The organism is Nocardioides silvaticus, assembly GCF_003160695.1.
GTDB classification, from domain to species: Bacteria; Actinomycetota; Actinomycetes; order Propionibacteriales; family Nocardioidaceae; genus Nocardioides; species Nocardioides silvaticus.
Genome location: NZ_QGDD01000002.1, coordinates 616176 through 673436, shown reverse-complemented (window position 1 = coordinate 673436; position 57261 = coordinate 616176). Strand labels below are relative to the sequence as shown.

The following is a 57261-nucleotide window of genomic DNA, read 5'->3' as shown; positions in this document are numbered from 1 at the left end:
AGTCGGCGCAGCTCCTCCGAGCCGTTGTGGACCAGGAGGATCGGAGCAGGGTTCAGCCCCATCTCGGCCATCCGGTCGGCCAGGTCGTCGGCCTGGGCGGGATGGATCCCCTCGTGCGGCAGCACGGCACGGTCCTCAGGGCGCGTGGCGCGCCGCGAGACGTCGAGGGCGCCGACGAGCCCGCGGACCGTCAGTCCGGCCGAGGTGTACTCGTGCAGGTAGAGCGCCGGGGCCTCGTCCTTGCGGACCAGCCCGCGGGACTGCCACTTCAGGAGCCGGGCGGCCACCCCACGGTAGGGCCGTGCGAACGCCCGCCCGGTCGACGGGTCGCCGACCCGGTGCGGCGCGAGCATCAGCCCCCGGAACGGGAGGAGACGGAGCGGACCGGCGACGTACGGAGGGGTCACCACCTGTCCTGCATCCATCAGGGCATCGTACGGAGGGAGGCCGAACCGACCTGAGAGGGTGGGGGCGTGCTCGCTGCGTCCTCCGATCCCCTGACCGTCGCCTACGACCTCGCGATGCTCGATCTCGACGGCGTCGTCTACATCGGACGGGACGCGGTGCCGGGCGCCGCCGACCACCTGCGGCGGACCCGGGACGCCGGCATGCGCACGGCGTTCATCACCAACAACGCGGCGCGCCCGCCGGAGCTGGTGGCCGGGCACCTGACCGAGCTGGGGGTGCCGAGCGAGGTGGCGGACGTCGTCACCTCGGCGCAGGCGGCAGCCCACCTGCTGCTGGAGCGGTTCGGCGAGGGTGCGCGGATCGTGCGCCTCGGTGGGGACGGCCTCCAGGCGGCGCTGCTCGAGGTCGGTCTGGTGCCGGTCGAGGCCGAGGACGACGCGGTGGCAGTCGTGTCGGGCTACGGGCCGGACGTGCTGTGGCGCGACATCATGCGGGTCGCGGTCCGGGTCCGCGACGGGCTGCCGTGGCTGGCGAGCAACGGCGACCTGTCGATCCCTACGACGTTCGGCGTGGCACCGGGGCACGGCGTGCTCGTGCAGACCATCGCGGGCTTCGCCGGCGTGCAGCCGGTGGTGGCCGGCAAGCCGCAGCGCCCGCTGCTCGACGAGACCGTGCGGAGAGTGGGCGGCGAGCGGCCGCTGATGGTCGGCGACCGCCTCGACACCGACATCGAGGGGGCCCGCAACGCCGGCATCGACTCGCTGCTGGTGATGACCGGTGTGACCGGCCTCGCCGAGCTGGTGGGAGCGCGGGCCGAGCACCGGCCTACCTACGTGGCAGCGGACCTCGGCGGGCTGCTGACGCCCCACCCGGCACCGACGGAGGAGGGGACGGACTGGACGGCTGGTGGCTGGCGGGCCCGCGTGGGCGACGGCCGGCTGGAGGTGGCCGGCGAAGGCTCGGTGGACGACTGGTGGCGGGTGGTGGCGGCGGCGGGATGGGCGCACCACGACGCTACCGGGACCGTGGCCGACATCACCGCGCTGGGGGTCCCCGACCCGGCCGGGGTCGACGGGTAACCTCGCCCCCATGACCGAGCAACCTGTGGTCGCGGACGAAGCGGGACACGTACCGGCGCCGACCGGCATCGCGTCGATCGACACCGTGCTGGACCTCGTCGCCGGCTTGGACGAGCGGCCGCTCGAGGAGCACGCCGCGGTCTTCGAGGCCGCGCACCAGCAGCTGCGTCAGGCGCTGGACGAGGGCCCGGCGGAGTAGGACGGCGTGCCGCCGCGCCGGCTGAGGCTCGACGCTGAGCTGGTCCGCCGTGGGCTGGCCCCTTCCCGTGAGCGGGCCGCCCAGCTGATCGCCGATGGCCGGGTGCGCGTGTCGGGTGCGACCGCGACCAAGGCCGCGACCGGCGTCACCACGGACGTGGCGATTGTGGTCGCCGAGAGCGAGCACGGGCCGGACTACGTGTCCCGCGGTGCCCACAAGCTGGTGGGGGCGCTGACCGTGTTCGGTCCGCAGGGCCTGGAGGTGGCCGGGCGCCGGTGCCTGGACGCGGGCGCGTCGACCGGCGGGTTCACCGACGTGCTGCTGCGCGCGGGCGCGGCGGAGGTGGTCGCGGTCGACGTCGGTTACGGCCAGCTCGACTGGTCCCTCCGGAGCGACCCGCGGGTGGTCGTCCACGACCGGCAGAACGTGCGGGCGCTCACGCCCGAGATCATCGGCGGCCCGGTCGACCTGGTGGTGGGCGACCTGTCCTTCATCTCGCTCTCGCTCGTGCTCGACGCGCTGCTCGGTGTGACCCGGCCCGAGGGCGACCTCGCGCTGATGGTGAAGCCGCAGTTCGAGGTCGGGAAGGACCGGGTCGGCAAGGGCGGGGTGGTCCGCGACCCGGGACTGCGTTCTGAGGCGGTGCTCGGGGTCGCAGCGGCGGCCGCGGAGCGCGGTTGGGGCGCCCGCGGCGTCGCAGTGAGCCCGCTCCCCGGACCGTCGGGGAACGTCGAGTTCTTCTTGTGGCTGCGGCACGGTCCGGCGACCGTGACCACCGAGAAGATCACCGCTGTCGTCCACCGCGGCACCGACACGGACGCCGGATGACGGCGGGATGGGTAAGACTGATCCCGTGACGATCCCTGTCGGAGCCGATCCCGAGGCGGTCCGCCGTGTCCTGGTGCTCGCCCACACGCGGCGCAGCGACGCGCGCGACGTCGCGCGCTCGTTCGTCAAGGAGCTCACGGCGCACGGGATCGTGGTCCGGCTGCTGCGCGCGGAGGCGGCCGACCTGGAGATCGACCCGGAGGCGTTCGACCCCGCCGTCGAGCTGACCGACTCCGAGACCGATGCCAGCCGGGGGTGCGAGCTGACCGTCGTGATCGGGGGCGACGGCAGCATCCTCCGCGCCGCTGAAGTCACCCACAAGCGGCTCACCCCCGTGCTCGGCGTCAACCTCGGGCACGTCGGGTTCCTGGCAGAGGCCGAGCACGAGGACGTCGCGGCCACGATCGAGGCGATCGTCGGCCAGCGCTACACGACCGAGGACCGGCTCACCCTCGACGTCCGCGCGTTCCACGGCGGCGAGCTCGTCTACTCGACGTTCGCCGTCAACGAGGCCAGCGTCGAGAAGGCCGCCCGCGAGCGGATGCTGGAGGTCGTCGTCGAGATCGATGACCGACCGTTGTCACGGTGGGGTTGCGACGGCGTCGTCTGCGCGACCCCGACCGGGTCGACCGCCTACAACTTCAGCGCCGGCGGGCCGATCGTGTGGCCGCAGGTCGAAGCGCTGTGCATCGTCCCGCTCAGCGCCCACGCGCTCTTCGCGCGGCCGATGGTGGTCGCGCCCTCCTCGGTGATCGCCGTCGAGGTTCTGGCCGGCAACCAGGGCGCGGGCGTGCTGTGGTGCGACGGCCGGCGCAGCGTCGACCTGCCGCCGGGCGCGCGGATCGAGGTCAGCCGCGGATTGCGCCCGGTGCGCCTGGTCCGGCTGCACGAGGCACCGTTCGCCGACCGGTTGGTCGCGAAGTTCGGCCTGTCGGTCGAGGGCTGGCGGGGCAGCGCCGAGCGGCGCCGCGAGGCCAGGACCAACGGGGACGAGCCGGCATGATCGAAGAGCTGCGGATCAGCTCGCTCGGTGTCATCGACTCCTCCACGCTCGAGCTGGGACCGGGGTTCACCGTCGTGACCGGCGAGACCGGGGCGGGCAAGACGATGGTCGTGACCGCGCTCGGCCTGCTGCTGGGCGGTCGTGCCGACAGCGGCGCCGTACGCGCCGGCGCCCGACAGGCGCGCATCGAGGGCGTGGTCCGCACCGACCGGCTCGACGGGCTTGCCGCCGCCGTCGAGGACGCGGGCGGCGAGGTCGAGGACGACGTCGTCGTCCTCGCCCGCAACGTGAGTGCCGAGGGCCGTTCCCGGGCGTACGTCGGGGGAGCGGGTGTCCCGGTCGCGACGCTGGCCGAGGTCGCCGAGCCTCTCGTCGCCGTGCACGGCCAGTCCGACCAGCACCGGCTGCTCAAGGCGACCACCCAGCGCGCCGCGCTCGACGTCTACGCCGGGGAGGCGGTCGCCGAGCCGCTGGCCCGCTACCGCGAGCTGCACGAGCGCCTCGTCGGGACCGAGCGCGCGCTCGCCGAGGTGGTCGCGACCGCTCGGGAACGGGCCCGCGAGGCCGACCTGCTGCGGTTCGGCGTCGAGGAGATCGAAGCCGTCGCCCCTCAGCCGGGCGAGGACGCCGAGCTCGCCGCCGAGGAGGCGCGGCTCGGGCACGCCGACACCCTGCGGACCGCCGCCGAGCAGGCACGGGAGGCACTGTCGAGCGAGCACGGCGGCCCGGACGCCCTCGCTGCGGTCGCAGCGGCGCGCGGGCACCTCGACGGCGTGCGCGAGCACGACCCCGAGGCCGGGGCCCTGGCCGACCGGGTCGCCGAGGTCACCTACCTGCTCTCCGACCTGGCCGCCGACGTGGCGTCGTACGCCTCCGGCATCGACACCGACCCAGCCCGCCTCGCGGGCGTCTCGGAGCGCCGGGCCGTGTTGGTCGCCCTGACCCGCAAGTACGGCGACACCGTCGACGCGGTCCTCGAGTGGAGCGAGCAGTCCTCACGTCGGCTCCTCGAGCTGGACTCGACCGACGAGACCATCGAGCGGCTCACCCAGGCCCGCGTCGGGCTGCGCACCGAGCTGGCAGACGTCGCCGCGACCCTGTCCGCCGCGCGCAGGGACGCCGCCGAACGGCTGTCCGTCGCGGTGACCGGCGAGCTGACGCTGCTCGCCATGCCGCACGCGCGGGTCGAGGTGCAGGTGCGCGACCGTGAGGCCCCGGCGCCGGCCGACCCGGATGAGCCCCCCGCCGATGCGCTGCTGGTCGGGGACCGATGGGTGCGGTTCCACAGCCACGGGGTGGACGAGGTAGAGATGCTGCTGGCGGCCAACACCGGTTCGGAGCCCCGCCCGCTCAACAAGGGCGCGTCCGGCGGCGAGCTCTCGAGGGTGATGCTCGCGGTCGAGGTGTGCCTGGCCGACACCAACCCGGTGCCGACGTTCGTCTTCGACGAGGTCGACGCCGGCGTGGGTGGGGCCGCCGCGGTGGAGATCGGTCGCCGGCTCGCGGCGCTCGCCCGGCACGCCCAGGTCGTCGTCGTCACCCACCTGCCCCAGGTCGCCGCGTTCGCGGACCGCCACGTCGTTGTCGAGAAGTCCTCCGACGGCACGGTGAGCAGCTCGGGGCTGACCACCCTCGACGACGCCGGCCGGGAGCAGGAGCTCTCCCGGATGCTGGCCGGCCTCGCCGGGTCCGACTCGGCGCTCGCCCACGCGCGCGAGCTGCTCGAGATGGCACGAGCCGACTGATCCGCCTGATAGGCTCGAATCCCGTGAAGATGGCGCCACCGAGTGGGACGACGAAGCATCTGTTCGTGACCGGAGGCGTCGCCTCCTCGCTCGGGAAGGGACTCACGGCCTCCAGCCTCGGCCGGCTCCTCCGCAGCCGCGGTCTGCGCGTCTCGATGCAGAAGCTCGACCCCTACCTCAACGTCGACCCCGGGACGATGAACCCGTTCCAGCACGGCGAGGTCTTCGTCACCAACGACGGTGCGGAGACCGACCTCGACGTCGGCCACTACGAGCGGTTCCTCGACACCGACCTCGACCAGATCGCCAACGTCACGACGGGCCAGGTCTACTCGCAGGTGATCGCCAAGGAGCGCAAGGGCGAGTACCTCGGCGACACCGTGCAGGTGATCCCGCACATCACGAACGAGATCAAGGACCGGATCCTCGCGATGGGCCGGCGCGAGAACCCCGTCGACATCGTGATCACCGAGATCGGCGGCACGGTCGGCGACATCGAGTCGCTGCCGTTCCTCGAGGCCGCGCGCCAGGTGCGTCACGACATCGGCCGCGACAACTGCTTCTTCCTCCACGTCTCGCTGGTGCCCTACATCGGTCCGTCCGGCGAGCTCAAGACCAAGCCCACCCAGCACTCGGTCGCCGCGCTGCGCCAGGTCGGCATCCAGCCCGACGCTGTCGTCTGTCGCGCCGACCGCGAGCTGCCGGAGTCGATCAAGCGCAAGATCTCGTTGATGTGCGACGTCGACGAGGAGGCGGTGGTCACCGCCGCCGACGCGCCGTCGATCTACGACATCCCGAAGGTGCTGCACAGCGAGGGTCTCGACGCCTACGTCGTACGACGCCTCAACCTGCCCTTCCGCGACGTGGACTGGACCGACTGGGACGACCTGCTCCGCCGGGTCCACCACCCGAAGGAGGAGGTGTCGGTCGCGCTGGTCGGCAAGTACGTCGACCTCCACGACGCCTACCTCTCGGTCGCCGAGGCGCTGCGCGCCGGCGGCTTCGCCCACGAGACCCGGATCGACCTGCGCTGGGTCCCCTCCGACGAGTGCCAGACGCCCGCCGGTCAGGCCAAGCACCTGCAGGACGTCGACGCGGTGTGCGTGCCCGGTGGGTTCGGCGTCCGCGGGCTCGAGGGCAAGATCGGCGCCCTGACCTACGCCCGCAACCACGGCATCCCCACCCTCGGCCTCTGCCTCGGTCTGCAGTGCATGGTCATCGAGTACAGCCGCAACGTGCTCGGCATCGAGAAGGCCGACTCCACGGAGTTCGACCCGGACTGCCCCGAGCCGGTCATCGCGACCATGGAGGAGCAGAAGGAGATCGTCGAGGGGGCCGGCGACCTCGGCGGCACCATGCGGCTGGGGCTCTACCCGGCGAAGCTGGCCGAGGGATCCCTGGTCGCCGAGGCGTACGGCGACCAGGAGATCGAGGAGCGGCACCGGCACCGCTACGAGGTCAACAACGCCTACCGCGAGCAGCTCCAGGACGCCGGCCTCGTCTTCTCCGGGCTCAACCCCGACCTGGACCTGGTGGAGTTCGTCGAGCTGCCGCGCGACGTCCACCCCTACTACGTCGCGACTCAGGCGCACCCCGAGCTGCGGTCGCGACCGACCCGGCCGCACCCGCTGTTCGCCGGGCTGATCGGTGCCGCGCTGGAGCGCCAGCGCGAGCTCCGGATCCCGATCGAGGAATGACCGACGACTCGGTCGACGAGCTGGCCGACACCCCCGGTGGGTGGCCGGTCGTCGACTCGACCGACCTGCACCGCGACGACTGGGTGGTCGCCTTGCGTCGCGACCGGATCCGTCCGCCGGGAGACGCCGGCGCCGAGCCGTTCGGTCGGCTGGTCGTCGAGCACCCCGGCGCCGCGATGATCCTCGCGATCGACGAGCGCGACGGCGTGGAGCAGGTCTGCCTGATCCGCCAGTACCGCCACCCCGGCGGTGGCATCTTCGTCGAGCTCCCGGCCGGGATCTGCGACGTGCCGGGGGAGGACCCGGTCGAGACCGCGAAGCGCGAGCTGCGCGAGGAGGTTTCGCTGGAGGCCGCCGAGTGGCAGCACCTGCTGACGTCGTACCCGTCCGTCGGCATCACGAGCGAGGTCCACCATCTCTACGTCGCCCGCGGCCTGCGCGCGGTGGACACCGACTACGTGGCCGAGCACGAGGAGGCCCACCTCGAAGTCGTCTGGGCGCCGCTCTCCGACGTCCTCGACGCCGTCCTCGACGGTCGCATCATGGAGGGTCCGGTGGCCATCGCCGTGCTGGCGTACGCGGCTGTACAGTCGCGCTCGTGAGAGTCGGCGTACCCAAGGAAGTCAAGAACCACGAGTACCGCGTCGCGATCACCCCGATCGGGGTGCACGAGCTGGTCGCGCACGGGCACGAGGTCGTCATCGAACGCGGTGCGGGCCTGGGCTCGCAGATCACCGACCAGGAGTACGTCGGAGCCGGCGCGACGATCGTCGACACCGCGGAGGATGCGTGGGGCACCGACGGCGGCGTCGACATGGTGCTCAAGGTCAAGGAGCCGGTGGCCGAGGAGTACGGCCGGATGCGGGAGGGGCTGACGCTGTTCACCTACCTGCACCTGGCCGCGGACAAGCCGTTGACCGAGGAGCTGATGAGCCGTCAGGTCACCGGCATCGCCTACGAGACGGTGCAGCTGCCCTCGGGCGGGTTGCCGCTGCTCTACCCCATGTCGGAGGTCGCGGGCTGCCTGGCCCCCCAGGTCGGCGCCTACTCGCTGATGAAGGCCCAGGGCGGCCGCGGGGTGCTGATGGGCGGTGTCGGCGGGGTGGCGAACGCCAAGGTCGTCATCATCGGCGCCGGAGTCTCCGGCCAGAACGCCGCGAACATCGCGCTCGGGATGGGTGCGGACGTGACGCTGCTCGACACCGACCTGGACAAGCTGCGGATGTCGTTCTGGCGCTACAACAACCGGGTCCACGGGCTGGCGTCGTCGAAGCTGGCGATCGAGCAGCAAGTGATGGAGGCCGACCTGGTCATCGGTGCGGTGCTGATCCCGGGGGCGGCGGCGCCGAAGCTGGTGACCAACGACCTGGTCTCGCGGATGAAGCCGGGGTCGGTGCTCGTCGACATCGCGATCGACCAGGGCGGGTGCTTCGAGGACAGCCACGCGACCACGCACGCCGACCCGACCTACGAGGTCCACAGCTCGATCTTCTACTGCGTGGCCAACATGCCCGGAGCGGTGCCCAACACCAGCACCTACGCGCTGACCAACGCCACCATGCCCTACGCCGTCGCGCTGGCCGACAAGGGCTGGCAGCAGGCCTGCCGTGACGACGCCTCGCTGGCACTCGGCCTCAACACCTGGGACGGCAGGCTCACCAACCGGCCGGTCGGCGACGCGGTGGGCATCGACGCGATCGACCTGGCCGAGGCGCTGGCCTGATCGTGACCACGGGCCCGGTCGAGCGGGCGGTGAGGACCTACCTCGACCACCTGAGCGTCGAGAAGGGGCTGGCCGCCAACACGCTGTCGTCCTACCGTCGTGACCTGAGGCGGTACCTGGAGTTCCTCGACCGGTCCGGGATCTCCACGCTCGACGCGGTCAGCGAGTCGACCGTCACCGACTTCCTCGTGCGGCTGCGGGAGGGCGACGACCTCCACCCGCCGCTCGGCGCCGCCTCGGCGGCGCGGACCGTGGTGGCGGTGCGGGGGTTCCACAAGTTCGCGGTGGCCGACGGGCTGTCGCCCCACGACCCGGCCGCGTCGGTGAAGCCGCCCAGCCCCGCCAAGCGGCTGCCGAAGGCGCTGCCGCTCGCGGACGTCGAGGCCATCCTCGAGGCGGCCGGTGCGCCCGGGACGCCGCTCGCGCTGCGGGACCGCGCCCTGCTGGAGGTGCTCTACGGCACCGGAGCGCGGATCAGCGAGGCCGTCGGGCTCGATGTCGACGACCTCGACGTCGGCGGCGGTGCCGAGGGCACCGTGCTGCTGCGGGGCAAGGGCAGCAAGGAGCGGATCGTTCCGGTCGGGTCCTACGCGCAGGATGCGGTCTCGGCCTACCTCGTCCGCGGTCGCCCTGCGCTGCTGGCCGAGAGCAAGGCCTCGACCGTCCCGACCACCGGTGGTGCCCTCTTCCTCAACGCCCGCGGCGGCCGGCTCTCCCGCCAGTCCGCCTGGGCGGTGCTGGTGAAGGCCGCCGAGCGCGCCGGCGTCACCAGGGACGTCTCGCCGCACACGTTGCGGCACTCCTTCGCCACCCACCTGCTCGACGGTGGCGCCGACGTGCGCGTGGTGCAGGAGCTGCTCGGCCATGCTTCGGTGACGACCACGCAGGTCTACACGCTGGTCACCGTCGACAACCTGCGCGAGGTCTTCGCGACCGCGCACCCCAGGGCACGCAATGGCTGACCCGTCGGAGCTGGCGTACGACCGCGTGATGGCGTACGCCGTGGAGCGTTCGCTCACGCTCTACCCGCACCAGGAGGAGGCGATCCTCGAGCTGCTGGCGGGGAACAACGTCGTCCTCGCCACCCCGACCGGGTCGGGGAAGTCGCTGGTTGCGGTCGCGGCGCACATGGCGGCGCTCGCCGACGACCGGGTGAGCTTCTACACCGCGCCGATCAAGGCACTGGTGAGCGAGAAGTTCTTCGACCTCTGCGAGGTCTTCGGGGCCGAGGACGTCGGGATGCTGACCGGTGACGTGGCGGTCAACGCCGACGCCCCGATCATCTGCTGCACCGCGGAGGTGCTGGCGAACATCGCGCTGCGCGAGGGCGACCGTGCCGACGTCGGCCTGGTGGTGATGGACGAGTTCCACTTCTACGGCGAGCCCGGCCGCGGCTGGGCGTGGCAGGTGCCCCTCATCGAGCTGCCGCAGGCGCAGCACCTGTTGATGTCGGCGACGCTCGGCGACGTGACCGAGCTTGCCGCCGACATCACCCGCCGCAACGGTCGGGAGACGGCGGTCGTCGACGACGCCGTACGTCCGGTGCCACTCACCTTCTCGTGGTCGCTGACCCCGTTGGAGGAGACGCTCGAGGAGCTGGTGACCACCGGTCAGGGTCCGGTCTACGTCGTGCACTTCAGCCAGGCCGACGCGGTCAAGCATGCGACCGGGCTGCTCGGCAAGACCATCCACGACGCGTCGCGCGAGGCGCGCGAGCAGATCGCCGAGCGGTTGGCCGACGTCCGCTTCGCGGCGGGCTTCGGCAAGACGCTGTCGCAGCTGCTCCGCCGCGGGATCGGGGTCCACCACGCCGGCATGCTGCCGCGCTACCGGAGGCTGGTCGAGCAGCTCGCCCAGGCCGGTCTGCTCACCGTCATCTGCGGCACCGACACCCTCGGGGTCGGCATCAACGTGCCGATCCGCACCGTCCTCTTCAGCGGCCTCGCGAAGTACGACGGACAGCGGCAGCGGGTGCTGAAGTCCCGCGAGTTCCTCCAGATCGCCGGACGGGCGGGCCGGGCCGGCTTCGACACCGCCGGCTACGTCGTGGTGCAAGCGCCCGAGCACGTCATCGAGAACGAGAAGGCGAAGGCCAAGGCGGCGGCGAAGAACGAGGCGATGAGCGACGCCAAGCGAGCGAAGCGGGCGAGCAAGGCGACTCTGAAGAAACCGCCGCCCGGCACCGTGGTGTGGACCGAGCAGACCTTCGACAAGCTCGTCTCGGGCAGGCCCGAGCCGCTGAAGTCGCAGATGAAGGTCGACAACGCGATGCTCGTCAACGTGCTCTCCCGCGAGGAGGACGCGTTCCCCGTGCTGCGGCGGCTGATGACCGACAACCACGAGGACCGCAAGACGCAGCTCAAGCTGGCCAGGCGCGCGGTCCGGCTCGCGAAGAGCCTGGTGGCCTCGGAGGTGATCACCCGCCTCGACGAGGTCGACGGGTTCGGCCGGCGCTACGTGCTGACCGAGGCGCTGCCGGTGGACTTCGCGCTCAACCAGCCGTTGTCCCACTTCGCGATGGCGGCGCTCGACGTGCTCGACCCGGACTCCGACACCTTCACGCTCGACGTGGTGTCGGTGGTCGAGGCGGTGCTGGAGGCGCCGCGGCCGCTCCTCTACGCCCAACAGCACGCCGCCCGCGGCGAGGCGATCGCCGCGCTCAAGGCCGAGGGCGTCGAGTACGACGAGCGGATGGCGCTCATCGAGGACGTCACCTGGCCCCAGCCCCTCGCCGACCTGCTCGAGCCCCTCTACGAGACCTACCGCGAGCGGCACCCCTGGCTCTCGCCCGACGCCCTCGCGCCCAAGTCGGTCGTCCGCGAGATGTGGGAGCAGGGGATGGGCTTCACCGACGTCGTCGCCCGCTACCAGGTCGCCCGGTCCGAGGGGCTCGTCCTCCGCTACCTCACCGACGCCTACCGGGCGCTGCGTCAGACCGTGCCCGACACCCTCCGCACCGAGGAGCTCGACCTGCTCGTCGAGTGGCTGGGGGAGACGGTGCGCCAGGTCGACTCCTCGCTGCTCGACGAGTGGGAGGCGCTGACCGACCCCGAGCACGCCAGCCGTGCGGTGCTCGACCAGGCGCCCCCGCCGCCACCGCGTCCGCTGAGCCAGCGCGGTCGGGTGTTCGAGGTGATGGTGCGCAACGCGATGTGGCGTCGCGTCGACCTGGTCGCCCGCGACGACCTCGACGGGCTGGAGGCCCTGGAGGAGGAGCCGACCTTCGGCCGCTCCGAGTGGGACCAGGCGATCGAGGACTACTACGCCGAGCACGACCGGGTGCTCACCGACGCCGACGCCCGCGGGCCGGACCTGTTCACCGTCGAGCGCGGGAGCGGGACCTGGCGGGTCACGCAGACCGTCCACGACCCCGAGGGCCACCACGACTGGGTGATCGAGGCCGAGGTCGACCTCGTCGCCTCGGACGAGGCCGGCGAGGCCGTCGTACGGACGATCTCGATGCGTCGACTCTAGGAGTTGGTCCTCGGGCCAGCGTGTCTCCCCAATGTCGCCGTGTCGACATTGTTGACTGGATCCACGAACAGTTCAGGGCGGTGGGGAAGCCGTCCGTGACGCATCCGAGGTGACGGTTCGATGATGGGTGGGTTCAGTACAGGGTCCAGCGCTCCGGACATGCCACCCCAGGCAAGAGTCCCTGAGAGGAACACGGTGTCTGACCAACAGCTGTCCGACCTGCTTCCCTTCGCCCGACCCGAGGAGGCCGCCGAGACGGCCCCGGTGGAGACACCGGTGGAGACGCCGGTCGCCGACGACCGGCCGCTGGGACCGACGGGCCGGCCGATGCCCGACCTGCCCGACCCCAAGCCGCTCACCGAGCACGGTCCCGCGCGGGTCATCTCGATGTGCAACCAGAAGGGCGGCGTCGGCAAGACCACCACGACGATCAACCTGGGCGCGGCGCTCGCCGAGTTCGGCCGCCGGGTGCTGCTCGTCGACTTCGACCCGCAGGGGTCGCTGTCGGTCGGACTCGGCCTCAACCCGCACGAGATGGACAAGACGGTCTACAACCTGCTGATGGACCGCTCCACCCGTCTCGAGGACGTCGTCGTGCCGTCCGGCGTGCCCGGGATGCACCTGCTGCCGTCCAACATCGACCTGTCCGCCGCCGAGGTGCAGCTGGTCCACGAGGTCGCCCGCGAGCAGACCCTCCAGCGGGTGCTGGCGCCGGCCATCGCGGCGTACGACGTCATCCTCATCGACTGCCAGCCCTCGCTCGGACTGCTCACCGTCAACGCGCTGACTGCCTCCGACGGGGTGATCGTGCCGCTGGAGTGCGAGTACTTCGCGTTGCGCGGCGTCGCCCTGCTCAAGAACACCATCGACAAGGTGCAGGAGCGGCTCAATCCGAAGCTCGAGGTCGACGGCGTGCTCGGCACGATGTACGACGGCCGCACGCTCCACGGGCGCGAGGTGCTGGAGCGGCTGGTCCAGGCGTGGGGCGACCACGTCTTCCACACCGTCATCCGCCGCACCGTGAAGTTCAGCGACTCCACGGTCGCGGGCGAGCCGATCACGTCGTACGCCTCTGGTTCGACGGGCGCGGACGCGTACCGTCAGCTGGCGAGGGAGGTGGCCCTGCGGTGTCTCGACGCGTGACCCTGCCCACCGCCGACGACCTCTTCCGACCCACCGCCGATCCGAAGGAACCAGCCCGCAAGCCGGCCAAGCAGGCGCCGGTGCGGGCGGTCCCGGACACGCCCGACCAGGGGCCGGACGAGGCACCCGCCGCGAAGGCCGAGAAGAGGCCCTCCGGCCGGCCATCTGGTCGCATCAGGCACGACGAGAAGATGACGGTCTACGTCACCTCCGAAGAGCTGATGGAGATCGAGCAGGTGCGGCTGGTGCTGCGCGGCGGGCACGGCCTCGCGGTCGACCGCGGCCGGCTCGTGCGCGAGGCCGTGAGCCTGGTGCTGGCCGACTTCGAGGCTCAGGGGGAGGACTCCGCGCTGGTCCGGCGACTGCGTGCGGAATGATGTCTCGGTGACGTCAGACCGATCGGGCGACCGAAGTCAGTTCGAGGTGCGCCTCGACAACTTCGAGGGCCCCTTCGACCTGCTGCTCAGCCTGATCTCCAAGCACAAGCTCGACGTCACCGAGATCGCGCTGTCGCAGGTCACCGACGAGTTCATCGCGCACGTCAAGGAGCTGCCGGACGCCGACCTCGAGGAGACGACGTCGTTCCTGCTCGTCGCCGCGACGCTCCTCGACCTGAAGGCGGCGCGGCTGCTGCCCCAGGGTGACGTCGAGGACGAGGAGGACCTGGCGCTCCTGGAGGCGCGCGACCTGCTCTTCGCGCGGCTGCTGCAGTACAAGGCCTACAAGCAGATCGCCGCCATCCTCGACGAGCGCCTCGCCGCGGAGTCGCGCCGCTTCCCGCGCGCCGTGGGGCTGGAGGAGCGGTTCGCGAGCCTGCTGCCCGAGGTGCTGATCGGCATCGGGCTCGAGCAGTTCGCGGGCCTGGCGGCCAAGGCTCTGGAGCCCAAGCCCGAGGTGGAGCTCACCCTCCACCACATCCACGCCCCGGCCGTGAGCGTGCGCGAGCAGGCGGCGATCGTCGTGGACCGGCTGCAGCGCTCCGGCACGATGACGTTCCGCGCCCTCTGCGGCGACTCCCCGGACACCCTCACCACCGTCGCCCGGTTCCTCTCGCTGCTCGAGCTGTTCCGCGAAGGCGCTGTCGCGTTCGAGCAGGTCACCGCCCTCGGCGAGCTGACCGTGCGGTGGACGGGCGGAGAGGACGCCAGCATCGACGAGATCGACGAGTTCGAGGGCGCGCCGGCGAGCGAAGCGGAGCCGGCACCGACATCCTCGCCCGACGATGGCGAGCAACAAGGAGATACCGATGACGACTGACGAGGCCCTCGCCGTACCCATGGCCGAGCTGCGCCCGGCGCTCGAAGCGCTGCTGATGGTCGCCGACCAGCCGCTCGACCAGGTCGTGCTGGCCTCGGCGGTCGGCTACCCCGAGGGCGAGGTGGTCGAGGCGCTGACGGCGCTCGCGACGGAGTACGACGAGCAGGGCCGCGGCTTCGAGCTGCGCAACGTGGCGGGTGGCTGGCGCTACTACACCCGCGAGGAGCTCGCCGGCGTGGTCGAGGCGTTCGTCCTCGACGGCCAGCAGGCCCGGCTGACCCAGGCGGCGCTGGAGACCCTGGCGGTCGTCGCCTACCAGCAGCCCGTCTCGCGCGCCCGGGTCTCGGCCATCCGCGGCGTCAACGTCGACGGCGTGATGCGCACGCTGCTCAACCGCGGCCTGGTCGAGGAGGCCGGTCAGGACGGCGAGCACGGCGCGACCCTCTACCGCACCACCTCCTACTTCCTTGAGCGGATCGGGATCGTCTCCCTGGACGACCTGCCCGAGCTGGCGCCGTACCTCCCCGAGCTGGATGAGATGGAGGAAGACCTCGCCGCGAGCGCGCAGCGCGACGCGGCGGCGGAGCCGGCGGGCGACCCACCTACGGCCGAGGCCGCCGACGAAGGCGAGCAGTGACCCGCGACATCCAGACCGACGAGGACGGCCTGATCCGGCTGCAGAAGCTGCTGGCCCAGTCCGGCGTCGCCTCCCGCCGCAAGTGCGAGGAGCTGATGCTCGACGGCGAGGTCGAGGTCGACGGCGAGGTCGTCACCCGGCTCGGCACCAAGGTCGACCCCCGCACCGCGGTGATCAAGGTCTCCGGCCACCGGCTGCCTCCGGTGAGCGAGCACGTCTACCTGGTGCTCAACAAGCCCCGGGGGGTGGTGTCGACGATGTCCGACGAGCGCGGCCGCCGCACGATCACCGACGTCGTCGCCGACCGGCTCGAGGCCGACCCGGCACTGCGGCTGTTCCACGTCGGCCGCCTCGACACCGACACGACCGGGCTGCTGCTGCTCACCAACGACGGCGAGCTCGCGCACCGGATGGCGCACCCGTCCTACGAGGTCGAGAAGACCTACGTCGCCGAGGTGACCGGACGGCTCTCCCGCGGCACGGTCGCGGACCTGTTGGCGGGCGTCGAGCTGGAGGACGGCCCGGTCCGGGTACGGCGGGCGCGGATCGTCGACGCCGCGGCCGACAAGTCGATCGTCGAGCTCGTGATCCACGAGGGCCGCAACCGGATCGTGCGGCGCCTGCTCGACCAGGTCGGCCACCCGGTGCGCCAGCTGTCCCGGACCCGGTTCGGGCCGGTCGAGCTCGGCACGTTGAGGAGCGGTGAGACCCGGGAGCTGACCAACGACGAGCTGGGCGACCTGTTGGAGATCGTCGGGCTCTGAGGCGGGCTACCGTGGGCAGGGTGATCGCTGCTCCGCCGGTGCCACGCGCGCTGCGGCCGTACGTCGAGGCCCGGGTGCCCTACGACGTCGACTTCGGTGCGCCCGGGGTGCACCGCGGCCTGCCCGGCACCGCGCTCACGCTCGTGCTGCCGCTCGACGAGCCGCTCAGCGTGTCCTGGCCGGGCCGGGACGGCAGCCTGCACCGCGGCTGGTCCTCGCTGGCGGGCCTGCACGCGGCGCCGGCGGCGATCCACCACGACGGCACCCAACGCGGCATCCAGCTCGCGCTGACCGTGGCCGGCGCCCGCGCCGTCCTCGGCCGGCCCGCCGCGGAGCTCGCCGGCAGCCTGACCGACCTCGACGAGGCCGCGCTGCCGCGCTCGCTCCGCGAGCTGCCGGGCCGGCTGCACGAGGCCCCGACCTGGACCCAGCGCGTCGCCCTCGTCGACCGGGCGATCGCCGCGACGCTCACCGACGCCGGGGACCGGCCGGTGCGTGCCGAGGTCGGCCGGGCCCTGGCCCGCCTGACGAGCGGTGCCCGGGTGACCGCGGTCGCGGACGAGGTCGGCTACAGCCGCCGCCGGCTCTCGACGCTGGTCCGGGGAGAGTGCGGGCTGACGCCGAAGGACTTCCAACGGGTCGCCCGCTTCGAGCGGGCTCGGGCGCTGCTCGGCCGGCGGCCGCTGGCCGAGGTGGCCGCTCGTTGCGGCTACAGCGACCAGGCCCATCTCAGCAGGGAGTGGGCGGCGCTCGCGGGGTGCAGTCCGACCACCTGGCTCCGGGAGGAGTTCCCGTTCGTTCAAGACCGGCGCGGCGACGATGACCCAGGCTGGGAGCCATGACCACCACTGTCTGGCCCGCGATGGCCTTCCGAGACTCCGACCGGATGATCACCTGGCTGCAGGCGATCGGCTTCACCGAGCACGCCACCTACCGTGACAACGGCACGGTGGTGCACGCCGAGTGGTTGTGGCCGGGCGGCGGCGGGATCATGTTCGGTGACGAGCGTGACGACAGCCCGTTGCACGAGGCCGGCAAGGCCGGCACCTACCTGGTCACCGAAGACCCCGACGCCGTCTTCGACGCGGCCGTCGCCGCCGGCGCGACCGTCCAGCGGCCGATGGAGGACCAGGACTACGGCGGCAGGAGCGGCAGCGTGCGCGACCCCGAGGGGAACCACTGGTCGTTCGGCTCCTACCAGCCGTCCTGAGGGGCCGCGTCGCGGAGCGGCACGATCCCCTAACCTTGCCCGCGTGCCCGAACTCATCCCCGGCCCGGTCGAGGTCGTCGGTGCCGGACTGATCGGCACCTCGATCGCCCTCGCCTGCCGGCGCGCGGGCGCGGACGTCGTCCTGAGCGACACCTCGCCGGAGCACCTCCGCACGGCGACCGGCCTCGGCGCGGGCCGGCCGAGGTCGGAGGAGGACCGGCCCGCCCTGGTCGTCGTCGCGGTGCCGCCGGACCACCTGGGCGGAGCGATCTCGGCGGCGCTCGACGCGGCGGGGGAGGACACCGTCGTCACCGACGTCGGCAGCGTGAAAGCGGCGCCGCTCGCGGAGGTCGCCAGCCACCCGGCGGCGTCGCGGTACGTCGGCAGCCACCCGATGGCGGGGAGCGAGCGGTCCGGGCCGCTGGCCGCGTCGGCCGACCTGTTCACCGGCCGGCCGTGGGCGATCTGTCGGCACGACGGCGCGGCTGCGACCGCCGTACGACGGGTCGTGGCACTCGTGGAGGCCTGCGGCGCCGTGCCCGTCATGCTGACTCCCGCCGAGCACGACAAGGCCGTCGCGCGCACCTCACACGTGCCGCACCTGCTCGCGTCCCTCGTCGCCGGCACCTTGGCCGGCGCGGCTCCCGAGCACCTCGCGCTGACCGGCCAGGGCGTGCGCGACGTCACCCGGGTCGCGGGCGGTGACCCGGCGCTCTACAGCCAGATCATCAGTGGCAACAGCGACGCGGTCGCCGGGCTGCTGCGCGAGATCCGCAACCGGCTCGACCTCGCGCTCGACGCGGTCGCGGCGGGGGACCGGGCCGGCCTGGAGTCCCTGCTGGCCCACGGACTCGCCGGCACCCGCGCCATCCCGGGCAAGCACGGCGGTCCGGTGCAGCCGGTCGCGGCCGTGCACGTCGCGGTGCCCGACCACCCCGGCGAGCTGGCCCGCCTGTTCGCCGACGTCGGCGCGAGCGGCGTCAACATCGAGGACGTGCGGATCGACCACGACCCGGGCCGGCCGGTCGGGCTGGTCGAGCTCGACGTCGCGGAGGGGCGCTCGGAGGAGCTGCACGCGGCCTTGGAAGCAAAGGGTTGGGTGACCCACCGGTAGCATGGTGGCCCGTGAACGCAGGTGATCTCAGCTCGCTCGTCGTGGCCGTCGACGGTACGTCGGGCTCGGGCAAGTCGAGCACCTGCCGGGCCGTCGCCGAGCGGCTCGGCCTGCGCTACCTCGACACCGGGGCCATGTACCGCGCGGTCTCCTGGTGGATGCTGCAGCACGACGTGGACGTCGACGAGGTCGACGAGGTGACCGCGCACGCGCACACCCCGCAGCTGGAGTCGGGCACCGACCCGCGGCGGCCGACGATCACCCTCGACGGCGTCGACGTCTCCGTCGAGATCCGCAGCGACGCCGTGAACGCCGCCGTCTCGCCCGTGAGCACGGTGCCCGCGGTCCGCGCTCGGCTGGTGGAGCTGCAGCGCGACATCATCGGCGCCGGCGGCATCGTGGTCGAGGGTCGTGACATCGGCTCCGTCGTCTGGCCCGCAGCCCGGCTGAAGGTCTTCCTGACCGCCGACCCGAGCGCCCGGGCCGCCCGCCGGGCCGCCGAGGCCGGCAGCACCGACGTCACCGCGACCCAGGAGTCGCTGCTCAACCGCGACCGGATCGACTCCGGCCGGGCCGTGGCCCCGCTGACGATGGCCGACGGGGCCGTCCACATCGACACCACCGACCTGTCCCTCGACGAAGTCGTCGACCTGATCGTCGGGCTCGCAACCGCCCCGGCAGAGGCATGAGCGGCCACCTCGCCCCGCCCCGCAGTGACCAGGTCCACCGCCCCCAGCGCTGGTTGCTCCGCGGCGGACGTCCTGCGTCGCGTTGGCTCATCCGGAGGCGGTACGACGTGCGCGTCCACCACGCGGAGCGGTTCCCGCGGAGCGGGCCGGTCGTCGTCACGGCCAACCACATCGGGATCATCGACGGCCCGCTGATGGCGATCTTCGCGCCCCGGCCGGTGCACGCGCTGACCAAGATCGAGATGTTCGACGGCAGGCTGGGGCGGTTCCTGAAGCTGACCGGCCAGATCCCGCTCGACCGCTACCGCACCGACCCAGCTGCGGTGCGCACCGCGCTCCGCGTGCTGCGTGAGGGCGACGCGGTCGGCGTCTTCCCGGAGGGCACGCGCGGCAACGGCGAGCTGGACTCGTTCCGCCGCGGCGCGGCCTATCTCGCGTTGGTGACGGGGGCGCCCGTCGTCCCCCTCACCTTCATCGGCAGTCGCGAGCCGGGCGGTCACACCGACTCGCTCCCGCCGAAGGGTGCGCGGATCGACATCGTGGTCGGGCAGCCGATCCCCGTCGACGCCGTACCCTGGCCACGGCGGAGCTCGACGGTCGCCGCCCTGACCGACGACCTGCACCAGCGCATGCTGGCCGGGCTGAAGGACGCGCTGGCCGAGACCGGCCGGAGCCTGCCCGGACCTCTACCCCCAGGAGACTCCGCATGAGTGACCCCGTGACCGGACCGGTCCCGGTCCTCGCCGTCGTGGGCCGGCCCAACGTCGGCAAGTCGACGCTGGTCAACCGCATCCTCGGTCGCCGCGAGGCGGTCGTCGAGGACATCCCCGGGGTCACCCGGGACCGGGTGTCCTACGACGCGGAGTGGAACGGCCGCGCGTTCACGGTCGTCGACACCGGCGGCTGGGACCCCGACGCGCGTGGACTGGCGGAGCGGATCGCGGCCCAGGCCGAGATCGCCGTCAGCCTCGCCGACGCCACCCTGTTCGTCGTCGACGCCACGGTCGGCATCACCGACGCCGACGAGGAGGTCGTGAAGATCCTCCGCAAGTCGGGCAAGCCGGTGGTGCTGGCGGCCAACAAGGTCGACGACGAGCGCACCGAGGCCGAGGCCTACGGACTGTGGAACCTGGGCCTGGGCGAGCCCTACCCGGTGTCGGCGCTGCACGGCCGCGGCTCGGGGGACCTGCTGGACGCCGTGCTCGCCGTGCTGCCGGAACCGCCGCCGGTCACCGAGAAGGAGCTCGGCGGACCGCGCCGGGTCGCCATCGTCGGCCGACCCAACGTCGGCAAGTCCTCGCTGCTCAACAAGCTCGCGGGGGAGGAGCGGGTCGTCGTCGACAACGTCGCCGGCACCACCGTCGACCCCGTCGACGAGCTGGTCGAGCTGGGCGGGCGCACCTGGCGCTTCGTCGACACCGCCGGCATCCGCAAGCGGGTGAAGGAGGCGTCCGGCCACGAGTACTACGCGTGGCTGCGCACGTCGACCGCGATCGAGCGGTCCGAGGTGTGCGTGCTGGTGCTCGACGGTCAGGAGTCGATCGCCGAGCAGGACGTGCGGATCCTCCAGGCCGTGCGCGAGTCCGGGCGGGCGCTGGTCATCGCTTTCAACAAGTGGGACCTGGTCGACGAGGAGCGCCGCTACTACCTCGACCGCGAGATCGAGCGCGACCTGGTGCAGGTGCAGTGGGCGCCGCGGATCAACATCACCGCGCGCACCGGCTGGCACATCGACCGGCTGGTGCCCGCGATCGACAAGGCGCTCGAGGGCTGGGAGACGCGGATCTCGACCGGGGCCCTCAACTCGTTCCTCGGCCGGCTGGTCGCCGAGCACCCCCACCCCGTGCGCAGCGGCAAGCAGCCCAAGGTGCTCTTCGGCACCCAGGTGAGCACGGCCCCGCCGACGTTCGTGCTCTTCACCTCGGGCAAGCTGGACGCCGGCTACGAGCGCTACATCGAGCGGCGGCTGCGCGAGGAGTTCGGCTTCGTCGGCACGCCGATCGTGATCAACGTCAAGCCTCGCGAGAAGCGCAAGCGCTAGACTTGCAATGTTCGAACAAGTGTTCGAACATTGAGAGATGAGTGCGCAGGTCGTCGAGCTGCTCCAGCGGCAGATCGAGTCCCTCCAGGGGGCCCCGACCCGCCTCACGGTGCCGCTGCACCCCGCCTTCGACGGCCTGGTCCAGCTGCGCACCGGTGCGAGCTATGCCGTCGACTCCGCGTCGCTGGCGCTCGGCCTCGCTGCGGGCGCCTCGCAGGCCGGGGAGTGGGTCGGCTTCGCCGGGTGGGAGGACTTCGGCGCCGAGGCGGCGACCCAGTGGGGCATCGACCTGCGCCGGACGGTGCTGGTGCCCGAGCCCGGTGAGCTCTGGCTCGAGGTGACCGCGGCGCTGGTCGACGTGCTCAAGGTCGTCGTGCTCAAGCCCCGCACCTGGGTGGACGCCAAGTCCGCCTCGATCCTCGACGCCCGGCTCCGGGCCCGGTCCTCGACGCTCGTCGTCTGGGGCGAGTGGCCGCGGGTCGAGGCCAGGCTGAGCGCGGAACGGGTGGTCTGGGACGGCGTCGACCACGGTCGCGGCCGGTTGCGCCGGCGGGCGCTGAAGGTGGCGGTCGACCGCGGCGGGCGACGGTCCGCGCGCGACGTGTTGCTGCCATGAGGTGCCGGTGAGGTCCCGATGAGGGTCCTGGTCGCCTGGTGCCCCGACTGGTCCGTCACCGCCGGGCTCTTCGAGCTGGCCGAGACCGACGGCGGCGACGGTGCGGCCCGCGCCGCCAGCGACCAGCCTGCGGCCGTGCTCAGCGGCAACATGGTCGAGGTGTGCAACGCCGCGGCGCGTGCGGAGGGGGTCCGTCGCGGTCAGCGGCGCCGTGATGCGCAGTCGAAGTGCCCGGACCTGGTGCTGCTGGGCGCCAACCCCGAGCGGGACGCCCGCTACTTCGAGCCGGTGCTCGCCACCGTCGAGGAGCTGCGCCCGGGGGTCGCGCCGATCCGGCCGGGACTGCTGGCGGTGCCCGCGCCGGGGCGCTACTTCGGCGGCGAGTCGCACGCCGCGGCGCTCCTCGCCCAGCACCTCGTGGAAGCCGGGATCTGGGACTGCCGGTTCGGCGTCGCCGACGACCTGTTCACCGCCGAGCAGGCGGCGCGACAGGCGCCGGTCCAGGACTGCGTGGTCGTCGACCCGGGGACCTCGGCCGGGTTCGTGCAGCGACTGCCCGTGACGGTCCTCGCCGACATCACCGATGGCGGTGCCGAGGGGCGGGAGCTCGCCGACCTCCTGCGCCGCCTCGGGCTGACGACGCTCGGCGACTTCGCCCGACTCTCCGCCGGCGAGGTGAGCAACCGGTTCGGCAGCTTCGGGCTGAGCGTGTGGCAGCGCGCGCACGGCGCCGCACCGACCCGGCTCGGGTCCCGGACCCCGCCGCCCGAGCTCGCCTGCGAGATCGGGTTCGAGCCGCCGCTGGAGTCGGCGGAGGCCGTCTGCTTCAGCGTCCGTACGACGACCGAGCGGTTCGTCCGCGGGCTGGCCGAACGACAGCTGGTCGCGGTCGCCGTCCGCATCGAGGCGGAGGCGGACGGCGTCGTGACCTCGGCACGCACCTGGCTGCACCCGCGCTGCTTCACCTCACGCGACCTCGTCGACCGCGTGCACTGGCAGCTGCAGGCAGGGCTGCCGAACTCGGGGCTGCGCAGCCGCCAGGACGCGGGAGCGGTGCGGGCCCCGATCGAGCGGGTGCGGTTCCTGCCCGAGACCGTCGAGCCGGCTGCCGACCACGCCGACGGCCTGTGGGGCGGGGGCGCCGACGAGCAGGTGACCCGTGGGGTGGCGCGGATCCAGGCGATGATCGGGTTCGACGCCGTGCGCGCGCCGGTGCTGCAGGGAGGGCGGAGCGTCGCCGACCGGCAGGCGACCGTGCCGTGGGGCGAGCGACCGGTCGGGCTCCGGCCGCTCGACCGGCCCTGGCCCGGACGGATCCCCGGCCCCGCTCCGGCGCGGGTGTTCCCCTCGCCGCTGCCGGCCGACGTCGTCGACGAGGGCGGCCGGACCGTCGCCGTCACCGAGCGCGGCGCAGTGACGGGGGAGCCGTGGCGCTACCGGATCGAGTCCGCGTGGACCCCGGTCGCGTCGTGGGCCGGACCGTGGCCGGTGGACGACGCCTGGTGGCTGCACACCGACCCGGGCGAGGGACGGGGCCGGTCGGCGCGCTTCCAGGTCGTCGGCGTCGACGGGAGGGCCTGGCTCCTCGTGTGGCACCGCGACGGCTGGGAGGTGGAGGCGGGCTACGACTGACAGGATGGACGCCGTGAACCTCCACGTCGTCCTCTGGCCGATCCACGACTGGCCCGACATGGCCGCCACCTGGCGCCGCGCCGAGGAGCTGGGTTTTGCCGGCGGCTGGGTCTACGACCACCTCGCCTGGCGCGGCCACACGCCGTGGGACGACGCCTACGCCAGCCTGGCCGCGGCGGCCGCCGTCACCTCGCGGATCCGGCTCGGCACCCTGGTCACCACCCCGAACTTCCGCACCCCGATCCCGACCGCATCGGCGATCCGGACGATCGACCGGATCTCCGGCGGCCGGCTCACGCTCGGCATCGGCGCCGGCGGCAACACCCACACCTCCGACGGCGACGTGCTCGACCACGACTGGACGCCGCGCCAGCGCGCCGACCGGTTCGAGGAGTGGGTGACCCAGCTCGACGTCCTCCTGACCGGCGCGAACGTGTCGGCATCCGGGGAGTACTGGTCCGCCCGCGAGGTCACCATCGCCCCCGGCCTGGTGCAGCAGCGGCCGCCGTTCTGGATCGCCGGCAACGGCCCGCGCGGGATGCGTCTGGCCGCCCGGCTGGGCGACGGCTGGGTCGCGAACCCGGGTGGGGACAGCCCGGCCGAGACGACGCGGCAGCACCTCGAGCAGCTGCAGCAGATCTGCGCCGAGGCCGGACGCGACTTCGCCGCGATGCCGAAGCTGCTGCTGACCGGGTTCACCGACGAGCCGTGGCTGGCCTCGGAGGCGTCGTACGACGACCTGGCCGGCCGCTACGCGGAGCTCGGCATCACCGACGTGGCGATCCACTGGCCGCGGCCCGGCTCGGAGTGGGACGCGGACCAGGCGACGTTCGAGGCGATCGCGGCGCGGGCCGGCTGACGTCTGTTTCCGCTGCGTCCGCGGCGGGAACGGTCTCCGGCATGTGGGAGCCCTATCGTCCCGGTCTCGGCGAGAACGATGAACCTCAGGAACCTCTCGACCCGACCCCACCGGTCCCGCCCCCTCCTCCACCGTCGGGGGGTGGCGGGGGAGTCGTCGCCGGCATCATCGGTGCGGTGGGCATCGGCATCATGGCGATCGTCGGCGCCAACGCGGGCGACGACACCGAGGAGCGCCGCCAGGCCTACTACGACTGCGTCGCCGAGCACCGGGGCGAGGAGAGCCTGCTGACGCCCGCCGAGTGGTGCGACAGCCTGGACCCCGACGACGAGTGGGACGCCCCGGGTGAGGACGAGGGCTGGGACGTCTTCGAGGACAGCGGGTACTACGACGAGGACTACTTCGACTACTAGCGCCCGTCCGTCGGCTCCCACACCGCGGCGTCGTGGGCGAAGACGACCCGCCTCGGGTCGAACGCGAGCAGCCGCTCGATCCACGCCGGAGCGAGCGGCAGCGGGTCGGTGTGCCCGAGGTCGCGAGCCCCCGCCGCCATCACGTCAGCGCTCCACGCCGACGCGCTGTCGTGGGACTGCCCCGCGAGGACGAGCGACCCGTCCTCGCACTCGACCACCAGCGACTGGTGGCCGTCGACGTGCCCGGGCGTCGGCACGACGTGCAGACCGGGCAGCACCTCGACCTCGCCGTCGATCTCGCGGTAGCTCGCGCCCGGGTGGTCGAGCAGGTGGTCGAACGTGTAGTCGCCCGCTCGCGCGGTCGCCAGCTCGGTCCGCTGCGCCAGGATCGGCGTGCTGCCGAGCAGCGGGTTGCCGCCGCAGTGGTCGAAGTGCAGGTGGCAGTTCACGACCAGGTCGAGGTCGTCGATCGTCCTGCCCGCGGTCGCGAGCGCCTGCTGGAGCGGCACCCGGCGCGGCCGGTACCACGCCTCGGTCTCCGCGTCGCCCTCACCGATGCCGGTGTCGAGCAGGACCAGACCGTGGTCGTGCCGCACCAGGTAGCCGTAGACCGCCTCGACCCTGGGCTCGCCTCCGGTCTCCTCGGGTGGCCGGACGAACGTGCCGAGGGTGATCCGCCGGACGTCCTCGATGCGCATGAGGACAAGGTACGGCGGCCCTCCTCGTGCGCCGGGTGCTCAGCCGGCGGGCTCGCTCTCGGACGGCTGCTCGTCGCCGCCCTTCGTCGCCTCGGTCTCGGTCGAGTCCGGCTCGGCCGTCTCCTCGGGCAGCACGTCGTCGACGGCCGGGTTGAGGTCGGGGTCGAGGTCGTGGGGGATCCTCGTGTACGGTCCCTCGCCGCCCACGCCGGGCACCGCGTTGGCCCCGCCCGGCGGCGGCTCCTGCGGCTCGGCGGTCGGCACCGGACGTCGTACGTCTTCCTCGGATTCGCTCATCATCACTTCCCGTTGGTCGGCGCGCTACGAGAGGTGAGGTAACCGGTGGCGCAGGGTTCATCCCGGCGGCCGTTCGGTGGTGGAGGAGCCGCCTTCGGTGGTCGAGCAGCCGCGAGCGCTCTGCGCGAGCGGCGTATCGAGACCCGGTGCGGTGCCTGCGGCCTAGGGTGGCGCCGTGCGCGGTTCCCGGCTGTTCATCGCCTGCTCGGCGTGGCGGCGCTTCGGTGGTCGAGTAGCCCGAGCCGCTAGGCGAGGGCGTATCGAGACCCCGCAACCTGTGTCCGCAAGGGTCGCGCGAGCCTCGTCGCGCTACGGGAACGCCACGTGGTGCCGCCGAGCGATCATCGCCTCCGCGACCCGTTGCTCCTCCGGCGACAAGCCGCTCTGGTTGAGCACGTCGGCGCCGACGACCCAGGAGACCCGGAGGTCCGACCGCGGCGTCGGGTCCGACGGGTCCTCGACGACACCCAGGGCCCAGCAGGAGCCGGCCGGCAGGTTGTCGGTCAGCCAGGAGAGGACCTGCGACAGGTGGGCTTCGGTGAGGAGGTAGCTGTCGACAGACCAGGACCGGCTGTCACCACCGCCCTCGTAGACGAAGACCACGAAGTTAGCGCTGGTGCGCTCGCAGTCGAGGTTCCGCTCGTCGATCCCGGTGACCCTCATGCGGGGGAGGGTAGGGCGGGTGACCCGGCCTCCCAAAGAGCTCGCACGCGGGAAGTCGGCATCGTGACAATGAGCCATGGCAGAGGATGAGTCACCGGACACCGTCGCGTTCCGGCTCTGGCCGCCGGTCGCGGTCGGAGCGCCACTGCTCGTGGGGTGGCTGGTCACGCTGCTGTGGGACGACCCGGTCGAGCTGGGTGACTGGCGGGTCCCGGTGGGTTGGGCACTGGTTCTCGTCTTCGTGGTGTGGAACGGCTGGTCGCTGTGGCTGTTCCACCGGCACGAGACCGGGCTGCTGCCGGGGCAGGCGACGCAGGCCATGATCGAGGAGGGGCCGTACCGGTTCTCCCGCAACCCGTTGTACGTCGGCATGCTCGCGCTCTACCTCGGACTCGCGCTGCTGGCACCGTCATTCTGGGCGCTGGTGCTGTTCCCGGTTGCCGTGCTGCTGGTGCGGTGGGGTGCGATCCGGCCGGAGGAGGCGTTCCTGCGCGAGCGGTTCGGCGCGTCGTACGACGACTACACGCGGAGGGTGCGGAGGTGGCTCTGACCCTTGTGATTCGAACACGTGTTCGATAGAATGAGGGCATGTCCAGCACCCGTCAGCTCACAGCGGCTCACGCAGCCGATCTGACGGCTGCTCTGCTGGACGGTGGACTGCCGGACGACCCCGAGGCCCTCGTCGCCTTCATCGCCGAGCTCGAGAAGCTGAAGTCGGCTGCGTGCGCGGTTCAGGCCGACGCGGCCGTGGCGTACGACGGCGCTCGGCGCAGTGCCGAGGCGGCGGAAGGTGTCTCCGCCCGGCGCCAGGGCAGGGGAGTGGCGTCCGAGATCGCCCTGGCACGGCGCGAGTCGCCGCACCGCGGGCAGACCCTGCTCGGGCTGGCCAAGATCCTTCACCACGAGATGCCGCACACCCGGGCCCGGCTGGCCGACGGCACGCTGAGCGAGTTCCGCGCGATCCTGCTGGTGCGGGAGACGGCTTGCCTGAGCGCCGAGCACCGCGCGTTCGTCGACGAGGAGTTGTGCGCCGACCCCGCCGCCCTCGAGGGCGTCGGCACCCGGCGGCTGGTGGCGACGGCGAAGAAGCTCGCCTACGAGATCGACCCCGCCGCCGTCGTACGACGGGCGCGGCGGGCCGAGTCCGAGCGCAGCGTCACGGTCCGGCCGGCGCCGGACACGATGTCCTACGTGACCGGCCTGCTGCCGATGGCCCAGGGCGTCGCCGTCCACACCGCACTGTGTCGGGACGCTGACGCGCTCCGCGCGCAGGGCGACTCCCGCAGCCGTGGGCAGCTGATGGCCGACCTGCTGGTCTCGCGCATCACCGGCGTCGAGCTCGTGCCCGACGCACCCACCCCGGTGCCGGTGACGATCAACCTGACGATGTCGGATGCGACCCTGGCGGGCGGGCTTGCCCCCGGCCTGGTGGACGCCGAGCCGATCCCCGCCGAGGTCGCGCGGCACCTGGCGGCGCAGTCGCTCAGCGCCGAGCTGGCGACCTGGTTCCGGCAGCTCTACGTCGACCACACCGGGCGGCTGGTCGCGATGACGAGCAAGCAGCGGGTCTTCCCGGACGGGCTGGCGGACTTCCTCGGCGCGCGGGACCTCGGCATCTGCCGCACCCCGTGGTGCGACGCGCCGATCCGGCACAGCGACCACGTCACCCGGGTCAGTGACCGCGGCGCGACGACCGGCGACAACGGCCAGGGTCTGTGCGAGGCGTGCAACCACGCCAAGGAATCGCCCGGTTGGCGACAACAGGTGGTCGACGACCTCCGCCACACCATCGAGACCGTCACTCCCAGCGGTCATCGCTACCGAAGCACGGCGCCGCCACCGGTCGGTTGGCGCGAACCCCGCTGGATCAACGACAGACCCGGCGTCTACACGCTCGTGGCCTAGGCAGCCATGGGGTGGAGCAACCCGCCCGTGCCATGGCGGGAGATCGAACGACGGCTCTCGGGCCGGGTGCCCGGCGTCGAGGACGCCCCCGTGTCGCGGCGCAAACGGCCGACGATCGAGGTGCAGGAGGTGGTCCGGCCGGAGGCCGCGACGCCGTACGCCGAGCTGCACTGCCACAGCCACTTCAGCTTCCTCGACGGCGCCAGCAGCCCCGCCGACCTCGTCGTCGAGGCCGCACGGCTCGGGCTGAGCGGGCTCGCGCTCACCGACCACGACAACTTCGCCGGCGCACCGCTGTTCGCCGAGGCCTGCGCCGCCTACGACCTCCCGAGCGTCTACGGCGCCGAGCTCAGCCTCGGCCTGACCGCGCCGCAGAACGGGGTGCCCGACCCCGGAGGTCAGCACCTCCTGGTCCTGGCCCGGGGGGTGGAGGGCTACCACCGGCTCGCCGCGGCGATGACCGAGGCCAGTCTCCGCGGGGAGGAGAAGGGCAGCCCGCGGCACGACCTGGACGAGCTCACCGACCTCGGCCGCGGTCACTGGGTCGTGCTCACCGGGTGCCGGAAGGGGATGCGGTCGCCGGCGGCGATCGACGACCTGGTCGACCGCTTCGGCAGGGAGCACGTCGTCGTCGAGCTCAGCGCCAGCCTCGGGCCCGGTCAGGACGAGGTCCACGACGGGTTGTGGCGGCTCGCGAAGGACAAACGTCTCCCGGTCGTCGCCACCGGCAACGTCCACCACGCCACGCCGGAGAAGCGCCGGCTCGCCGCAGCGATGGCCGCGATCCGGGCACGGCGCAGCATCGCCGACCTCGACGGATGGCTCGACCTCTCGGGGTCGGCCCACCTCAGGAGCGGGGCCGAGATGCAGCAGCTCTACGGCGGTTACCCGGGCGCGGTCGGCTACTCGGTGACCCTCGCCGAGGAGCTCGCCTTCGACCTACACAAGGCCTCGCCGCGGCTGCCGAAGCAGGGGATCCCCGAGGGCGAGACAGCCGGGTCCTGGCTGCGGAAGCTGACCGAGCGCGGCTTCCAGGAGCGCTACGCCGGCACACCGCACGAGCGCGAGGCCAGGGCCCGCGTCGACGCCGAGCTCGAGGTGATCCTGCGCAAGGACTTCGCCGGCTACTTCGTCATCGTCCACGACATCGTCGCGTTCGCACGGGGCAAGGGGATCCTCTGCCAGGGACGGGGCTCGGCCGCCAGCTCGGCGGTCTGCTTCGCCCTCGGCATCACCGCCATCGACTCCGTCTACTACCGGCTGCCCTTCGAGCGGTTCATCTCCGAGCACCGCGAGGAGGAGCCGGACATCGACGTCGACTTCGACTCCGACCGGCGCGAGGAGGTCATCCAGTGGGTCTACGACACCTACGGCCGCCGCAACGCCGCCCAGGTCTGCAACATCGTCAGCTACCGCCCGCGGATGGCGATCCGCGACGCCGCCAAGGCGCTGGGCTTCTCCCAGGGCCAGCAGGACGCGTGGAGCAAGACCGTCGACGGCTGGGCACGAGCGGTCGAGACCGACTCGGAGATTCCGAGACCCGTGGTGGCGCTCGCCGAGGAGCTCCTGTCCGCGCCGCGGCACCTCGGCATCCACTCCGGCGGGATGGTGCTCACCGAGCGGCCGATCGGCGAGGTCTGCCCGATCGAGCGGGCCCGGATGCCCGGCCGCACCGTCCTGCAGTGGGACAAGGACGGCTGCGAGACGATGGGGCTGGTCAAGTTCGACCTGCTCGGGCTCGGGATGCTCGGCGCGCTCGACCACATGATGCGGCTCATCGAGCAGCACCTCGGCACCAGCTGGGCGCTGGAGACGATCCCCAAGGAGGAACCCGAGGTCTACGACATGCTGTGCCGCGCCGACTCGATCGGGGTCTTCCAGGTCGAGAGCCGCGCCCAGATCGGGACCCTGCCGCGGCTCCAGCCGCGCACCTTCTACGACCTCGCCATCGAGATCGCGCTCATCCGCCCCGGCCCCATCCAGGGCGGCGCCGTCCACCCCTACATCCGCCGCGCCACCGGCAAAGAGCCGGTCACCTACGACCACCCGTCGCTCGAACCGGTGCTCGGCCGCACCCTCGGCGTCCCGCTCTTCCAGGAGCAGCTGATGGCGATGGCGGTGACGCTGGGGGACTGCAGCCGCGACGACGCCGACCTGCTTCGCCGCGCGATGGGGTCGAAACGCGGGGTCGAGCGGATCGAGAAGGTCAAGGAGAAGCTGTACGCCGGCATGGCCCGCCGCGGCATCACCGGCGACAAAGCCGACGGCATCTACGTGAAGATCCTGTCGTTCGCGAACTTCGGGTTCGCCGAGTCGCACGCGCTCAGCTTCGCGCTGCTCGTCTACGCCTCCTCCTGGTTCAAGCTCCACTACCCGGCGGCGTTCCTCGCCGGTCTGCTGCGCAACCAGCCGATGGGCTTCTACTCACCCCAGTCGCTGGTCGGCGACGCCCGGCGGCACGGTGTGACCGTCCTCCGTCCCGACATCGCGTTGTCGGGGGCTCAGGCCGGCCTGGAGCCGTGCGAGCAGGTCGAGCAGCCGCACCGGTACGACGGCGCACTGGCCGTGCGTCTCGGGCTCGACTCGGTGCGGGGGGTCGGCACGGAGGTCGCCGAGCGGATCGTGGCGGAGCGGGAGCAGGCGCCGTACGCCGACATCACCGACCTGTCCCGGAGGGCCGGCCTCACCTCCACCCAGCTCGAGGCGCTGGCGACGGCGGGAGCGTTCGACGGCTTCGGACTCGACCGCCGGCAGGCACTGTGGATGTCGGGCTACGCCGAGAGCGACGGCCAGCTGCCAGGCAGCACGCCGGCGCCCGCGCCGCCCACGTTGCCGGGGATGAGCGACGAGGAGCTCACCCTCGCCGACCTGTGGGCGACCAAGGTCTCCCCGGAGAAGCACCCGATCGAGCACCTCCGTGCCGACCTGGACCGGGCTGGGATCCTGCCGATCTCGACCCTCTGGCACGCGGAGCCCGACCGGCGGGTCCGGGTCGCCGGCCTCATCACCCACCGGCAGAGGCCGGGGACGGCGATGGGCATCACCTTCCTCAACCTCGAGGACGAGACGGGCATGCTCAACGTGGTCTGCTCGCAGGGCGTGATGCGGGCGCACCGGCAGGCGGCCCGGCACCGGGTCGCGGTCATCATCCGCGGCAAGCTCGAGCGCAGCGACGGGGTGGTCAACCTGGTGGCGGACCAGGTCGTCTCGCTCGACACCCTGGTGCCCGGCGCAGGAACGGCGCTCCAGGTGCGCCAGACGTCACGAGACTTCCGCTGACGGCTCGTCCAGGTGGTCGCAGGTGAAGTCCTCACAGCTGATCAGCCAGGTCCCGTCGACCTTCATCAGCTCGTAGGTGGTCTCGATGTTGATGTACTCCGACCCGACCACCGCCGTGGCGACGTCGCCGTTGACCTTGATGTCGGAGACGAGCACCTCGTCCTCGTCGTACGCCGGTTCCACCCAGTAGCGCTGGTACTCCTCGCACGCCTTCTCCGGCGTCTCCGCCAGCAGCGCCTTGTCGACCAGGTAGTCCTCGGTCAGCAGGTCGCAGCTGTCGCTGAAGAACGCGGCCACGAGCGCTTCCTTGATCGCGGCCTCCTCGGGCGGCAGCGACTCCTCCGAGGTGTCGTCCCCGGAGTCGTCCTTGTCGGAGTCGTCGCCGCCGTCTCCGCAGGCGGTCAGCAGCAGCGGCCAGACGAAGAGGGCGGCGAGAGCGGTGCGCTTCATGGCGCAAAGTAAAGAGCGACCGCCCACTCCCGCGCTGGCATTTGCGGAAACTCAGCTCGCGCGCTCGGCCTGCTCCGCCATCACCGAGGCGACCATGCCGACCACATCGATGCCGACGCCCTTCTCGGCGAACCGCGCCGCACCCGCGGCCAGCACCCGGTCTGCCATCAGGCTGTTGGCGAAGCCGGAGACCACGATCACCTTCGCGTCGGGCACGCTCTCGCGGAGCGCGGGCAGGGCCTGCAAGCCGTCCATCTCCGGCATCGCCAGGTCGAGCACCACGACGTCCGGACGGAGCTCGGCGGCCAGGGCGACGGCCTGCTCGCCGTCCGCGGCCTCGCCGACCACGTCGTAGCCGGCGCGCTCGAGCTGGAACCGCATCAGCTCGCGCAGGTCGTGGTAGTCGTCGGCCAGCAGCACCCGCACCTTGGCGGGCTCCGGCGCCTGACCGGACGCCGGGACCGGGGTGATCCCGGCGGCGGCGGTCGAGCGGACCATGCTGCCGGCCTCCGGCTCACCGTCGGGTCGGTCGAGGAGCAGGTCGCCCATCATCCCGCGGGCGGCGCGGAGCGTGCGGTCGAGGTACGACGCGACCGCGTCCAGGTCACCGAGCTGGAGCGCCAGCACGGCGGCGCTGATGCCCTGCACGACGTTGTCGTTGATCTCGAAAGCGTGGCGCCGCCGTACCTGCCACTCGCGCAGGCTCGCGGCCAGCTCCTCGTTCGCCGTCTCGGCCTGCACCCGGTCGGTGATGTCGACGCACGTGCCGCGCATCCGGACCGGCGTGCCGTCCTCGTCCTTCACGACGACACCGTTGGTCGCCAGGTGCCGCACCTCGCCGTCGGGGCGCACGATCCGCTCGGTGATCGTCCAGCTCCCACCGGTCTCGTAGACCTGCCGGTGCATCGCCGTGACCGCGTCGCGGTCGTCGGGGTGCACCATCGACAGGAACCGGTCGTACGACGCGTTGAACTCCTGCGGCTCATAGCCGTAGATCCGGTAGAGCTGGTCCGACCACGAGTTCGTGTCGCTCTCGATGTGCCAGTCGTAGTCGCCCATGTTCGCGAGCTGCTGGGCCGCCGCGACCCGTGCCCGGAGGTCGGCCAGCTCCTGACGGGTCGCGTCGAGCTCCTCGTGGAGCCGCTCGGTGGTCTTCCTCATGGGGATTCTCCTCGGGGTCATGCGCTTGCCATTGCTTTCGGAAGGTCGAACTCGAAGACGGAGCCGGGCCCGTCCTCGCGGGGGAGCGCGCGCAGCGAGCCGCCGTGGCGCTCGACGATGCGGCGACAGGTGCTGAGGCCGAGGCCGGTGCCCGGGTAGCCGTCCTCGTGCGCCCGGCGGAACGGCTCGAAGATCCACTCGCGCGCGCCGGCCGGGATGCCGATGCCGTTGTCGGTGACGCGGACGACGACCCGTCCGTGCACGTGGTGGGCCGAGACCGTGATGTCGGGCCGCTGGCCGGGCAGCACGTACTTCAGTGCGTTGCCCACCAGGTTGTCGATCAGCTGGCGCAGCAGCACAGGGTCGCCGGAGACCGAGCGGACGCCCAGCGTCCGGACCTGACCCGCGGCGCCGTACGCCTCGGCGACCTCGGCGACCAGGGCCGGCAGGTCGACGACCAGCGGGCGAGCGTCCCGGTCGCGGGCGGAGGCGTCGGCGAGCAGGCTCTCGACGAGCGAGCGCATGTGAGCGGTGGCGCGTTCGAGTCCGGCGACCATCGGCGCCGTCGCCTCCCGAGTGGCGGACGGTCCGGAGGCGAGGACCGCTGCGAGCTCGGCGGTCCAGCTCTCGGTGACCGTGATCGGGTTGCGCAGGTCGTGCGCCACCCGTTCGGCGAACGTCGCCATCTCCTGGCTCATCGCTGCGCGCGCCTCCCGTGCCGAGGCGAGCAGCAGGCCGATGAGGAGCGTCATCGCGACGAACAGCTGGGCGAGGATGATCCGGACCCCCTCGTCCTCGAGGTGGGAGAAGGGGCCCTCGCCGACGTAGGTGAGCAGCAGGATCCCGGCACCGCCTGCGAGGGCGTGGATCGCCACGGGCAGGGACGCGAACCGGCTACCGGCCCACACCGCTACCGCAGGCAGCAGGAAGCTCGTCGGGAGGAAGGTCGAGTAGTCCAAGGCCACGAGACCGGCTGTCGCGGTGAACAGCAGGACCAGCTCGGCCCAGCCGCCGAGGGACGTCGTACGCCGCCCGCCACGGAGCCGCTCGATGACGAGCAGGGAGGCGATGCCGACCCCGGCCACGCCGCACACGTTGCGTCCGAACCACACGACCAGGTCGTCCGGCGACACCGCGCTTCCCGCGACTGCACTGGCGGCGACCCCGGCGGCGACGCCCACCAGCGACCCCAGAACCACGGCGCCGAGGAAGGTGCCCATCGCGTGCGGCGACCGCGTCGGCGGCGTCCCCAGACGGACGCCGTCGGCGTTCCACCGGCGGTAGGCCAGGACGATGGTGAGCACCGCGACGACGTTGGAGACAGCCAGCACGGCAGTGGCCTCGACGCTGCGGTCGGCGATGAGCGACGCCGCCACTCCCACCGAGACGAGCAGCGGGACGTCGACGAACCACTCCCGGGGCGATGGGCGGGTCACCAGCCAGGCGACCGCCAGGCCGCCCGCGGGCCACACCAGGGCCATCGGGTGGCTGTCGATGACGCTGGCGCGGCCGACGACGGCGGCGAGCAGGTACAGCGCGACCAAGCAGGCACGCTTGCCCACGCCTTCCACGATCACCGCACGCTCCACGATTCCCCTCCGCCGTCGACGCTAGGACGGCGTTGGGCCCGGGGGAAGCGGTTCGTCGCAGATGTGCGCGATCGGGGCCGGGGTCCTAGTCCGAACGGGCTAGAGGGGCGGATTCTGGCTGAGCAGACCGCCTGCGGTAGTGTTCCCACCGCTTCGGACGGCGATCCCGGACGGAGCTTCGGGCTGTGGCGCAGTTTGGTAGCGCACTTGACTGGGGGTCAAGGGGTCGCAGGTTCAAATCCTGTCAGCCCGACCGAGGTTGTCGCAGGTCAGAACACGCTGATCTGCTGCACCGTGCGGACGACGTCCTCGGTGGGGACGCCGCGGCTGTAGTAGAAGCCCTGCATCTCGTCGCAGCCGCGGTGGCGCAGGTAGCGCTCCTGCTCCGCGGTCTCGACGCCCTCGGCGACGACGGTCATGCCGAGCTCGTGCGCCATCAGGATGATCGCGTCGACGACGGGGGCGGGGTCGTCGGGGACCAGGTCGGTCACGAAGGAGCGGTCGATCTTGATCTTGTCGATCGGGAGCCGGCCCAGGTAGGCGAGGTTGGAGTAGCCGCGGCCGAAGTCGTCGACGACGATCGAGACGCCGAGCTCGCGGATCGCCTTCAGCGTGTCCGGCACTCCGGACCGCTCGTCCATGAGGATCGACTCGGTGATCTCGAGCTCGAGCGCGGCGGGCGGCAGGCCGGAGTCGTTGAGGGCGCCGGTGATCTCGCCGAGCCAGCTCGCGCTCTGGAACTGGTGGGGGGAGACGTTGACCGCGACGCGCAGCGGACGACCGAGTGCGCGCTGGATCGACGCGACGTCGCGGCAGGCCTTGCGCAGCACCCAGCCGCCGAGCTGGACGATCATGCCGCCGTCCTCGGCGATGGGGATGAAGCGGTCAGGCGTCACCTCGCCGAGCTCGGAGTGGTGCCAACGGGCGAGGGCCTCGATGCCGACGACGCGGCCGGTCCGGACGTCCACCTGCGGCTGGTAGGCGACGGAGAGGCCGCCGTCGCGCAGTGCCTGCCGCAGCGCGGAGGCCAGGGCGAGAGCGTCCTCGCCGGGCTCGGCCAGGTCGTCGGTGTACCACTGGAAGTTGTTGCGCCCGGACGCCTTCGCGTGCTCCATCGCGAGATCGGCGCGCTTGAGCAGTGCGGCCGGGTCGGGTCCGCCCGGCGGGTGCACGGCGCCGCCGATGCTGACGGTCACGGCCAACGGGTGGCCGCCGATGGAGACCGTCGTCAGCAGGTCCTCGAGCAGGACGTCCACGCGGGAGGTGATGGCCTCGGCGCGCTGGAGACCGGACAGGACGATCGCGAACTCGTCGCCCCCGAGGCGGGCGACGACGTCGGTGGCGCGGACCCAGGACCGGAGTCGGTCGGCGATGCGGGACAGCAGCTCGTCGCCGGCCTGGAGGCCGAGCGCGTCGTTGACCCGCTTGAGGTGGTCGATGTCGACGACGAGGACGGCGACCTCGTTGCCATCCTGCTCGGCCGCGGCGATCGAGTCGCCGAGGTGGCGCAGCAGGCGGGCCCTCGTGGGGAGCTTGGTCAGCGGGTCGTGGTTCTCGAGGAACTCCACCTCGGCCCGGTCGAGCTTGCGCTGGGTGATGTCGTAGGCGACGGCCAGGTAGCCGACCGGCTCCTCGCTCGTGCCTTCCAGCGCGGTGATGGTCTCGCACACCGGGACCTTGGCGCCGTCCTTGCGGAGGTAGACCCACTCGTGGTCGCCCACAGCGGTAGCGAGCACCTGCTCCCAGCCGCCCGTCGACGCGCGGTCCTCGGCGTCGATCTTCCCCAGCGGTCCCCCGACGAGCTCCGCGGCGTCGTACCCCAGCAGCCGCTCGGCCGCGGCGTTGGCGCTGATGATGCGACCGTGCGCATCGGTCGCCACGATGCTGAACGGGATGCTGTCGAGGATCGGTGCGGCGTCGATGACCTGCCGCAACCGGCTCTCGTCGGTCATGTGGCTCTTTCCCTCGTTCGTAGGCGGCCGCTCCCTGAGACTGCCCGACCCTTCGAGTGTAGGAGGCGGGGCGCCTCCCTGTCGGGAAACGGCCGATCCGGCCGGGGACCGTCGCGGTAAAGAAACGCCGATCCTCGGACGACGCGGGTCATCCGCCCTACTCTCGAGGTGGAGGGGGTAGAGATGCGGAGGATTCAACGCGCGTCCAGAACGATGATCCTGGTGGCCGTGGCGCTCGCCGTGGCGCTGGCCGTCGTGGTGGTCGTCTGGACGCCGACGAGCGCGGTGCCCATGCTGGTGTCGCTGGTGTCGGCCCTGGGTCTGGCAGTGTTCTGCACGTGGGCCGTGGTGTCGCTCGACCGAGGACGGCGTTGACGCGGATCGGCACGGTCGCGGTCCTGCTGGCGCTCGTCGCCTGCACGACGAGCGAGCCCGGTCCGTCCGCGGCCGCTCGCTCGGCGCCGCCGCCTGCTGCGCCGGTGTCCGGCTGCCCGGCCTTCCCGGCGGACAACTGGTGGCACGCCGACGTCTCGGACCTCCCGGTGCACGACCGCAGCGAGGCCTGGCTCCGCAACATGTCGCCCGGGAGCGAGCTGCACCCGGACTTCGGGCCCTCGTTCGGCGACGGCCCGAACTACGGGATCCCGGTCACGGTCGTGGGCGGGAACCACCGCAAGGTCCGGGTCCGCTTCGACTACGCCGACGAGAGCGACCGGCAGCGCTACCCGCTCGGCCCCGACACCAGGATCGAGGGCGGCCGACGCAGCAGCGGCGACCGGCACGCCATCGTGGTCGACAAGGACCGGTGCCGGCTCTACGAGACCTGGGCGACCCGGGTGCGCGACGGTCGCTGGCGGGCCGGGTCCGGCGCCATCTGGGACCTGCGGTCCAACGACCTGCGGCCGGACGGCTGGACATCGGCGGACGCGGCCGGGCTGGCGATCCTGCCCGGACTGCTGCGCTGGCGCGAGGTCCGTGCCGACCGGATCGACCACGCGATCCGTTTCACCACCGACGTCACCAGTCGTTGGCACCTGTGGCCGGCCCGGCACGACGCCGGGTCTCGAGACTCGCGCAGCTACCCGCCGATGGGAGCACGCTTCCGGCTGGCCGCGGACTTCGACACCCGGGGGTACGGCGCCCTCGCGCGCCGGGTGATCCGGGCGATGCAGACCTACGGGCTGGTGCTCGCCGACAACGGGAGCCCGTGGTACTTCCAGGGCGAGCAGCACCGACGGTGGCCGGTGCGCCTGATCGAGGACCTGAAGCGGATTCCTGCCCGTGAGTTCGTCGCGGTCGACACCTCCTCGCTCATGGTCGACGAGGACTGCGGGGCGGTGGAAGCAGCGGGTTGCCGCTGACCCGCACTCATCCTCGAGGAGCCTCCCCAACGCGCGGGCGAAGGTCCAGAATGTCGCCATGAGCCTTCCGGGATTCTTCGACGCGCTCACCGAGGAGCACAGGCAGACCGTCGCCAAGCTGTTGGTCGACGTCGAGTTCGAGGCCGGCACGACGATCTTCACCGAGGGCGACGAGGGCGACGCGGCGTACTTCATCGACGAGGGCGAGGTGCGCATCGAGCGCGAGCTCCCCGAGGTCGACACCGAGTCGGTGCTCCGCTACGAGGGGGCGGGTGCGACGCTCGGCGAGGTGGCGCTGCTCGACCGGCTGCCGCGCTCAGCCACCGCGGTCGCCGAGACCCCAGTGCGAGCCCGCACCATCTCCACCGCGGACCTGGACGACCTGGCCCGGCGCGACCCCGCTGCCGCGCTCGGCATCACCCAGGAGCTGGCCCGGGACGCAACCGCGAAGCTCCGGCGGCTGACCGAACAGGCCTCTGACCTGATGTTCGCCGCGGCGCCCGACCCGGTGGTCGACGAGCTGGTCGGCAGGGCGACGTCGGCCCAGGCCGCGTTCGCCGACTGGCCGGAGGACCGCGTGGACGCGCTGCTGGGCCGGCTGACGTCGGTCTTCCTCGAGCACGCCCAGGTCCTGGCCGAGGCGACGGTCGAGGAGACCCACATCGGCGACGCGGGCGACAAGACGCTGAAGAACATGGTCGCGGCGCAGGGCGTCTACGACTCGCTCGTCGGCAAGGTCGGGGCCGGCCCGATCGCCACCGACGAGGCCGCCCAGGTCACCGAGATCGCGCACGCGGTGGGCGTGGTGTTCGGGCTGGTGCCGGTGACCAACCCGGTCGCGACGGCGTACTTCAAGACGCTGATCAGCCTCAAGTCCCGCAACGCGGTGATCCTCAGCTTCCACCACGCCGTGCTCGGCGTCGGCAACCGCGTCGGCGAGCTGATCCGGCAGGTGCTCGAGGAGGAGGGCGCGCCGTCCGACCTGGTGCTCTGGGTCGAGAAGCGGGGGAGCCGCAAGCTCACCCAGCAGTTCATGAGCCACCCGGGCGTCGGGTTGGTGCTCGCGACCGGAGGCGCGGCGATGGTGCAGGCCGCCTACAGCTCCGGCACGCCGGCGTTGGGAGTCGGCCCCGGCAACGCACCGTGCTGGATCGCCCCCGACGCCGACCTGGCGGCGGCCGCGGGCTCGATCGTCATGTCGAAGTCGTTCGACAACGGCGTCATCTGCGGGGCCGAGCACAACCTGGTGGTCGACCGGTCGGTCCGCGACGACTTCGTGGCCCAGCTCGAGGGCCAGGGCGCCGCCGTGCTGTCGCCGACGGAGGCCGAGAGCTTCCTCGCGGCGGTAGTCGACCCCGCGACCAACCGGTTCCGCGGCGAGATGATCGGCCAGTCGGCCGCCACGATCGCGTCGTTCACCGGCATCGAGCGGCCCTTCGACATCAAGGTCGTCGTGGTGCCGGCCGAGTGGGACGGGGAGGACTCCGCGCTGGCCGGCGAGAAGATGACGCCGGTGCTGTCGCTCTTCGAGATCGGCGGCGACGACGAAGCCATCGCGCTGTCGCTGCGGCTGCTCGACTTCATGGGCAGCGGCCACACCTCGATCGTGCACAGCCAGGACCCCGACCGGATCGCGCGCTTCGGGGCGGCGATGCCGACCAGCCGGATCCTCGCCAACTCGCCCGGCGCCCACGGCGTCTTCGGCGTCACGACCGGGCTGGTGCCCTCGCTGACCCTCGGTTGCGGCACCTTCGGCGGCAACTCCACGACCGACAACGTCACCTACACGAACCTGCGCAACGTGAAGCGGCTCGCGCGGCTGGTCCAGCCCGATGCGGACCATCCGGGCTGAGCCCCGCCACGCGGTCGGGGCGCTCGCCGGCTGCGCGGTCTTCCAAGGCATGCCGGAGCAGCGCCTGGAGGAGCTGTCGCGCTCCATGGAGTGGACGGTGCTCGACCGGGGTGAGGTGCTGATGCGCACCGGAGAACCGGGCGAGGACCTCTACGTCGTCGCGGGCGGACGGCTGAACGTGTCCCTCGTCGGCGCCGAGGGCACCGAGACCGTCGTCCGCGAGATCGGCCGCGGCTCGACGGTGGGCGAGGTCGCGCTGCTCACCGGCTCCCGGCGTACGGCGACCGTGCGGGCCGTGCGCGACACGCTGGTCGGACGACTGTCGCGCTCGGCCTTCGAGCGACTGATGGAGGAAGACCCGCAGAGCGCTCTCCGGCTGACCCGGGTCGTGGCCGGCTGGCTGCTGCCGGGCAGCCCGCCCCGGCGTACCAGCGCTCCGGCGACGATCGCGCTCGTCCCGACCGGCGGCATCGACGTGCAGGAGGTGGCCGCCGTCCTCGGCGGTGCCCTGCGGATGCGCGCCCTGGACCCGGTCACCGTCGACCAGGCAGTCGGTGCCGGCGCGGCCCGGTCGCCGGCGGGTTCGCCGGACGAGCGCGCCATCGCCGACTACCTCGACGCCGCCGAGGTCGAGCACCCGCGCGTCGTGCTGATCGCTGACCACGAGCCGGACTCGCCGTGGACCGAGCGGGCACTGCGCCGCGCCGACCGGGTGCTCGTCGTCGCCCCGGGCGGGGTCCGTCCCGACCGCGCCGCCCGCCGGATGATCACCCGGGTCGCCGTCGTCGCGCCGGACGTGCCGCGCGAGCTGGTCTTCGTCCGCGAGGCCGGACGGCCGACGCCGGGCATCACCGCGCTGTGGCGGGAGGCCGGGGACTTCGCGCGCCAGGCGCACCTGCTGGCCAGGTCCGAGGCGGACTGGACGCGGCTGGCCCGTCACCTCACCGGCACGGCGGTCGGGCTGGTCCTGGGCGGGGGAGGAGCGCGCGGGTTCGCCCACATCGGCGTGCTCCGCGCGCTGACCGAGGCGGGCATCGAGATCGACCGGATCGGCGGCAGCAGCATGGGGGCGCTCATCGGAGGGCTGTGGTCGATCGGGCTCACCCCGGAGGAGATCGTCGAGGTCAACCGCGCCACCTGGCACGAGATCCGCCCGCTGAAGGGCTTCACGCTGCCGTTCGTCGCGCTGCACGGCTCCCGCCGCAGCCGGTTGGCGATGGCCGAGGCGTTCGGGTCGCGGCGGATCGAGGACCAGGCGCGCGAGTTCTTCTGCACCTCCACCAACCTCACCCGCAACCGGAGCCAGGTCCACACCAGCGGTCCGCTCGCGCGCTACGTGCTCGCGAGCATGTCGATCCCGGGTGTCGTGGCGCCGGTGGTGGACCGCGGCGAGCTGCTGGTCGACGGCGGCGTGCTCGACAACCTGCCGGTCGACCCGATGAGCCGCACCGGTGTCGGCACCCTCTACGCGAGCGACGTCTCGCCGCCGCGGACGTTCTCGGTCGACCTGCACTGGGAGGACGCGCCCGGCATCCTCGACGTCGTCCGGCACAAGATGCGGCAGTCGGCGGGCACGGCGTTCCCCAGCCTGGTGCGGATCCTCGAGCGCACGGCGACGCTCGCGAGTGACCGCGCGGCGGCTGCGCAGCGGACGCGGAGCGATGTGCGGTTCATCGCCCCACCGGTCGCGGCGTACGACACCCTGGACATGCGACACCTGGACGAGATCGTGGACGTCGGCTACAAGGCGGCCGTCGACGCGATCGCCGACTGGAACGAGGAGAACCGATGACGGACCCCGCGAAGCCGTTGCGCGTGGTGTGCCTGGGTGGCGGGTGGACCGCCATCTACCTCGCCCGCTCCCTCAGGAAGGCGATCAAGCGGGGCGACGTCGAGCTGACGATCGTCAGCCGCGACAACTTCCACACCTTCCACGGGTTCATCGCCGAGATGCTCACCGGCAAGGTGTCGCCCACCAACATCACCAGTCCGGTGCGGCGGCTGTTCCCGCCCGCGCGGTTCCACAATGCCGAGATCAAGTCGGTCGACGTCGAGCAGCGCACGGTGACGACGTCACGGTTGCTCGACGGAAAGGAGCAGGTGCTCGAGTACGACCACCTCGTGGTCGCCCTCGGGTCCATCGACGACCTGTCCCGCTACCCGGGCATCGCCCAGCACGCCTTCCAGCTCAAGACGTTCGCCGACAACTTCAGGGTGCGCAACCACCTGCTCTCGATGCTCGAGCTGGCCGAGATCGAGACCGACCCGGTCGAGCGGCAGCGGCTGCTGACCTTCATCGTCGTCGGCGGCGGCTTCGGCGGCGTGGAGGTCGCCACCGAGCTGATGGACTACTTCCGTCGGCTGGCCCGCAAGGAGTACTCCGGGATCGACCCGGCGGACCTCCGCGTGCTGCTGGTGCACTCGGGGGAGCGGATCCTGCCCGAGCTCGCCACCCGGCAGCCGAAGCTGATCGGGTACGCCGAGCGGACGATCGCCAAGGGTGGCGTCGAGGTGCTGACCGGAACCCGGATCACCGCGGCCACCCGCGACGAGGCGATCCTCTCCGACGGCACCGTCGTTCCCACGCGCTCGATCATCAGCTCCTCGGGCACCGCGCTGTCCCCGTTGCTCGACCTGATGCCCTACGAGCGCGACGCGCGCGGCCGGGTCATCACCGACGAGAACGTGCGGGTGCCCGGCACCGACAATGTGTGGGCCGCGGGTGACTGCGCCGCCGTGCCGCACCCGCAGGGCGGCACCTGCCCGGCGGTTGCGATCTACGGGATGTACGGCGGCCGTCAGATCGGTCGCAACATCGTGCGTCAGCTGGAGGGCAAGCCGCTCAAGCCGTTCACGTTCGCCGGGCTGGGCGACGCCTGCTCGCTCGGCCGGCGCAAGGCGGTGTCCCACCTCAAGGGCCTGCGCTTCTACGGGCTGCCGGCCTGGATCCTGTGGCGGCTGTTCTTCTGGTGGTTCGTGCCGACCAGGGAGCGCAAGGCCGACATCCTCTTCGACTGGCTGATGGCGCCGTTCTTCGGCCGCGACATCGTCGGGGTGCGGGTGGCGACGCCCTTCGGCCTGCGTCGGGAGCACTACGAGACCGGCCAGGCGGTGGTCCGCCAGGGCGAGGTCGGCCAGCAGATCTACGTGATCGCCAGCGGCAGCGCCGAGATCGTCCGCGAGACCCCGGACGGGGAGGTGGTGGTGACCGGTCTCGGCGCCGGCGACCACTTCGGCGAGAAGGCCGTCTTCGAGGAGACCCGCCGGACGGCGACGGTCCGGGCCACCTCCCCGCTCGAGGTGTTGTCGCTGGGCCAGGCCGAGGCCCGCGCACTCGCGGAGACCATCCAGACGTTCGGTGCAGCCGTGCGGGAGCTCCCGAACGAGCCGGAGCACAACCCGGCGCCGCTCCCCGGCGACGCCGCGCCGGTCACTCCGGCTGGGTGAACTGCATCCGGGTCTCGCCCACGGCCAGCAGGTCGCCGTCCTCGAGCGGCCGCGCGGTCGTCAGCCGCTCGCCGTTGACGGTGGTGCCGTGCGTGGACTGCAGGTCGGTGAGCACGAATCCCGCCGGGGTGCCGGTGATCGCGCAGTGGTGGCGGCTCACCAGGTTGTCGTTGAGGACCAGGTCGTTGTCGGGCATCCGGCCGATGCGGAGACCGTTCTCGTCGACCGCGATCGTGCGGCCGTCCTCCATCAGCAGCTCCGCCGCCGCGACCGCCGCCGGTCGGTAGAGGGTGCGCGCGACGGCCGCCGCGGCCGCGCCCGAGGTCCCCAGCGACTTGATCCGCGGGAACGACGCCAGCATCCCCTCGGCGTGCACCTGGAAGAGCCGCTCCTCCTCGGCCAGGTCCTTCAGGGGGTGCACGCCCAGGTCGGTGATCTCGATGCCGTCGGGGCGGGTCTCGAAGTCCTCGACCACGGCCTGCGACACCACGACCTGGCCGCCGTTGGCCGCACCCATGATCCGCGCGGCCCGGTGCACGTCGTAGCCGACGTAGCTGCCGTCGTAGGACGAGACCGGTCCGACGTGGATCCCGGTGCGGGAGCGGATCGGCCGGCCGCCGGGCCAGTCCGCGGAGGCGAGCTCGCGCTGCGCCTGCATCGCCGCGGCGACGGCGTCGCGCACGGCGCGGAACACCACGAAGAAGCCGTCGCCCGCGGTGTCGACCTCCTCGCCGTCATGGTCCTTCCACGCGCGCCGACAGGTCTCGCGGTGCAGCCGCAGCACGTCCTTCCACCGGTCGCCCAGCCGGTTCGCGTGCAACGTCGAGCCCTCGATGTCCGAGAACAACATGGCCAGGCGCTGCTGCGAGAGCTCGCTCACGTCCGACATCCTAGAGTTCGGCACATGCTTGCACCGGACTGGAAGCCGCCGGCCGACGACCCCGCGCGGCCGTATCGGATCGAGGAGCTCGCCCGCCTCGCGTCGACGCCCGCCTACGCAGGACGCCAGCTGTCCGCCTCCGGCGTCGAGGAGTACGACGAGCTCTGGCGATGGTCGGTCGACGACCTCGACGCGTTCTGGCGTTGCGTCGCGGAGTTCCTCGGTCACGACCTGCCCGGTCCGGCCCTCGCCGAGGAGCGGATGCCCGGCGCGGTCTGGTTCCCCGAGGCGCGGGTCAACTACGCCAAGGCCCTGCTCGAGGGCCGCCCGGCCGACGAGGTCGCGGTCGTCGGGCTCTCGGAGGACCCCGGGGCGGGGCGCGAGCTGACCTGGGGCCGGCTGCGGGACGAGGTCGCCGGCTTCGCGGCCCGGCTTCGCGAGCTCGGGGTCGGCAAGGGCGACCGCGTCGTCGGCTACCTGCCCAACACCCCCGAAGCGGTCGTCGCCCTGCTCGGCACGGTCAGCCTCGGCGCGATCTGGTCGGTGTGCGGGATGGACTACGCGGCGTCCGCGGCACTGGCCCGGTTCGAGCAGCTCGAGCCGAAGGTGCTGGTGTTCGCGTCGTCGTACGTCCACGGTGGCAAGCAGCACCAGCGGGCCGGCGTGGTCGCCGAGCTGCAGGCGGCGTTGCCCACGCTCGAGCGGTCGATCGACGTCGGCGACTTCGAGTGGGCCGACGCGGTCGGCAGCGACCCGGTGCCCGAGCTCGACTACGCCGAGGTCGAGTTCGACCACCCGCTGTGGGTGCTGTTCTCCTCCGGCACCACCGGCAAGCCGAAGGGCATCGTGCACGGGCACGGCGGGGCGATGCTCGAGCAGGCCAAGGTCGCGGCACTGCACTTCGACCTCGGGCCGGGGGAGCGGCTGTTCTGGTACACGACGCCCTCCTGGATGATGTGGAACTTCGTCGTGGCGGGCCTGCTGACCGGCGCCTCGATCGTGACGTACGACGGCAGCCCCGCCCACCCGTCCCCGGACCAGCTGTGGGCCATCACCGCCGAGCACGGGGTGACCGCGACCGGGATGAGCCCGGCGTACGTCGCCGCCTGCCAGAAGGCCGCGGTCGGACCGAAGAACCACGACCTCACGCGGCTGCGCCGGGTCGGCATCTCGGGCTCGACGTTCCCGGCCGTCAGCCACCGGGCGCTGGCGGCCGACCTGCCGCCGGCCGTCCAGATCGCCTCGATCAGCGGCGGCACCGACGTCGTCAGCGCGTTCGTCGGTCCGGCGCCGACCGTCCCGGTGTGGGCCGGGGAGCTCTCGCGGCCGTGCCTCGGCGTCGCCGTCGACGCCTACGACGAGAGCGGGGCGCCGGTGCGCGGCGAGGTCGGGGAGCTGGTCATCACCCGGCCGCTCCCGTCGATGCCGGTCATGTTCTGGAACGACCCGGACGGTGCGCGCTACCACGACGCGTACTTCGACACCTTCCCCGGCGTCTGGCGGCACGGCGACTGGATCACCCTCACCGACCACGGCTCGGTGGCCATCCACGGCCGGTCCGACGCCACGCTCAACCGCAAGGGCATCCGGATGGGCAGCGCCGACATCTACGAGCCGGTCGAGGCGCTCCCGGAGATCAGGGAAGCGCTCGTGATCGGCATCGAGCGACCGGACGGCGACTACTGGATGCCGTTGTTCGTCGTGCTGGCCGACGGGGTCGAGTTCGACGAGGCGCTGCAGGCACGGATCAACGACGCCATCCGCACCCACGCCTCACCCCGGCACGTGCCCGACGTGGTCATCGCGGCCCCGGGCGTCCCGCACACGCGCACCGGCAAGAAGCTCGAGGTGCCGGTGAAGAAGGTGCTGCTCGGCCAGGACCTCAGCGGTGCCCTCGACCCCGGCAGCGTCGACGCCCCCGAGCTGCTCGAGTGGTATGCGGAGATCGGTACGCTGCACCGACCATGACGACCGCTCTGCTGTTGCTCGGGATCGCCCTGTTCCTCATCGTGGCCTGCGGGTTGTTCGTCGCCGCCGAGTTCGCCTTCGTGACCGTGGACCGCAGTCAGGTCGACCGGGCAGCGGCGGCAGGCGACGGTGGTGCCGCGGGTGTCCAGCTGGCGCTGCGGTCGCTCTCGACCCAGCTGTCGGGCGCGCAGGTCGGGATCACGGTCACCAACCTCGGCATCGGCTTCCTGGCCGAACCGGCGATCGCCGAGCTGCTGCGCGACCCGCTCGAGGCTCTGGGCCTCGCCGAGGAAGCCGTCACCCCTGTCGCGCTGGCAACGGGTCTGGTGGTCAGCACCGTGCTGACGATGCTCATCGGGGAGCTGGTCCCGAAGAACGTCGCGCTGGCCGTGCCGCTGGCCACCGCCCGCGCGACGCAACGGCCGATGCGTGCGTTCACCGCGAGCATCCGCGGGCCGATCCGCCTGCTCAACGGGTCCGCGAACGCGATCGTCCGGTGGTTCGGCATCGAGCCGCAGGAGGAGCTCCGCTCGGCACGGAGCTCGACAGAGCTGGCCTCCCTCATCCAGCGCAGTGCCGACGTCGGGACGCTCGACGCCGATACCGCCGAGCTGATGGAGAGGTCGGTCGAGTTCGGCACGCGCACCGCCGGCGAGATCATGACGCCGCGGGTGCGCACGCGGTCCCTGGAGACGAACGACCGGGCGAGCGCGGTCATCGACCTCGCCCGCGAGACCGGCCACTCGCGGTTCCCGGTCCTCGACGAGCAGGACGCGGTCGTCGGCACGGTGCACGTGAAGAACGCCGTCGCACTCCCGGTGCCCGAACGCGCGACGACCAAGGTGAAGCACCTGATGGTCAAGCCCACCGAGGTGCCCGACACCCTCCGGCTCGACCCGCTGATGGCGCTGCTGCGCAAGGACGGCTTCCAGATGGCCGTCGTGCTCGACGAGTACGGCGGGCACGCGGGCATCGTCACCCTCGAGGACGTGGTCGAGGAGATCGTCGGCGACATCGCCGACGAGCACGACCGGCTGGGACACCGGGGTCGCCTGCGTCGTGACGGCAGCTGGTCGCTCTCGGGGCTGCTGCGCCCCGACGAGGTGGAAGACCTCACGGGGACGCCGCTGCCGGAGGGCGAGGACTACGACACCATCGCCGGGCTGGTGCTGAAGGGCCTGGGCCGGATCCCGACGTCGGGTGACAGCGTCGTCGTGCCGCTGGTCGCCTCGGGGGACGAGGGTCCGGACCGTGAGGCCGTCCTGACCGTGGAGCACATGGACGGGCTGCGGATCGACCGGTTGGCGCTCCGGGTCCAGGACGCGGGTCCCCATGAGTGACCTCGCCGCGGTGCTCCTCGCCGTGTTCCTGCTCGGGGCCAACGCGTTCTTCGTCGGCGCGGAGTTCGCCCTGCTGTCCGCGCGCCGCAGCCAGATCGAGCCGCGCGCCCAGCAGGGCTCGCGTCTCGCCCGGACCACCCTGCGGGCGATGGAGCAGGTCTCGGACATGATGGCGGGTGCCCAGCTGGGCATCACGATCTGTTCCCTGGGCCTGGGCGCGGTCGGCGAGCCGGCGGTCGCCCACCTGCTCGAGCCCGGCCTCCACGCACTGGGCGTGCCCGACGATGCGTTGCACCCGATCGCGTTCGTGGTGGCGATGACGGTCGTCGTCTACCTCCACGTCGTGCTCGGCGAGATGGTGCCGAAGAACATCGCCATCGCCGGCCCCGACCGGTCGGCGCTGATCCTCGGCCCTCCGATGCTCGGGATCGTCACCCTGCTGCGCCCGCTCATCGCGGTGATCAACGGGATGGCCAACGGCATCCTCCGGCTCCTGCGGATCGACCCCAAGGACGAGGTGAGCTCGACCTTCACCCGCGAGGAGGTCGCGGCGCTGGTCGAGGAGTCCCGGGGCGAGGGGCTACTCGCCAAGGACGAGTACGACCGGCTGGCGGGGGCGCTCGGGTTCACGGAGAAGACGGTGGCCGGTGTCATGATGCGGCCGGAGTCGCTCACCACCGTCCGCCGCGGAGCCACGGGGGCCGACGTCGAGGCCGTGTGCGGCGCGACCGGTTTCAGCAGGTTCCCCGTCGTCGACGGCGGCGGGGAGAGCGGCGACCGGCTGATCGGCTACCTGCACATCAAGGACGTGCTGGAGCCGGACGAGGAGCGCCGGCACCGGCCGATCGCGGACCGCTGGGTGCGGCCGTTCGCCACGGTGGGGGAGGACGCGCTCCTCCACGACGTGCTCGAGCACCTGCAGCGCCGCGGCGCCCACATGGCGCGGGTCGTGACGCCGGACGGGCAGACGCTCGGGGTGGCCGCGCTCGAGGACGTCATCGAGGAGCTGGTGGGTGAGATCCGCGACGCGGCGCACTCCGACGAGTCCGGCCCATGATCGGGACGGGGGGAAACTAGGGTGTCGTCCGTGGCCGACACACGTGAGGAAGGTTCCAGGGGCTCCGACGCCGTCCTCACCCTGCCCAACCTGCTGAGCGGCCTCCGGCTGCTGGGCGTGCCCCTGTTCCTGTGGCTGGTCCTCGGGCCCGAGGAGGACGCCTGGGCGCTGGTCGTGCTGATGGTCTCGGGTGTCACCGACTACCTCGACGGCTGGCTCGCCCGCAAGCTCGACCAGCAGTCGACGCTCGGGCAGATCCTCGACCCGGTGGCCGACCGGCTCTACATCCTGGCCGTCGTGGTCGGCCTGGGGATGCGGGAGATCATCCCGTGGTGGCTCGCCGTGTCGCTGCCGCTGCGCGACCTGCTGCTGTGGGGGCTGGTGCCGCTGCTGCGGACACGCGGCTACAGCGCCCTGCCGGTGCACTTCGTCGGGAAGGCCGCCACCTTCAATCTGCTGTACGCCTTCCCGCTGCTGCTCCTGGGAGACGGCGACGGCACCGTCGCCACCCTCGCCCAGCCGTTCGGCTGGGCGCTCGCGCTGTGGGGCATCGGCCTCTACTGGTGGGCCGGCCTCCTCTACGCGTGGCAGGTGCGCAAGCTGCTCGCCACCACGGAGCGTCGTACGGCGCGCGCGGCGGGCTCCTGATGGCCGACGGCTCGACCGACCGGTCCGGCGGTGACGCCGCCGCCCGGGTGCGGACGCCGCTGCTGGAGCTGATCACCGCCGAGGCGCTCGAGCGCGACTACCAGATGGTCGCCCAGCGCCGGGTCGCCTCGGGTGGGACGCCGCACGGCAAGGACCAGGTGCCCGGCCGGATCGGTGTCGTCGCGGTCGTCGCGGTCTTCGGCGTCATGCTCACGGTCGCCGCCGTGCAGACCTCGGCCAACGCCGACGAGGACAGCGCGAGCCGGGAGGACCTGATCGAGCGGATCGACGCCCGGCGCGACATCGTGCAGGACCGGCAGCGCAGGATCGCCGACCTGCAGGAGGACAACGCCGAGGCCGAGCGCCGGCTGATCGCGACCGGCGACGCGGTCAACGACGTCGAGGGCAGGGCGGCCGACCTCGGCGGCACCACCGGCTTCACCGCGGTGACGGGGGAGGGCATCCGGATCGAGATCGACAACGCGCCTGCCGCCGACCCCGACACCGAGCACGTCCGCGACTCCGACCTGGCCCTGCTCGTCAACGCGCTCTGGACCGCCGGTGCGGAGGCGATCGCCGTCAACGGCCAGCGAGTCTCGGCCAGCACGTCGATCCGCAACTCCGGCACGGCCATCGAGGTGAACTCGATCGGCATCGCGCCGCCGTACGTCGTGCAGGCGATCGGGGACACCTCCACGCTGTCGTCCCGGCTGGTCGAGACGTCGAGTGGTGCAGCGTTCGCGGTGCTGGCCGGTGACTACGGCTGGACCTACGACGTGGACAATGTGGACGAGATGCGGCTGCCTGCCGCGCCCAGCAGCCTCCGCCAGCTACGGTCGGCCACGCTGCTGACCGACAGCGACCGACCGCCGGAAGGAGACGGGAAGCCGTGATCGCAGTTCTCGGCCTGCTCGTCGGCATCGTGCTCGGGTTCCTGGTGCAGCCGGACGTCCCGCTGGGGCTCGAGCCCTACCTCCCGATCGCGGTCGTCGCCGCGCTCGACGCCGTCTTCGGTGCCCTGCGCGCGTACCTCGACGGCATCTTCGACGACAAGGTCTTCGTCGTCTCCTTCATCAGCAACGTGGTGATCGCTTCCGGGATCGTCTACCTCGGCGACCGGCTCGGCGTCGGCGGCCAGCTCTCCACCGGCGTCATCGTCGTGCTCGGGATCCGGATCTTCACCAACGTCGCCGCGATCCGGAGGCACGTGTTCCATGCCTGACGCACCGGACGCACCGGACACACCGGACGCATTGGGCGCAACCGACCCGACCGACGCACCTCAGGAGGCGCCCAGCACCCGCCAGCGCCTCCTCGCCGGGCTGTTCCGTCCTTCCCGCAGCCAGATCGTCGTCGGGGTGCTGCTGGCGGTGCTGGGGTTCGCTGCCGTCACCCAGGTGCGGCTCACCGAGACCGACGACAGCTACTCCGGTCTGCGGGAGCAGGAGCTGATCGACATCCTCTCCGCGCTCGCCGGCACCCGGCAGCGCGCCGAGCAGGAGATCGCCGAGCTCGAGGAGGTCCGCGACGAGCTCCTGGACGACACCAGCGCCCGCCAGGCCGCGCTCGAGCAGGCGCAGCAGGACGTCGACGAGCTCAGCATCCTGGCCGGCCTGGTGCCGGTCACCGGCCCCGGCATCCGGATCACGATCGTGGAGGAGACCGGCCGGGTCACGCTGTCCTCGCTGCTCGACACCATCCAGGAGCTGCGGACCGTGGACGCCGAGGCGATGCAGCTCAACGGCACGGTGCGGATCGTCGCTGAGACCTCGTTCGAGGAGACCGAGGGCGGGTTCCTCGTGAACGGCGAGCTGGTCGAGGCGCCGTACGTCCTCGACGTGATCGGGGAGCCGTCGACCCTGGCCTCCTCGCTGGAGTTCCTCCTCGGACCTCGGGCCCAGCTGGAGGACGACGGCGCCGTGGTGCAGGTCGACCAGCTGACGTCGATCGACATCGAGTCGGTCGCCGATCCCGACGATCCTGACTTCAGCGCACCCGACCCCGGTTAGTAGCCTTCGGGCCATGACCCCTGATGACCTCAAGTACACGGTCGAGCACGAGTGGCTGCGGACGCCGGGAGAGCAGCCCGGCTCGGTCCGGGTGGGCATCACCGACTACGCCCAGGACGCCCTCGGCGACATCGTCTACGTCTCGCTGCCGGAGGTCGGCACGACGCTGACGGCCGGCACCGCGTGCGGCGAGCTGGAGTCCACGAAGTCGGTGAGCGACGTCTACGCACCGGTCGCCGGCGAGGTCGTCGCCCGCAACGAGTCGCTCGACGCGACGCCCGAGCTGGTCAACAGCGACCCGTACGGCGAGGGCTGGCTGTTCGAGGTCGTGCCCGCGGACGCCGCCGAGGTCGACCAGCTGCTCGACGCATCGGCGTACCAGACCCACACCAAGGCCTGACCGTGTAGGTTCGAACCATCGACCTCAACCTCACCCTGAGGGAACGATCGAGGAGAACTGATGCCCTTCTGCACCGCGTGCGGTCGGCAGAACCCGGACGACGCCCGGTTTTGCTCCCAGTGCGGCACCCGTCTGGTCGCACCCGAGCCGACCATCGACCCCAGCGACGCCACCGCGACGATCAGCTTCACCGGCAGCGAGAAGGTCGACACCTCCGGCAGCCTGAGCCCGGTCGACGCCGCGGCGGTCGACGCGCTGCCGGTCGGCTCGGCCCTGCTGGTCGTCCAGAAGGGGCCGGGAGCCGGGAGCCGGTTCCTCCTCGACCAGGACGTCGTGAACGCGGGGCGCCACCCCGACAGCGAGATCTTCCTCGACGACGTCACCGTGTCCCGGCGGCACGCGATCTTCAACCGCTCCGGTGACGGCTACACGGTGAGCGACGTCGGCAGCCTCAACGGCACCTACGTCAACCGCGACCGCATCGAGACGGTGGCACTGACCGACAGCGACGAGGTCCAGATCGGGAAGTACCGGCTGGTCTACTTCGCCGGGCACGAGGACGCCTGACTCCCGTGGGGGCGCAGTCCGCCGAGCACCACGAGGCACTCCTCAACATCGGTCAGGTCCTCGACCTGCTGCGCCCGGACTTCCCGGACATCACGATCCCCAAGATCCGGTTCTGGGAGGCCGAAGGGCTCATCAAGCCGCAGCGCACACCGGCCGGCTACCGGAAGTTCTCCGCGCACGACGTCGACCGGCTGCGGTACGTGCTGCGGATGAAGCGCGACCACTACCTGCCGCTCGGCGTGATCCGGGAGCACCTCGACGCGATGGACCGGGGCCTCGAGCCGCCCCAGATCGACGAGGTCGTCCCGACGGTGCCGAAGGTGGCGATGACTCCCGACGGCATGCCGTCAGCGGAGTCCTTCCGGCGCACCGACAAGTTCCGACTGTCCCGCAAGGAGCTGGTGAAGATCGCGGAGATCGGCGAGGACCTGCTCGGGCAGCTCGAGGAGTTCGGCCTGATCGCCGCCGGACCGACCGGCCACTACGACACCGACGCCCTGGTCATCGCGCAGGCCGCCAAGGAGCTGGCCGGGTACGGCCTGGAGCCGCGCCACCTACGGGCCTTCAAGACGGCCGCGGACCGCGAGGTCGGCCTGGTCGAGCAGGTCGTCGCCCCGGTCCGCAAGGGCCGCGACGCGTCGGCCTCCGCCCGCGCGGAGGAGGCCGTCAGCGAGATCGCGGCGCTCACGGTGCGGCTGCACGCGACCTTGGTGAAGGCGGGGCTCCGCCGCCTCTAGCTCCCCTTCCGGCGCGGAGTAGGGTGGATCGCATGCGCGAGGTCGACGTGATGGGTGTGCGGGTGGAGATGCCCTCCAACCAGCCGATCGTGCTGCTGCGCGAGGTGTCGGGTGATCGCTACCTGCCGATCTGGATCGGCGCGGTCGAGGCCACCGCCATCGCGTTCGCCCAGCAGGGCGTGGTGCCGCCCCGTCCGCTGACGCACGACCTGATGAAGGACATCCTCTCCGCGACCGGCAACGAGCTGACCCAGGTGCGGATCACCGACGTCAAGGACGGCGTCTTCTACGCCACCCTCGTCTTCGGCTCCGGCGCCGAGGTGAGCGCGCGGCCGTCCGACTCGATCGCGCTGGCCCTGCGGACCGGCACCTCGATCTACTGCGCCGAGGACGTCCTCGACGAGGCCGGGCTGGCCGTCCCGGCCGAGCAGGAGGACGAGGTCGAGCGGTTCCGGGAGTTCCTCGACCATGTCTCGCCGGAGGACTTCGAGGCCCATTGAGCCGTACCGGCGCCCACTAACCCTCAACTGGAGGGTGAGAGTTGCGACACGCCGGGTGAGGGTCTTTGACCATGGCTCGCACCGCGCCGTACCTTGATGTGTCGGCCCCGGAAGGGGCCGGCGCCAGACCACCACTCCACCGGAGGACCGCGTGAACGAGCACCAGCCCGACAGCCAGGCTGCTGACGTCGCCGCCGGCGTCGCCGAGGAGCAGGGCCTGCTCTTCACCGACGACGTGTCGCCGCTCCCGAGCGACCTGGGCTACCGCGGTCCGACCGCCTGCAACGCCGCCGGCATCACCTACCGGCAGCTCGACTACTGGGCCCGCACCGGCCTGATCGAGCCCAGCGTGCGCAGCGCCACCGGCAGCGGGTCGCAGCGGCTCTACAGCTTCCGCGACATCCTCATCCTCAAGGTGATCAAGCGGCTCCTCGACGCGGGCATCTCGCTGCAGCAGATCCGCACCGCCGTCACCCACCTGCGCGAGCGCGGCACCGACGACCTCACCCAGGTCACGCTGATGAGCGACGGCGCCTCGGTCTACTACTGCACCAGCAACGACGAGGTCATCGACCTGCTGCAGGGCGGCCAGGGCGTGTTCGGCATCGCCATCGGCGGCGTCTGGCGCGAGATCGAGGGCACCCTCGCCGAGCTGCCCAGCGAGCACGCCGCGCAGGAGCCCGCCGAGTCGGCCGAGCCGGCCGCCGGTGACGAGCTGGCTGCGCGTCGCGCGGCCCGCAACGCCGGCTGACCCTAGGGTCGCTCCCGGCTGCTGACCGGGCCCCGCCGGACGGCGGTGGCCAGCTGCGCCGTGACCGACCGCGGGCGCAGCACTGCACTTCGGTCCGACGCGGCGCTCCGCATGCCCTCGAGGGTCTCCTCGAAGACGGACACCGCGTCCTTGGTCGGAGCCCAGCCCAGCTCGCGCCGGGCGCGGGAGGAGTCGAGGAGGGGCAGCCCGAAAGCCAGGTCGAGCCAGCCGGGGTCGACCTGCTGGAGCCGCGCGTGCCAGGCCGCGGCCATCATCGGCCGCAGCACCGCGGCCGGCACGTGCACGGGTCGGGCACCGAGCGCCCGCGCGATGTGCTCGGTCGTCAGGGGCGGGTCGGCCGCCAGGTTGAACGCACCTCCCGCTCGTTGCACCAGCGCGGACTCGATCGCGGCGGCGACGTCGTCGCTGTGCACCAGCGGCATCCGGAGCCCGCGGTCCATCGGCAGGACCGGCAGCCAACCGAGCGCGCGGGCCGGGACCAGCCCGGGCACTCCGTACCGGAGCAGCGCGCTGCCGGCGCGTCGCTGCCCGACGATGCCGGGCCGCATCCGGGTGACGACGGTGCCGTGGCCGGCGGCCTCGTGCGCGTCGAGCATCCGCTCCGCGGCGGACTTGGTGCGGCCGTACCAGGAGCTGTCGATGCCGCCGGTCGGCCAGCTCTCGTCGACCGGCTGGTCGTCGGCCTTCGCCGAGTACGCGCCGATCGAGGACAGGTGCACCAGGTGCGGCACCGCCGTGGCGGCGACGGCGTCGATCACCCGCCGAGTGCCGCCCAGGGCCAGCTCCTCGAGGTAGCGCTCGTTGTGGGACGGTTGGAAGCCCCAGGCCAGGTGCACCACGGCGTCCGCGCCCTCGAACGCAGCGCGCAGCGCGGGGACGTCACGCTCCTCGGTGAGGTCGACCGACACCCAGCGGACGCCCGGGCCCGCGAGCTCCTCGGCAGGCACTCGTCGCGCCACCCCGACCAGCTCGTGCTCGCCGGAGCCGCTGAGACGACGGAGCAACGCCGACCCGAGGTTGCCGCTGGCGCCCGTGATCGCCACCCGCATGGTTCCTCCCTCACTCGCCGAAGGAGTTCCGGTACCCGGGGTCGCGGCTGATAGTCTCGATGTGCTGATCCCGCGCGGGAGAGTCTGGGCCTCGACCCAGCGCCGAAGGGGCAAATCCTCCCCGGAACCTCTCAGGCACCAGGACCGCGCGGCCGGGCGACTGTGGAACCGCGGCGTTGCGGTGACAGAGGGGGAGGGCGACGAGATCGACCGATCCCGAGGAGCCTTCCTTGTCCGACCTCCCCACGCTGTCCGAGCTCGACGGGGCCCTCCCGTTCGTCGATCGCCACCTGGGGCCGGACGAGGCCGCGGTCGCTGCGATGCTCGACCGCCTCGGCTACGACTCGGTCGGCGCGCTGATGCAGGCAGCCGTGCCGGCGGGCATCCAGACGTCGGCGCCGCTGGAGCTGCCGGCGGCGCTGAGCGAGGCCGCGGTCGCCGAGGAGCTGCGCGGACTGGCCGGCGCCAACCGGCCCGGTGAGCCGATGATCGGACTGGGCTACCACGCCACGGTGACGCCGCCCGTGATCCGGCGCAACGTGCTCGAGGACCCGAGCTGGTACACCGCCTACACGCCGTACCAGCCGGAGATCTCGCAGGGTCGGCTCGAGGCCCTCCTCAACTTCCAGACGATGGTCAGCGACCTCACCGGTCTCCCGATCGCGGGCTCGTCGCTGCTCGACGAAGGCACCGCCGCCGCCGAGGCGCTCGCTCTCGTGCACCGTGCCCAGCGGAGCGCGAAGGGCCCGGTCGTCATCGACGCCGACGCGCTGCCGCAGACGATCGACGTGGTGCGCACCCGGGCCGAGGCGATCGGCACCGAGGTCGTCGTCGCCGACCTGACCGAGGGACTGCCGGACGGCGACGTCGCCGGCGTCCTCATCCAGTACCCCGGCGCCTCGGGACGGGTGCTCGACCCGAGGCCGCTCATCGAGTCCGTGCACGAGCGCGGCGGCCTTGCCATCGTCGCGGCCGACCTGCTGGCCCTCACGCTGCTGGCGTCCCCCGGATCGCTCGGAGCCGACGTCGTCGTCGGCTCCAGTCAGCGCTTCGGCGTCCCACTGTTCTACGGCGGCCCGCACGCCGGCTTCATGAGCGTGAGCGCAGGGTTGGAGCGGCAGCTGCCGGGCCGGCTGGTCGGCGTCTCGCTCGACGCGGAGGGGCGCCCGGCATACCGGCTCGCCCTGCAGACCCGCGAGCAGCACATCCGGCGCGACAAGGCGACCTCCAACATCTGCACTGCCCAGGTGCTGCTCGCCGTGACCGCGTCGATGTACGCCGTCTACCACGGACCCGAGGGCCTGCGGCAGATCGCGACCCGCACCCACCGGTACGCCGCCGTGCTGGCCCGGGCGCTGAGCGACGCCGGCCTCCCGCCGCTGCACGACCGGTTCTTCGACACCCTGACGGTGCCGGTGCCGGGTCGCGCGGCCGCCGTGGTCGCCGCCGCCCGCGACGAGGGCGTGCACCTGCGGCTCGTCGACGCCGACACGGTCGGGCTGTCGACGTCGGAGAGCACCGACCGCGCGACGGTGGCGGTGGTGCTCCGCGCGTTCGGCGTCGAGGCCGTCGACGTGGACGACCTCGACCGCTCGACCGGCGAGGCGCTGCCCACCGACCTGCGCCGCACGACCGACTTCCTGACCCACCCGGTCTTCAACACCCACCACAACGAGACGTCGATGCTCCGCTACCTGCACCGGCTGTCGAGCCGCGACTACGCGCTCGACCGGGGCATGATCCCGCTCGGCTCCTGCACGATGAAGCTCAACGCGACCACCGAGATGGAGCCGGTGTCGCTGCCGGGCTTCGCCGACCTGCACCCGTTCGTGCCGGCCGAGGACGCCGAGGGCTACCGCCGACTGGTCGACCAGCTCGAGGAGTGGCTGGCCGAGGTGACCGGCTACGACAAGGTCAGCATCCAGCCCAACGCCGGCTCCCAGGGCGAGTTCGCGGGGATGCTCGCCATCCGCGCCTACCACGACGCCAACGGTGACCACCAGCGTCGGGTCTGCCTGATCCCGTCATCGGCCCACGGCACCAACCCGGCCTCGGCGGTGATGGCCGGGATGCAGGTCGTCGTGGTGAAGGCGGAGGGCGACGGCACCGTCGACCTGGCCGACCTGCGGGCGAGGTGCGAGGAGCACGC

The 57261-nt window shown here is 72.2% G+C and carries 56 protein-coding genes, 1 tRNA gene and 1 riboswitch (2 of these 58 running past the window's edge); of the genes, 47 read left to right on the top strand and 10 right to left on the bottom strand.

What is annotated here, in order from left to right; genetic code table 11:
- A protein-coding gene (locus DJ010_RS08095; RefSeq protein ID WP_109693086.1) for a DUF1015 family protein crosses the window boundary here: on the bottom strand, positions 1 to 425 show its 5' portion. Its footprint begins 715 nt before the window's first position; 425 of the gene's 1140 nt are visible here — the first part of the coding sequence; it begins with the start codon at positions 423 to 425; its stop codon lies off the left edge, out of view.
- Between the two features lie 48 nt (positions 426 to 473).
- On the opposite strand from DJ010_RS08095, the gene DJ010_RS08090 reads away from it, so the two are divergent.
- From DJ010_RS08090 to DJ010_RS07970, 25 genes are all read left to right on the top strand, one after another.
- Positions 474 to 1487, top strand: coding sequence for an HAD-IIA family hydrolase (locus DJ010_RS08090; protein WP_245927343.1), 1014 nt, complete (start codon positions 474 to 476; stop codon positions 1485 to 1487).
- A gap of 10 nt (positions 1488 to 1497) precedes the next feature.
- Positions 1498 to 1686, top strand: a complete 189-nt coding sequence (locus DJ010_RS08085) for a hypothetical protein (protein WP_109693085.1) — start codon at positions 1498 to 1500, stop codon at positions 1684 to 1686.
- Between the two features lie 6 nt (positions 1687 to 1692).
- Complete coding sequence (locus DJ010_RS08080) at positions 1693 to 2514, top strand: TlyA family RNA methyltransferase (RefSeq protein ID WP_109693084.1); 822 nt, start codon at positions 1693 to 1695, stop codon at positions 2512 to 2514.
- A 25-nt stretch (positions 2515 to 2539) separates the two neighbouring features.
- Positions 2540 to 3517, top strand: coding sequence for an NAD kinase (locus tag DJ010_RS08075; RefSeq protein WP_245927341.1), 978 nt, complete (start codon positions 2540 to 2542; stop codon positions 3515 to 3517).
- Positions 3514 to 5262 (top strand): DNA repair protein RecN, encoded by a 1749-nt coding sequence (recN, locus tag DJ010_RS08070; protein ID WP_109693082.1) that lies wholly within the window; start codon positions 3514 to 3516, stop codon positions 5260 to 5262. The genes DJ010_RS08075 and recN overlap by 4 nt, the downstream gene beginning before the upstream one ends.
- 29 nt (positions 5263 to 5291) lie before the next feature.
- Positions 5292 to 6959: a CTP synthase gene (gene pyrG, locus DJ010_RS08065; protein ID WP_109693178.1), complete on the top strand. Its 1668-nt coding sequence runs from the start codon at positions 5292 to 5294 to the stop codon at positions 6957 to 6959.
- Positions 6956 to 7561 carry an NUDIX domain-containing protein gene (locus DJ010_RS08060; protein WP_109693081.1) on the top strand — a complete coding sequence of 202 codons (606 nt, stop codon included), beginning with the start codon at positions 6956 to 6958 and terminating at the stop codon, positions 7559 to 7561. The genes pyrG and DJ010_RS08060 overlap by 4 nt, the downstream gene beginning before the upstream one ends.
- Positions 7558 to 8682, top strand: coding sequence for an alanine dehydrogenase (gene ald, locus DJ010_RS08055; protein WP_109693080.1), 1125 nt, complete (start codon positions 7558 to 7560; stop codon positions 8680 to 8682). Before DJ010_RS08060 ends, ald begins: the two co-directional genes overlap by 4 nt.
- 2 nt (positions 8683 to 8684) lie before the next feature.
- A complete protein-coding gene (gene xerD, locus DJ010_RS08050) occupies positions 8685 to 9644 on the top strand; it encodes a site-specific tyrosine recombinase XerD (RefSeq protein WP_245927339.1) in 960 nt (319 codons plus the stop codon).
- Positions 9637 to 12156 (top strand): DEAD/DEAH box helicase, encoded by a 2520-nt coding sequence (locus DJ010_RS08045; RefSeq protein WP_109693078.1) that lies wholly within the window; start codon positions 9637 to 9639, stop codon positions 12154 to 12156. Before xerD ends, DJ010_RS08045 begins: the two co-directional genes overlap by 8 nt.
- Positions 12157 to 12351: 195 nt before the next feature.
- The gene (locus tag DJ010_RS08040; protein WP_439331688.1) at positions 12352 to 13299 is read left to right on the top strand and encodes a ParA family protein; all 948 of its coding nucleotides are present in this window, start codon (positions 12352 to 12354) and stop codon (positions 13297 to 13299) included.
- Positions 13296 to 13676 carry a hypothetical protein gene (locus DJ010_RS08035; RefSeq protein WP_439331687.1) on the top strand — a complete coding sequence of 127 codons (381 nt, stop codon included), beginning with the start codon at positions 13296 to 13298 and terminating at the stop codon, positions 13674 to 13676. Before DJ010_RS08040 ends, DJ010_RS08035 begins: the two co-directional genes overlap by 4 nt.
- 7 nt (positions 13677 to 13683) lie before the next feature.
- On the top strand, positions 13684 to 14556 hold the full coding sequence (locus tag DJ010_RS08030) for a segregation and condensation protein A (RefSeq protein ID WP_245927337.1): 873 nt from the start codon (positions 13684 to 13686) through the stop codon (positions 14554 to 14556).
- The gene (gene scpB / locus DJ010_RS08025; protein ID WP_245927336.1) at positions 14546 to 15193 is read left to right on the top strand and encodes an SMC-Scp complex subunit ScpB; all 648 of its coding nucleotides are present in this window, start codon (positions 14546 to 14548) and stop codon (positions 15191 to 15193) included. Before DJ010_RS08030 ends, scpB begins: the two co-directional genes overlap by 11 nt.
- The gene (locus tag DJ010_RS08020; RefSeq protein WP_109693074.1) at positions 15190 to 15957 is read left to right on the top strand and encodes a pseudouridine synthase; all 768 of its coding nucleotides are present in this window, start codon (positions 15190 to 15192) and stop codon (positions 15955 to 15957) included. The genes scpB and DJ010_RS08020 overlap by 4 nt, the downstream gene beginning before the upstream one ends.
- Positions 15958 to 15977: 20 nt before the next feature.
- Positions 15978 to 16799: a helix-turn-helix domain-containing protein gene (locus tag DJ010_RS08015; RefSeq protein ID WP_245927335.1), complete on the top strand. Its 822-nt coding sequence runs from the start codon at positions 15978 to 15980 to the stop codon at positions 16797 to 16799.
- A complete protein-coding gene (locus tag DJ010_RS08010; RefSeq protein ID WP_109693073.1) occupies positions 16796 to 17167 on the top strand; it encodes a VOC family protein in 372 nt (123 codons plus the stop codon). The genes DJ010_RS08015 and DJ010_RS08010 overlap by 4 nt, the downstream gene beginning before the upstream one ends.
- A 43-nt stretch (positions 17168 to 17210) precedes the next feature.
- Complete coding sequence (locus DJ010_RS08005) at positions 17211 to 18281, top strand: prephenate dehydrogenase (RefSeq protein WP_109693072.1); 1071 nt, start codon at positions 17211 to 17213, stop codon at positions 18279 to 18281.
- Positions 18282 to 18292: 11 nt separating this feature from the next.
- Positions 18293 to 18970, top strand: coding sequence for a (d)CMP kinase (gene cmk, locus DJ010_RS08000; protein ID WP_109693071.1), 678 nt, complete (start codon positions 18293 to 18295; stop codon positions 18968 to 18970).
- A gap of 107 nt (positions 18971 to 19077) precedes the next feature.
- The gene (locus DJ010_RS07995; protein WP_245927334.1) at positions 19078 to 19680 is read left to right on the top strand and encodes a lysophospholipid acyltransferase family protein; all 603 of its coding nucleotides are present in this window, start codon (positions 19078 to 19080) and stop codon (positions 19678 to 19680) included.
- Positions 19677 to 21011, top strand: a complete 1335-nt coding sequence (gene der, locus DJ010_RS07990; RefSeq protein WP_109693069.1) for a ribosome biogenesis GTPase Der — start codon at positions 19677 to 19679, stop codon at positions 21009 to 21011. Before DJ010_RS07995 ends, der begins: the two co-directional genes overlap by 4 nt.
- A gap of 37 nt (positions 21012 to 21048) precedes the next feature.
- Complete coding sequence (gene imuA', locus DJ010_RS07985; protein WP_109693068.1) at positions 21049 to 21627, top strand: DnaE2-dependent mutagenesis accessory factor ImuA'; 579 nt, start codon at positions 21049 to 21051, stop codon at positions 21625 to 21627.
- Positions 21628 to 21645: 18 nt separating this feature from the next.
- Positions 21646 to 23259, top strand: coding sequence for a DNA polymerase Y family protein (locus DJ010_RS07980; protein ID WP_109693067.1), 1614 nt, complete (start codon positions 21646 to 21648; stop codon positions 23257 to 23259).
- Between the two features lie 13 nt (positions 23260 to 23272).
- The gene (locus DJ010_RS07975) at positions 23273 to 24118 is read left to right on the top strand and encodes an LLM class flavin-dependent oxidoreductase (RefSeq protein ID WP_245927332.1); all 846 of its coding nucleotides are present in this window, start codon (positions 23273 to 23275) and stop codon (positions 24116 to 24118) included.
- Between the two features lie 176 nt (positions 24119 to 24294).
- Positions 24295 to 24531, top strand: coding sequence for a hypothetical protein (locus DJ010_RS07970; RefSeq protein WP_109693065.1), 237 nt, complete (start codon positions 24295 to 24297; stop codon positions 24529 to 24531).
- On the opposite strand, the gene DJ010_RS07965 is transcribed toward DJ010_RS07970, so the two are convergent.
- From DJ010_RS07965 to DJ010_RS07955, 3 genes are all read right to left on the bottom strand, one after another.
- Positions 24528 to 25229, bottom strand: a complete 702-nt coding sequence (locus DJ010_RS07965; protein WP_109693064.1) for an MBL fold metallo-hydrolase — start codon at positions 25227 to 25229, stop codon at positions 24528 to 24530. The two genes, DJ010_RS07970 and DJ010_RS07965, sit on opposite strands and share 4 nt — an antisense overlap.
- A gap of 39 nt (positions 25230 to 25268) precedes the next feature.
- On the bottom strand, positions 25269 to 25526 hold the full coding sequence (locus tag DJ010_RS07960; RefSeq protein WP_146207285.1) for a hypothetical protein: 258 nt from the start codon (positions 25524 to 25526) through the stop codon (positions 25269 to 25271).
- 309 nt (positions 25527 to 25835) lie between these two features.
- Positions 25836 to 26189 (bottom strand): hypothetical protein, encoded by a 354-nt coding sequence (locus DJ010_RS07955; protein WP_109693062.1) that lies wholly within the window; start codon positions 26187 to 26189, stop codon positions 25836 to 25838.
- A 76-nt stretch (positions 26190 to 26265) separates the two neighbouring features.
- Between DJ010_RS07955 and DJ010_RS07950 the strand changes: the two genes are divergently transcribed.
- Genes DJ010_RS07950 through DJ010_RS07940 form a run of 3 tightly spaced genes read left to right on the top strand, consistent with a single transcriptional unit; the run spans position 26266 to position 31373 of the window.
- Positions 26266 to 26739, top strand: a complete 474-nt coding sequence (locus tag DJ010_RS07950; RefSeq protein WP_109693061.1) for a methyltransferase family protein — start codon at positions 26266 to 26268, stop codon at positions 26737 to 26739.
- A 38-nt stretch (positions 26740 to 26777) separates the two neighbouring features.
- On the top strand, positions 26778 to 28094 hold the full coding sequence (locus DJ010_RS07945) for an HNH endonuclease (RefSeq protein ID WP_109693060.1): 1317 nt from the start codon (positions 26778 to 26780) through the stop codon (positions 28092 to 28094).
- A 27-nt stretch (positions 28095 to 28121) separates the two neighbouring features.
- Complete coding sequence (locus tag DJ010_RS07940; RefSeq protein WP_439331686.1) at positions 28122 to 31373, top strand: error-prone DNA polymerase; 3252 nt, start codon at positions 28122 to 28124, stop codon at positions 31371 to 31373.
- On the opposite strand, the gene DJ010_RS07935 is transcribed toward DJ010_RS07940, so the two are convergent.
- Genes DJ010_RS07935 through DJ010_RS07925 form a run of 3 tightly spaced genes read right to left on the bottom strand, consistent with a single transcriptional unit; the run spans position 31356 to position 34546 of the window.
- A complete protein-coding gene (locus DJ010_RS07935; protein WP_109693058.1) occupies positions 31356 to 31823 on the bottom strand; it encodes a hypothetical protein in 468 nt (155 codons plus the stop codon). The genes DJ010_RS07940 and DJ010_RS07935 overlap by 18 nt on opposite strands.
- A 51-nt stretch (positions 31824 to 31874) precedes the next feature.
- Positions 31875 to 32984 carry a response regulator gene (locus DJ010_RS07930; protein WP_158282971.1) on the bottom strand — a complete coding sequence of 370 codons (1110 nt, stop codon included), beginning with the start codon at positions 32982 to 32984 and terminating at the stop codon, positions 31875 to 31877.
- A 17-nt stretch (positions 32985 to 33001) separates the two neighbouring features.
- The gene (locus tag DJ010_RS07925) at positions 33002 to 34546 is read right to left on the bottom strand and encodes a sensor histidine kinase (RefSeq protein WP_146207284.1); all 1545 of its coding nucleotides are present in this window, start codon (positions 34544 to 34546) and stop codon (positions 33002 to 33004) included.
- Between the two features lie 206 nt (positions 34547 to 34752).
- Between DJ010_RS07925 and DJ010_RS07920 the strand changes: the two genes are divergently transcribed.
- Positions 34753 to 34826 (top strand) — tRNA-Pro (locus DJ010_RS07920).
- 16 nt (positions 34827 to 34842) lie between these two features.
- Here the strand turns inward: DJ010_RS07920 and DJ010_RS07915 are convergent.
- The gene (locus DJ010_RS07915) at positions 34843 to 36525 is read right to left on the bottom strand and encodes a putative bifunctional diguanylate cyclase/phosphodiesterase (RefSeq protein ID WP_109693055.1); all 1683 of its coding nucleotides are present in this window, start codon (positions 36523 to 36525) and stop codon (positions 34843 to 34845) included.
- A gap of 222 nt (positions 36526 to 36747) precedes the next feature.
- On the opposite strand from DJ010_RS07915, the gene DJ010_RS22030 reads away from it, so the two are divergent.
- Genes DJ010_RS22030 through DJ010_RS07895 form a run of 5 tightly spaced genes read left to right on the top strand, consistent with a single transcriptional unit; the run spans position 36748 to position 43185 of the window.
- Positions 36748 to 36900 carry a hypothetical protein gene (locus DJ010_RS22030; protein WP_158282970.1) on the top strand — a complete coding sequence of 51 codons (153 nt, stop codon included), beginning with the start codon at positions 36748 to 36750 and terminating at the stop codon, positions 36898 to 36900.
- On the top strand, positions 36897 to 37886 hold the full coding sequence (locus DJ010_RS07910) for a hypothetical protein (protein WP_109693054.1): 990 nt from the start codon (positions 36897 to 36899) through the stop codon (positions 37884 to 37886). The genes DJ010_RS22030 and DJ010_RS07910 overlap by 4 nt, the downstream gene beginning before the upstream one ends.
- A 58-nt stretch (positions 37887 to 37944) precedes the next feature.
- On the top strand, positions 37945 to 39738 hold the full coding sequence (locus DJ010_RS07905) for an aldehyde dehydrogenase family protein (protein WP_109693053.1): 1794 nt from the start codon (positions 37945 to 37947) through the stop codon (positions 39736 to 39738).
- Positions 39719 to 41530, top strand: coding sequence for a patatin-like phospholipase family protein (locus DJ010_RS22905; RefSeq protein WP_109693052.1), 1812 nt, complete (start codon positions 39719 to 39721; stop codon positions 41528 to 41530). The genes DJ010_RS07905 and DJ010_RS22905 overlap by 20 nt, the downstream gene beginning before the upstream one ends.
- Positions 41527 to 43185 (top strand): FAD-dependent oxidoreductase, encoded by a 1659-nt coding sequence (locus DJ010_RS07895; protein WP_109693051.1) that lies wholly within the window; start codon positions 41527 to 41529, stop codon positions 43183 to 43185. The genes DJ010_RS22905 and DJ010_RS07895 overlap by 4 nt, the downstream gene beginning before the upstream one ends.
- Here the strand turns inward: DJ010_RS07895 and DJ010_RS07890 are convergent.
- A complete protein-coding gene (locus DJ010_RS07890; RefSeq protein ID WP_158282969.1) occupies positions 43169 to 44065 on the bottom strand; it encodes an adenylate/guanylate cyclase domain-containing protein in 897 nt (298 codons plus the stop codon). The genes DJ010_RS07895 and DJ010_RS07890 overlap by 17 nt on opposite strands.
- Before the next feature lie 24 nt (positions 44066 to 44089).
- Here DJ010_RS07890 and DJ010_RS07885 point away from each other — a divergent pair, with 24 nt between their 5' ends.
- The 12 genes from DJ010_RS07885 (at position 44090) to DJ010_RS07830 (ending at position 54042) form a co-directional block, all read left to right on the top strand.
- Complete coding sequence (locus DJ010_RS07885; protein WP_109693049.1) at positions 44090 to 46033, top strand: acetoacetate--CoA ligase; 1944 nt, start codon at positions 44090 to 44092, stop codon at positions 46031 to 46033.
- Entirely contained in the window at positions 46030 to 47373 is a 1344-nt protein-coding gene (locus DJ010_RS07880; protein ID WP_109693048.1) for a hemolysin family protein, read from the top strand. Before DJ010_RS07885 ends, DJ010_RS07880 begins: the two co-directional genes overlap by 4 nt.
- Positions 47366 to 48430: a hemolysin family protein gene (locus DJ010_RS07875; RefSeq protein ID WP_109693047.1), complete on the top strand. Its 1065-nt coding sequence runs from the start codon at positions 47366 to 47368 to the stop codon at positions 48428 to 48430. Before DJ010_RS07880 ends, DJ010_RS07875 begins: the two co-directional genes overlap by 8 nt.
- A gap of 30 nt (positions 48431 to 48460) precedes the next feature.
- Positions 48461 to 49078 (top strand): cardiolipin synthase ClsA, encoded by a 618-nt coding sequence (gene clsA, locus DJ010_RS07870; RefSeq protein WP_109693175.1) that lies wholly within the window; start codon positions 48461 to 48463, stop codon positions 49076 to 49078.
- Positions 49015 to 49971, top strand: coding sequence for a DUF881 domain-containing protein (locus DJ010_RS07865; RefSeq protein ID WP_158282968.1), 957 nt, complete (start codon positions 49015 to 49017; stop codon positions 49969 to 49971). The genes clsA and DJ010_RS07865 overlap by 64 nt, the downstream gene beginning before the upstream one ends.
- Positions 49968 to 50300 (top strand): small basic family protein, encoded by a 333-nt coding sequence (locus DJ010_RS07860; protein WP_109693045.1) that lies wholly within the window; start codon positions 49968 to 49970, stop codon positions 50298 to 50300. Before DJ010_RS07865 ends, DJ010_RS07860 begins: the two co-directional genes overlap by 4 nt.
- Complete coding sequence (locus DJ010_RS07855; RefSeq protein ID WP_109693044.1) at positions 50293 to 51087, top strand: DUF881 domain-containing protein; 795 nt, start codon at positions 50293 to 50295, stop codon at positions 51085 to 51087. The genes DJ010_RS07860 and DJ010_RS07855 overlap by 8 nt, the downstream gene beginning before the upstream one ends.
- A gap of 13 nt (positions 51088 to 51100) precedes the next feature.
- Complete coding sequence (gene gcvH, locus DJ010_RS07850; protein WP_109693043.1) at positions 51101 to 51487, top strand: glycine cleavage system protein GcvH; 387 nt, start codon at positions 51101 to 51103, stop codon at positions 51485 to 51487.
- Positions 51488 to 51547: 60 nt separating this feature from the next.
- A complete protein-coding gene (locus DJ010_RS07845) occupies positions 51548 to 52054 on the top strand; it encodes a zinc-ribbon and FHA domain-containing protein (protein WP_109693042.1) in 507 nt (168 codons plus the stop codon).
- A gap of 5 nt (positions 52055 to 52059) precedes the next feature.
- A complete protein-coding gene (gene ftsR / locus DJ010_RS07840; protein ID WP_109693041.1) occupies positions 52060 to 52791 on the top strand; it encodes a transcriptional regulator FtsR in 732 nt (243 codons plus the stop codon).
- A gap of 32 nt (positions 52792 to 52823) precedes the next feature.
- The gene (locus DJ010_RS07835; protein WP_109693040.1) at positions 52824 to 53291 is read left to right on the top strand and encodes a bifunctional nuclease family protein; all 468 of its coding nucleotides are present in this window, start codon (positions 52824 to 52826) and stop codon (positions 53289 to 53291) included.
- A gap of 151 nt (positions 53292 to 53442) precedes the next feature.
- Positions 53443 to 54042, top strand: coding sequence for a MerR family transcriptional regulator (locus tag DJ010_RS07830; protein WP_109693039.1), 600 nt, complete (start codon positions 53443 to 53445; stop codon positions 54040 to 54042).
- A gap of 2 nt (positions 54043 to 54044) precedes the next feature.
- Here DJ010_RS07830 and DJ010_RS07825 read toward each other — a convergent pair whose 3' ends face one another.
- Positions 54045 to 55112 carry an NAD-dependent epimerase/dehydratase family protein gene (locus DJ010_RS07825; RefSeq protein ID WP_109693038.1) on the bottom strand — a complete coding sequence of 356 codons (1068 nt, stop codon included), beginning with the start codon at positions 55110 to 55112 and terminating at the stop codon, positions 54045 to 54047.
- 65 nt (positions 55113 to 55177) lie between these two features.
- Positions 55178 to 55269, top strand: a riboswitch (glycine riboswitch).
- A 73-nt stretch (positions 55270 to 55342) separates the two neighbouring features.
- Between DJ010_RS07825 and gcvP the strand changes: the two genes are divergently transcribed.
- Positions 55343 to 57261 carry the 5' portion of an aminomethyl-transferring glycine dehydrogenase gene (gcvP, locus tag DJ010_RS07820; protein WP_109693037.1) on the top strand. It continues 967 nt past the right edge of the window, so 1919 of the gene's 2886 nt are visible here — the first part of the coding sequence; it begins with the start codon at positions 55343 to 55345; the stop codon falls past the right edge of the window.

Coding starts and splice junctions, on each gene's coding strand:
- DJ010_RS08085 (WP_109693085.1), top strand. CDS start 1,498: ATGACCGAGCAACCTGTGGTCGCGGACGAAGCGGGACACGTACCGGCG.
- recN (WP_109693082.1), top strand. CDS start 3,514: ATGATCGAAGAGCTGCGGATCAGCTCGCTCGGTGTCATCGACTCCTCC.
- pyrG (WP_109693178.1), top strand. CDS start 5,292: ATGGCGCCACCGAGTGGGACGACGAAGCATCTGTTCGTGACCGGAGGC.
- DJ010_RS08060 (WP_109693081.1), top strand. CDS start 6,956: ATGACCGACGACTCGGTCGACGAGCTGGCCGACACCCCCGGTGGGTGG.
- DJ010_RS08045 (WP_109693078.1), top strand. CDS start 9,637: ATGGCTGACCCGTCGGAGCTGGCGTACGACCGCGTGATGGCGTACGCC.
- scpB (WP_245927336.1), top strand. CDS start 14,546: ATGACGACTGACGAGGCCCTCGCCGTACCCATGGCCGAGCTGCGCCCG.
- DJ010_RS08010 (WP_109693073.1), top strand. CDS start 16,796: ATGACCACCACTGTCTGGCCCGCGATGGCCTTCCGAGACTCCGACCGG.
- der (WP_109693069.1), top strand. CDS start 19,677: ATGAGTGACCCCGTGACCGGACCGGTCCCGGTCCTCGCCGTCGTGGGC.
- imuA' (WP_109693068.1), top strand. CDS start 21,049: ATGAGTGCGCAGGTCGTCGAGCTGCTCCAGCGGCAGATCGAGTCCCTC.
- DJ010_RS07980 (WP_109693067.1), top strand. CDS start 21,646: ATGAGGGTCCTGGTCGCCTGGTGCCCCGACTGGTCCGTCACCGCCGGG.
- DJ010_RS07965 (WP_109693064.1), bottom strand. CDS start 25,229: ATGCGCATCGAGGACGTCCGGCGGATCACCCTCGGCACGTTCGTCCGG.
- DJ010_RS07960 (WP_146207285.1), bottom strand. CDS start 25,526: ATGAGCGAATCCGAGGAAGACGTACGACGTCCGGTGCCGACCGCCGAG.
- DJ010_RS07955 (WP_109693062.1), bottom strand. CDS start 26,189: ATGAGGGTCACCGGGATCGACGAGCGGAACCTCGACTGCGAGCGCACC.
- DJ010_RS07950 (WP_109693061.1), top strand. CDS start 26,266: ATGGCAGAGGATGAGTCACCGGACACCGTCGCGTTCCGGCTCTGGCCG.
- DJ010_RS07945 (WP_109693060.1), top strand. CDS start 26,778: ATGTCCAGCACCCGTCAGCTCACAGCGGCTCACGCAGCCGATCTGACG.
- DJ010_RS07935 (WP_109693058.1), bottom strand. CDS start 31,823: ATGAAGCGCACCGCTCTCGCCGCCCTCTTCGTCTGGCCGCTGCTGCTG.
- DJ010_RS07930 (WP_158282971.1), bottom strand. CDS start 32,984: ATGAGGAAGACCACCGAGCGGCTCCACGAGGAGCTCGACGCGACCCGT.
- DJ010_RS07915 (WP_109693055.1), bottom strand. CDS start 36,525: ATGACCGACGAGAGCCGGTTGCGGCAGGTCATCGACGCCGCACCGATC.
- DJ010_RS07905 (WP_109693053.1), top strand. CDS start 37,945: ATGAGCCTTCCGGGATTCTTCGACGCGCTCACCGAGGAGCACAGGCAG.
- DJ010_RS22905 (WP_109693052.1), top strand. CDS start 39,719: ATGCGGACCATCCGGGCTGAGCCCCGCCACGCGGTCGGGGCGCTCGCC.
- DJ010_RS07895 (WP_109693051.1), top strand. CDS start 41,527: ATGACGGACCCCGCGAAGCCGTTGCGCGTGGTGTGCCTGGGTGGCGGG.
- DJ010_RS07885 (WP_109693049.1), top strand. CDS start 44,090: ATGCTTGCACCGGACTGGAAGCCGCCGGCCGACGACCCCGCGCGGCCG.
- DJ010_RS07880 (WP_109693048.1), top strand. CDS start 46,030: ATGACGACCGCTCTGCTGTTGCTCGGGATCGCCCTGTTCCTCATCGTG.
- DJ010_RS07875 (WP_109693047.1), top strand. CDS start 47,366: ATGAGTGACCTCGCCGCGGTGCTCCTCGCCGTGTTCCTGCTCGGGGCC.
- DJ010_RS07855 (WP_109693044.1), top strand. CDS start 50,293: ATGCCTGACGCACCGGACGCACCGGACACACCGGACGCATTGGGCGCA.
- gcvH (WP_109693043.1), top strand. CDS start 51,101: ATGACCCCTGATGACCTCAAGTACACGGTCGAGCACGAGTGGCTGCGG.
- DJ010_RS07845 (WP_109693042.1), top strand. CDS start 51,548: ATGCCCTTCTGCACCGCGTGCGGTCGGCAGAACCCGGACGACGCCCGG.
- DJ010_RS07835 (WP_109693040.1), top strand. CDS start 52,824: ATGCGCGAGGTCGACGTGATGGGTGTGCGGGTGGAGATGCCCTCCAAC.
- DJ010_RS07825 (WP_109693038.1), bottom strand. CDS start 55,112: ATGCGGGTGGCGATCACGGGCGCCAGCGGCAACCTCGGGTCGGCGTTG.